Annotated in this window: 49 protein-coding genes and 1 pseudogene (2 of these 50 only partly in view); 31 read left to right on the top strand and 19 right to left on the bottom strand. The window is 66.5% G+C overall.

The genetic code is table 11. The features are described from left to right. Positions 1-3: the 5' end (the start) of a YaeQ family protein gene (locus D5301_RS05050; protein ID WP_153855025.1), read on the bottom strand. It extends 546 nt beyond the left edge of the window; only the first 3 of its 549 coding nucleotides appear in the window; it begins with the start codon at positions 1-3; its stop codon lies beyond the left edge, outside the window. A gap of 123 nt (positions 4-126) precedes the next feature. Between D5301_RS05050 and D5301_RS05045 the strand changes: the two genes are divergently transcribed. Continuing rightward, positions 127-1,005, top strand: coding sequence for a pseudouridine synthase (locus D5301_RS05045; protein WP_153855024.1), 879 nt, complete (start codon positions 127-129; stop codon positions 1,003-1,005). Between the two features lie 6 nt (positions 1,006-1,011). On the opposite strand, the gene D5301_RS05040 is transcribed toward D5301_RS05045, so the two are convergent. After that, complete coding sequence (locus D5301_RS05040) at positions 1,012-1,500, bottom strand: YaiI/YqxD family protein (protein ID WP_110712009.1); 489 nt, start codon at positions 1,498-1,500, stop codon at positions 1,012-1,014. Positions 1,501-1,801: 301 nt separating this feature from the next. Here D5301_RS05040 and D5301_RS05035 point away from each other — a divergent pair, with 301 nt between their 5' ends. The 4 genes from D5301_RS05035 to D5301_RS05020 all read left to right on the top strand — a co-directional run bounded on the left by D5301_RS05035 (position 1,802) and on the right by D5301_RS05020 (position 5,662). Beyond that, the gene (locus D5301_RS05035; RefSeq protein ID WP_004153307.1) at positions 1,802-2,011 is read left to right on the top strand and encodes a cold-shock protein; all 210 of its coding nucleotides are present in this window, start codon (positions 1,802-1,804) and stop codon (positions 2,009-2,011) included. 183 nt (positions 2,012-2,194) lie between these two features. Then, the gene (locus tag D5301_RS05030; protein WP_153855023.1) at positions 2,195-2,884 is read left to right on the top strand and encodes a glutathione S-transferase; all 690 of its coding nucleotides are present in this window, start codon (positions 2,195-2,197) and stop codon (positions 2,882-2,884) included. A gap of 32 nt (positions 2,885-2,916) precedes the next feature. After that, the gene (locus tag D5301_RS05025; RefSeq protein ID WP_153855022.1) at positions 2,917-4,482 is read left to right on the top strand and encodes a YdiU family protein; all 1,566 of its coding nucleotides are present in this window, start codon (positions 2,917-2,919) and stop codon (positions 4,480-4,482) included. Between the two features lie 643 nt (positions 4,483-5,125). Beyond that, positions 5,126-5,662 (top strand): adenine phosphoribosyltransferase, encoded by a 537-nt coding sequence (locus tag D5301_RS05020; protein WP_032969786.1) that lies wholly within the window; start codon positions 5,126-5,128, stop codon positions 5,660-5,662. Positions 5,663-5,836: 174 nt separating this feature from the next. Here D5301_RS05020 and dbpA read toward each other — a convergent pair whose 3' ends face one another. Continuing rightward, the gene (dbpA, locus tag D5301_RS05015) at positions 5,837-7,213 is read right to left on the bottom strand and encodes an ATP-dependent RNA helicase DbpA (RefSeq protein WP_110712012.1); all 1,377 of its coding nucleotides are present in this window, start codon (positions 7,211-7,213) and stop codon (positions 5,837-5,839) included. A gap of 154 nt (positions 7,214-7,367) precedes the next feature. Further along, a complete protein-coding gene (locus tag D5301_RS05010; RefSeq protein WP_153855021.1) occupies positions 7,368-8,447 on the bottom strand; it encodes a YeiH family protein in 1,080 nt (359 codons plus the stop codon). Between the two features lie 102 nt (positions 8,448-8,549). On the opposite strand from D5301_RS05010, the gene D5301_RS05005 reads away from it, so the two are divergent. Both D5301_RS05005 and D5301_RS05000 read left to right on the top strand, forming a co-directional pair. Further along, positions 8,550-9,425, top strand: coding sequence for a LysR substrate-binding domain-containing protein (locus D5301_RS05005; protein WP_110712014.1), 876 nt, complete (start codon positions 8,550-8,552; stop codon positions 9,423-9,425). 488 nt (positions 9,426-9,913) lie between these two features. Beyond that, complete coding sequence (locus tag D5301_RS05000) at positions 9,914-11,797, top strand: ATP-binding cassette domain-containing protein (protein WP_153855020.1); 1,884 nt, start codon at positions 9,914-9,916, stop codon at positions 11,795-11,797. Between the two features lie 287 nt (positions 11,798-12,084). On the opposite strand, the gene D5301_RS04995 is transcribed toward D5301_RS05000, so the two are convergent. Further along, positions 12,085-12,546 (bottom strand): cytochrome c, encoded by a 462-nt coding sequence (locus tag D5301_RS04995; protein ID WP_153855019.1) that lies wholly within the window; start codon positions 12,544-12,546, stop codon positions 12,085-12,087. Positions 12,547-12,555: 9 nt separating this feature from the next. Continuing rightward, positions 12,556-12,945: a c-type cytochrome gene (locus D5301_RS04990; RefSeq protein ID WP_005413034.1), complete on the bottom strand. Its 390-nt coding sequence runs from the start codon at positions 12,943-12,945 to the stop codon at positions 12,556-12,558. Positions 12,946-13,150: 205 nt separating this feature from the next. On the opposite strand from D5301_RS04990, the gene D5301_RS04985 reads away from it, so the two are divergent. The 3 genes and pseudogenes from D5301_RS04985 (at position 13,151) to D5301_RS04975 (ending at position 20,897) form a co-directional block, all read left to right on the top strand. Continuing rightward, positions 13,151-14,302 carry an efflux RND transporter periplasmic adaptor subunit gene (locus D5301_RS04985; protein ID WP_153855018.1) on the top strand — a complete coding sequence of 384 codons (1,152 nt, stop codon included), beginning with the start codon at positions 13,151-13,153 and terminating at the stop codon, positions 14,300-14,302. Positions 14,303-14,364: 62 nt separating this feature from the next. Further along, positions 14,365-17,820, top strand: a pseudogene (locus D5301_RS04980) (efflux RND transporter permease subunit); the annotation flags it as partial. Beyond that, on the top strand, positions 17,817-20,897 hold the full coding sequence (locus tag D5301_RS04975; protein ID WP_153855016.1) for an efflux RND transporter permease subunit: 3,081 nt from the start codon (positions 17,817-17,819) through the stop codon (positions 20,895-20,897). The pseudogene D5301_RS04980 and the gene D5301_RS04975, both read left to right, overlap by 4 nt. Before the next feature lie 229 nt (positions 20,898-21,126). Here the strand turns inward: D5301_RS04975 and D5301_RS04970 are convergent, their stop codons facing one another. From D5301_RS04970 to ykgO, 6 genes are all read right to left on the bottom strand, one after another. Beyond that, positions 21,127-22,359, bottom strand: coding sequence for a TraB/GumN family protein (locus D5301_RS04970; RefSeq protein ID WP_194936607.1), 1,233 nt, complete (start codon positions 22,357-22,359; stop codon positions 21,127-21,129). Then, a complete protein-coding gene (locus tag D5301_RS04965; protein ID WP_110712021.1) occupies positions 22,352-22,882 on the bottom strand; it encodes a GNAT family N-acetyltransferase in 531 nt (176 codons plus the stop codon). Before D5301_RS04965 ends, D5301_RS04970 begins: the two co-directional genes overlap by 8 nt. A 14-nt stretch (positions 22,883-22,896) precedes the next feature. After that, the gene (locus D5301_RS04960) at positions 22,897-23,784 is read right to left on the bottom strand and encodes a carbon-nitrogen hydrolase (protein ID WP_049397762.1); all 888 of its coding nucleotides are present in this window, start codon (positions 23,782-23,784) and stop codon (positions 22,897-22,899) included. A 162-nt stretch (positions 23,785-23,946) separates the two neighbouring features. After that, the gene (locus D5301_RS04955; RefSeq protein ID WP_005413039.1) at positions 23,947-24,984 is read right to left on the bottom strand and encodes an agmatine deiminase family protein; all 1,038 of its coding nucleotides are present in this window, start codon (positions 24,982-24,984) and stop codon (positions 23,947-23,949) included. A gap of 39 nt (positions 24,985-25,023) precedes the next feature. Beyond that, positions 25,024-25,353 carry a hypothetical protein gene (locus D5301_RS04950; protein WP_006430960.1) on the bottom strand — a complete coding sequence of 110 codons (330 nt, stop codon included), beginning with the start codon at positions 25,351-25,353 and terminating at the stop codon, positions 25,024-25,026. Between the two features lie 146 nt (positions 25,354-25,499). Next, positions 25,500-25,625, bottom strand: a complete 126-nt coding sequence (gene ykgO, locus D5301_RS04945; protein ID WP_005409283.1) for a type B 50S ribosomal protein L36 — start codon at positions 25,623-25,625, stop codon at positions 25,500-25,502. Between the two features lie 197 nt (positions 25,626-25,822). On the opposite strand from ykgO, the gene cmk reads away from it, so the two are divergent. From cmk to galU, 8 genes are all read left to right on the top strand, one after another. After that, on the top strand, positions 25,823-26,500 hold the full coding sequence (gene cmk, locus D5301_RS04940; RefSeq protein ID WP_065199123.1) for a (d)CMP kinase: 678 nt from the start codon (positions 25,823-25,825) through the stop codon (positions 26,498-26,500). A 198-nt stretch (positions 26,501-26,698) separates the two neighbouring features. Further along, entirely contained in the window at positions 26,699-28,384 is a 1,686-nt protein-coding gene (gene rpsA / locus D5301_RS04935; protein WP_049447857.1) for a 30S ribosomal protein S1, read from the top strand. 87 nt (positions 28,385-28,471) lie between these two features. Then, entirely contained in the window at positions 28,472-28,777 is a 306-nt protein-coding gene (locus D5301_RS04930; protein ID WP_005409286.1) for an integration host factor subunit beta, read from the top strand. Between the two features lie 75 nt (positions 28,778-28,852). Beyond that, positions 28,853-29,137, top strand: coding sequence for a lipopolysaccharide assembly protein LapA domain-containing protein (locus D5301_RS04925; protein WP_049447858.1), 285 nt, complete (start codon positions 28,853-28,855; stop codon positions 29,135-29,137). A gap of 6 nt (positions 29,138-29,143) precedes the next feature. Continuing rightward, a complete protein-coding gene (lapB, locus tag D5301_RS04920; RefSeq protein ID WP_110712023.1) occupies positions 29,144-30,322 on the top strand; it encodes a lipopolysaccharide assembly protein LapB in 1,179 nt (392 codons plus the stop codon). Positions 30,323-30,325: 3 nt separating this feature from the next. Continuing rightward, positions 30,326-31,315 (top strand): glycosyltransferase family 4 protein, encoded by a 990-nt coding sequence (locus D5301_RS04915; RefSeq protein WP_153855014.1) that lies wholly within the window; start codon positions 30,326-30,328, stop codon positions 31,313-31,315. A 3-nt stretch (positions 31,316-31,318) separates the two neighbouring features. Further along, positions 31,319-33,232 carry a nucleoside-diphosphate sugar epimerase/dehydratase gene (locus D5301_RS04910; RefSeq protein WP_110712025.1) on the top strand — a complete coding sequence of 638 codons (1,914 nt, stop codon included), beginning with the start codon at positions 31,319-31,321 and terminating at the stop codon, positions 33,230-33,232. Beyond that, entirely contained in the window at positions 33,229-34,107 is an 879-nt protein-coding gene (gene galU / locus D5301_RS04905; RefSeq protein WP_110712026.1) for a UTP--glucose-1-phosphate uridylyltransferase GalU, read from the top strand. Before D5301_RS04910 ends, galU begins: the two co-directional genes overlap by 4 nt. Positions 34,108-34,663: 556 nt before the next feature. On the opposite strand, the gene D5301_RS04900 is transcribed toward galU, so the two are convergent. The 3 genes from D5301_RS04900 to D5301_RS04890 all read right to left on the bottom strand — a co-directional run bounded on the left by D5301_RS04900 (position 34,664) and on the right by D5301_RS04890 (position 39,037). Further along, positions 34,664-35,872, bottom strand: a complete 1,209-nt coding sequence (locus D5301_RS04900) for an acetyl-CoA C-acyltransferase (RefSeq protein WP_005409292.1) — start codon at positions 35,870-35,872, stop codon at positions 34,664-34,666. 99 nt (positions 35,873-35,971) lie between these two features. Beyond that, a complete protein-coding gene (locus D5301_RS04895; RefSeq protein WP_153855013.1) occupies positions 35,972-38,344 on the bottom strand; it encodes a 3-hydroxyacyl-CoA dehydrogenase/enoyl-CoA hydratase family protein in 2,373 nt (790 codons plus the stop codon). 39 nt (positions 38,345-38,383) lie between these two features. Next, a complete protein-coding gene (locus D5301_RS04890) occupies positions 38,384-39,037 on the bottom strand; it encodes a TetR family transcriptional regulator (protein WP_006431024.1) in 654 nt (217 codons plus the stop codon). 325 nt (positions 39,038-39,362) lie between these two features. On the opposite strand from D5301_RS04890, the gene ndk reads away from it, so the two are divergent. The 7 genes from ndk to der all read left to right on the top strand — a co-directional run bounded on the left by ndk (position 39,363) and on the right by der (position 45,994). Then, positions 39,363-39,788 carry a nucleoside-diphosphate kinase gene (gene ndk / locus D5301_RS04885; RefSeq protein WP_008265389.1) on the top strand — a complete coding sequence of 142 codons (426 nt, stop codon included), beginning with the start codon at positions 39,363-39,365 and terminating at the stop codon, positions 39,786-39,788. Positions 39,789-39,798: 10 nt separating this feature from the next. Next, positions 39,799-41,004, top strand: coding sequence for a 23S rRNA (adenine(2503)-C(2))-methyltransferase RlmN (gene rlmN, locus D5301_RS04880; protein WP_248860368.1), 1,206 nt, complete (start codon positions 39,799-39,801; stop codon positions 41,002-41,004). Beyond that, positions 40,991-41,776, top strand: a complete 786-nt coding sequence (pilW, locus tag D5301_RS04875; RefSeq protein ID WP_153855012.1) for a type IV pilus biogenesis/stability protein PilW — start codon at positions 40,991-40,993, stop codon at positions 41,774-41,776. Before rlmN ends, pilW begins: the two co-directional genes overlap by 14 nt. An 18-nt stretch (positions 41,777-41,794) precedes the next feature. Beyond that, the gene (locus tag D5301_RS04870; protein ID WP_164161818.1) at positions 41,795-42,667 is read left to right on the top strand and encodes a RodZ domain-containing protein; all 873 of its coding nucleotides are present in this window, start codon (positions 41,795-41,797) and stop codon (positions 42,665-42,667) included. A 65-nt stretch (positions 42,668-42,732) separates the two neighbouring features. Beyond that, positions 42,733-43,371: a tetratricopeptide repeat protein gene (locus D5301_RS04865; RefSeq protein ID WP_043884373.1), complete on the top strand. Its 639-nt coding sequence runs from the start codon at positions 42,733-42,735 to the stop codon at positions 43,369-43,371. Next, on the top strand, positions 43,371-44,579 hold the full coding sequence (bamB, locus tag D5301_RS04860; RefSeq protein WP_110712031.1) for an outer membrane protein assembly factor BamB: 1,209 nt from the start codon (positions 43,371-43,373) through the stop codon (positions 44,577-44,579). The genes D5301_RS04865 and bamB overlap by 1 nt, the downstream gene beginning before the upstream one ends. A gap of 17 nt (positions 44,580-44,596) precedes the next feature. Beyond that, the gene (der, locus tag D5301_RS04855) at positions 44,597-45,994 is read left to right on the top strand and encodes a ribosome biogenesis GTPase Der (protein WP_014036905.1); all 1,398 of its coding nucleotides are present in this window, start codon (positions 44,597-44,599) and stop codon (positions 45,992-45,994) included. Between the two features lie 263 nt (positions 45,995-46,257). On the opposite strand, the gene D5301_RS04850 is transcribed toward der, so the two are convergent. From D5301_RS04850 to D5301_RS04835, 4 genes are all read right to left on the bottom strand, one after another. Continuing rightward, positions 46,258-47,475: an amidase family protein gene (locus tag D5301_RS04850; RefSeq protein ID WP_153855011.1), complete on the bottom strand. Its 1,218-nt coding sequence runs from the start codon at positions 47,473-47,475 to the stop codon at positions 46,258-46,260. A gap of 139 nt (positions 47,476-47,614) precedes the next feature. Continuing rightward, complete coding sequence (locus D5301_RS04845) at positions 47,615-48,397, bottom strand: lysine transporter LysE (RefSeq protein ID WP_324187270.1); 783 nt, start codon at positions 48,395-48,397, stop codon at positions 47,615-47,617. Between the two features lie 94 nt (positions 48,398-48,491). Beyond that, complete coding sequence (locus tag D5301_RS04840) at positions 48,492-49,127, bottom strand: LysE family transporter (RefSeq protein ID WP_153855010.1); 636 nt, start codon at positions 49,125-49,127, stop codon at positions 48,492-48,494. A gap of 74 nt (positions 49,128-49,201) precedes the next feature. After that, on the bottom strand, positions 49,202-50,017 hold the full coding sequence (locus D5301_RS04835; protein ID WP_153855009.1) for an AraC family transcriptional regulator: 816 nt from the start codon (positions 50,015-50,017) through the stop codon (positions 49,202-49,204). A gap of 88 nt (positions 50,018-50,105) precedes the next feature. Between D5301_RS04835 and moeB the strand changes: the two genes are divergently transcribed. From moeB to guaA, 6 genes are all read left to right on the top strand, one after another. Further along, positions 50,106-51,242 (top strand): molybdopterin-synthase adenylyltransferase MoeB, encoded by a 1,137-nt coding sequence (moeB, locus tag D5301_RS04830; protein WP_153855008.1) that lies wholly within the window; start codon positions 50,106-50,108, stop codon positions 51,240-51,242. 249 nt (positions 51,243-51,491) lie between these two features. Beyond that, positions 51,492-53,324: a monovalent cation:proton antiporter-2 (CPA2) family protein gene (locus D5301_RS04825; protein ID WP_153855007.1), complete on the top strand. Its 1,833-nt coding sequence runs from the start codon at positions 51,492-51,494 to the stop codon at positions 53,322-53,324. A gap of 353 nt (positions 53,325-53,677) precedes the next feature. Next, on the top strand, positions 53,678-54,556 hold the full coding sequence (gene folD, locus D5301_RS04820; RefSeq protein WP_153855006.1) for a bifunctional methylenetetrahydrofolate dehydrogenase/methenyltetrahydrofolate cyclohydrolase FolD: 879 nt from the start codon (positions 53,678-53,680) through the stop codon (positions 54,554-54,556). Between the two features lie 488 nt (positions 54,557-55,044). Then, entirely contained in the window at positions 55,045-56,502 is a 1,458-nt protein-coding gene (guaB, locus tag D5301_RS04815) for an IMP dehydrogenase (protein WP_005409308.1), read from the top strand. A 107-nt stretch (positions 56,503-56,609) separates the two neighbouring features. After that, positions 56,610-57,086, top strand: coding sequence for a hypothetical protein (locus D5301_RS04810; protein WP_194936613.1), 477 nt, complete (start codon positions 56,610-56,612; stop codon positions 57,084-57,086). Then, on the top strand, positions 57,083-57,671 hold the start of the coding sequence (gene guaA, locus D5301_RS04805; RefSeq protein ID WP_005413109.1) for a glutamine-hydrolyzing GMP synthase. 977 nt of this gene lie beyond the right edge of the window; 589 of the gene's 1,566 nt are visible here — the first part of the coding sequence; its start codon is at positions 57,083-57,085; its stop codon lies beyond the right edge, outside the window. Before D5301_RS04810 ends, guaA begins: the two co-directional genes overlap by 4 nt.

Below are 57,671 nucleotides of genomic sequence, written 5' to 3'. Positions count from 1 at the left end.
CATGGGGGATCCGTGGACTAAAGACGACAATGATAGAGGTTTGCTCCAGGGGTGTCCGTTGCCGGGCTGTCTGTGGCGCGTCAACGTGGCACGCTTGCACTCCTTTCCGCCGCAGGAGTGGCTCCGATGACCCTGCCCAGCCGCCTGCAGCTGCCGCCCGGCCACTGGCCCAGCCTGCTCGATGGCCTGTGCGCGCGTTTCCCGCGCATCGACCGCGTGCAATGGCAGGACCGTTTCGCCCGTGGCCGCGTGCAGGATGCGCAGGGCAGGGCACTGGCGCCGGACATGCCCTGGCAGGTGGGGCTGGAAATCCAGTACTTCCGCGAAGTTGCCGACGAGCGGGTGATTCCCTTCTCCGAGAGCATCCTGCATCTGGATGCGCACCTGCTGGTCGCCGACAAGCCGCACTTCCTGCCGGTGACGCCGGCCGGTGGCTATGTGAGCGAAACCCTGCTGGCTCGCCTGGTCGCACGCACCGGCAACACCGAGCTGGCGCCGTTGCACCGCTTGGATCGGCTGACCGCCGGCCTGGTGCTGTTTTCGACCCAGGCAGCCACACGTGACGCCTATCAGCGGCTGTTCCGCGAGCGGCGCATCGAGAAGAGCTATGAGGCGCTGGCACCGGCGCTGCCCGGGCTGGCGTTTCCGCTGCAGCGGGACAGCCGGCTGGTGCCGGGTGAACCGTTCTTCCGCATGGCCGAAGTGCCGGGAGAGCCCAATGCGCGCAGCCGGATCGAGTTGATCGAGACCGAGGGGCCGGTCTGGCGCTACCGGCTGCGGCCGGAAACCGGCCGCAAGCACCAGCTGCGCGTGCACATGGCGATGCTGGGGGCTCCGATCGTGGGTGATGACCTGTATCCGCAGCTGATGCCGCGCCTGGCCGGGGCCATCGAGCCCCCCCTGCAGCTGCTTGCACAGGGGCTGGCCTTCGACGATCCATTGAGCGGGGAGCCGAGGCGGTTCAGCAGCCAGCGCCGCCTGTGCCTGCCCGGCCTGGGCGGGTAGGGCCGTTCAGCGAACCGGGCGTCGCGCCAGCCAGCGGTCCAGTTCGGCGGCGAACAGCTGCCGGTCGCGGGGTCCCAGCGGCGGTGGGCCCCCGGTCTGCACCCCGGCGCCGCGCAGCTCTTCCATGAAATTGCGCATCGACAGCCGCTCGGCCATGTTGTTCGGGGTGTACAGCTGGCCGCGTGGGTTCAATGCCACGGCCTTCTTTTCCAGCACCAGTGCGGCCAGCGGGATGTCCTGGGTGACCACCAGGTCACCGGCGGCGACCCGCTCGACGATGGCGCTGTCGGCCACGTCCAGGCCCTGGGGCACCTGGATCGAGCGCAGCCAACGCGACGGCGGGGTGCGGATCCACTGGTTGGCAACCAGGGTCAGTTCGATCCCGACCCGTTCAGCGGCCCGGAACAGGATGTCGCGAATGACGCCAGGGCAGGCGTCCGCGTCCACCCAGATGCGGGGGAGGGCGGGTTCAGCTTGGGTTTCAGCTTCAGTCATTTACCCAGTGTAGGGTAGGAAAATCCTGAATGGGGACTCGGGCTTAGCCTCGATCAGCTGCCAGCCCTTGTCACGCCTAGCGGCCGGGGCCTGCCCATGAACGTCCGGGCTATCGCTTTTTGCAGAAAACACGCGTATCGTTCGTCCCACTGTGTTTGCTAGGGTCACCGTGAATCGTGGCCTGGTGCAGTTGATCTCACGATCCGCTCATCGATCCGCTTTACCAACGCCTGCAACTCAGTCTCGGCCCCGATACCCGGTGGCTGCGATTTTTTCAACATGTGTTTCAGGAGTTAGTCAAATGTCTGATCGTCAGACCGGCACCGTCAAGTGGTTCAACGACGCCAAGGGCTTCGGCTTCATCACCCCGGAAAGCGGCCCGGACCTGTTTGTGCACTTCCGTGCCATCCAGGGCACCGGCTTCAAGACCCTGCAGGAAGGCCAGAAGGTTACCTTCATCGCCGTCCAGGGTCAGAAGGGTATGCAGGCTGACCAGGTGCAGGCGGTCTAATCCGTCTGCTACCGTTTGGTAGCCAGAACGCCGGAAGCGAAAGCTTCCGGCGTTTTTTATTGCCTGCTGCTTTGTAGAGTCGAGCTTGCTCGACTGTCTCTGGAAAGCAGTCGAGCAAGCTCGACTCTACAAAGGGCATGCAGCTGGCGCGGTACGATGCAGGTCTTCCCAAGGATCGTCCCCATGCGCATCGTCCATCATCTGGAAAACTCCCGTTCCCTGCGCGTGCTGTGGATGCTGGAGGAGCTGGGGCTGGACTACGAACTGCGCCGTTATCCGCGCGATCCGAAGACGCTGCTGGCGCCGCCGGAACTGCGCAACGTGCATCCACTGGGCAAGTCGCCGGTACTGCAGGATGGCGAACTGGTACTGGCCGAGTCCGGCGCGATCCTCGACTACCTCGCTGACCGCTACGACACCCAGCGCCAGCTGTCGCCGTCGCCGATGCCGGCCGATGGTGCCGAGCGCATTGCCTACCGCTACTGGCTGCACTACGCCGAAGGTTCGGCGATGCCGCCGCTGCTGCTGACTCTGGTGATGGGCCGCATCCGCAACGCGCCGATGCCGTTCTTCGTACGCCCGATCGCTCGGAGCATCGCCGACAAGGCCGAGCAGGGCTTCATCGGCCCGCAGCGACGCCTGCACCTGGACTGGATGGAGCGCCGCCTGGCCGAAAGTCCGTGGTTTGCCGGCGAGCGCTTCAGTGCGGCCGACATCCAGATGAGCTTCCCGATCCAGGCCGCTGCCGCTCGCGGTGGTGGCCTCGACGACAAGCCGGCACTGCGTGGCTTCCTCAAGCGTATCGGTGAGCGCCCGGCCTACCAGCGTGCCGAGGCCCACGGCGGCCACCTGCAGGCGCTCAGCGGCAATTGAGGCGGGCGGCCGTCGCCCCCATCTTCAGCACCATGGATACCGACAGCCCCCGTTTCGACAACCGCCTGCTGCATGCCCTGCCGGGCGACCCCGAATCCGGCCCGCGCCGCCGCGAAGTGCTGGGCGCGGCCTGGTCGCCGGTGATGCCGACCCCGGTGACGGCGCCCACGCTGCTGGCCTGGGCGCCGGACGTCGCCGCGATGCTCGGCTTCGATACCGCTGAGGTCGAGAGCGAAGGTTTCGCGCGTGTATTCGGTGGCAACGCACTGTATGCAGGCATGCAGCCATGGGCCGCCAACTACGGTGGCCATCAGTTCGGCCACTGGGCCGGGCAGCTCGGCGACGGCCGCGCGATCTCGCTGGGCGAGTTGGTCGCACCGGATGGCCGCCACTGGGAGCTGCAGCTGAAGGGGGCCGGACCGACGCCGTATTCACGCGGCGCCGATGGGCGCGCAGTGCTGCGCTCGTCGATCCGCGAATTCCTGTGCAGCGAGGCGATGCACTACCTCGGCGTGCCGACCACGCGCGCGTTGTCGCTGGTCGGTACCGGCGAGGACGTGGTGCGTGACATGTTCTATGACGGCCATCCGCGTGCCGAGCCCGGCGCCATCGTATGTCGGGTGTCGCCGTCGTTCCTGCGCTTTGGTTCCTTCGAACTGCCGGCGTCGCGCGGGGAAACCGCCTTGCTGCAGCAGCTGGTCGATGCCTGCATCGCACGTGATTTCCCCGAACTGGAAGGGCAGGGCGAGGCGCTGTATGGCGACTGGTTCGGGCAGATCGCGGTGCGCGCTGCCGAGATGATCGCGCACTGGATGCGCGTCGGTTTCGTGCATGGCGTGATGAACACCGACAACCTGTCCGTGCTCGGCCTCACGCTCGACTACGGTCCCTACGGCTGGGTCGAGGACTTCGATCCGGAGTGGACGCCGAACACCACCGACGCGCAGGGCCGCCGCTACCGCTTCGGTACCCAGCCGCAGGTGGCGTACTGGAACCTGAGCCGATTGGCGCAGGCGTTGTCGCCGTTGTTTGCCGATGTGGCACCGCTGCAGGCCGGTCTGGCGGCCTACCAGTCCACCTTCGTGGCCTGCACGCGCCGCGACGCCGCAGCCAAGCTCGGTCTGGCTGCGGCCGACGATGACGACCTGCAGCTCTACCTGCGCTGGCAGCAGCTGATGCAGGACGGTGCCATGGACATGACCCTGGCCTGGCGCGCGCTGATGCGTATCGATCCGGCGGCACCGGATGCGGCGCTGCTGGATGCGGTGTACTACGACCAGACGCGCCAGCAGGCGGTGCAGGCGCCGTTGCAGCAGTGGCTGCAGGACTACGCGGTGCGGTTGCAGGCCGATCCGTTGTCGGCCAGCGAACGTACGGCGAAGATGGCCGCGGCCAATCCGCTGTATGTGCTGCGCAACTGGCTGGCGCAGGAAGCCATCGATCGTGCAGAGCAGGGCGACCTCGGTGGCGTTCACGCACTGCAGGACGTGCTGCGCGACCCGTACACCGAGCGCGCCGGGCTGGAACACTTCGCAGGCAAGCGCCCGGCGTGGGCGGACAATCGCGCCGGCTGCTCGATGCTGTCCTGCAGTTCCTGAGGGTGGGTTTCGGCAGGGCTGCGCCCTGCACCTGCAGAGGCCACCGCGCAAGCAAAGCCAAAGCCAAAGCCAAAGCGGCTCTGGATTATTGATGGTCTGGCGGGGCGGTGTGGGGCTGCAGGACACGCCGTAAACCCGTCCCTGGGGGCTCGATGGCGCCATCCATGGCGCCAACGGTCCTGCAGCCCCACACCGCCCCACCTCCGACAGATTCCCGCTGCTGTGGGTGGGTGTCGACCTTGGTCGACACGGTAGATCCACGCCATGCGTGGATGCTTTTCGTTCAATTCTCGAAATATTCGATTTCGATTGAGATTCATCCACGCATGGCGTGGATCTACAGAAAGCAATGCCCGACAGATCGCAGAAATCTGTCGAAGGCGGGGTGGGTCCGGTTGCGGGGGCGTGAGCCGCATGGATGCGGCGACCGAGCTTACATGGACGTACTTGCAGCGTCCCCCGCAACCGGACCCACCCCGCCATCCCACAGGAAACCCGCTGTTGCCCTTGCTGTTGCCGTTGCCGTTGCCTTGGCTTGGCTTGAAGCCTCTGCAGGCGCCGGGCGCAGCCCGGCCGATACCCCCAACAGGCAGGCGGCGCCCGGAACAGGTACCCTATGCCGCCATCAGATAGCCAATGTGACATGACCGACGCCATCGTCGCTCCGCAGTGGGCCTCCCGCCTGCGCGACATCGCCGACTTCCCCAAGCCCGGCATCCTGTTCAAGGACATCATGCCGCTGCTCGCCCACGGCGAGGACTTCCGCGGCGCCATCACCGCGATGGCCGACCGCTGGCGCGACCAGAAGCTGGACGCGGTGGTCGGCATCGAATCGCGCGGCTTCATCCTCGGCGCCGCGATGGCGCTGGAACTGGGCGTCGGCTTCGTGCCGGTGCGCAAGCCGGGCAAGCTGCCGGGCCAGGTGCTGCGCGAGGAATACACGCTGGAATACCGCAGCGACTGCATCGAAGTGCACGCCGATGCGCTGCCGGCCGGTGCCCGCGTCGCGATCATCGACGACGTGCTGGCCACTGGCGGCACGCTGGTCGCCGCGTTGTCGCTGGTGCGCCGCCTGGGCGTTGACGTGGTCGGTGCCGGCGTGCTGGTCGAACTGGACGGTCTCGGCGGCCGCGCCCGCTGGGAAGCGGACCTGCCGCTGCACACCGAACTGGTGTTCTGATCGAAGGGTGGGTGCCAACCAAGGTTGGCATCTACCAGAGCGAATGGCCTGGAGCCGGTAGTTGCCAACCTTGGTTGGCAGCGCTTTTCTCGATTGATGCCATGGACGGGCCAACCAAGGTTGGCCACTACCAGGTCAGGTCGTTGCCAACCGAGGTTGGCAACGCTGCTTCAGTCACATCATCCGCACGCGGAAACGACGGCCCTTGATCTTGCCGGCTTCCAGCTTGGCCACGGCCTTGTTGGCCTGCTCACGCGCGATCGCCACATAGGAGCGGGTCGGGAAGATCGCGATCTTGCCGATGAACTTGCTCGACAGGCCGGCATCACCGGTCAGTGCACCGAGGATGTCGCCCGGGCGCAGCTTGTCGGTCTTGCCGCCGTCGATGCGCAGCGTGCGCATTGCGGCCTGCGGCAGTTCAGACGGGCGCGAGGTTGCCAGCGGCGTCTTCTGCCAGTCCAGCGGCTGCCCCATCTGCGCTTCGATGGCTTCGGCGCGGGTCTTCTCGCGGCCGGCCACCAGGCTGATCGCCAGGCCACTGGCACCGGCTCGGCCGGTACGGCCGACGCGGTGCTGGTAGCTCTCCACATCGGTCGGCAGCTCGTAGTTGATCACCGCCGCCAGCTCTTCCACATCGAGGCCGCGTGCGGCGACGTCGCTGGCCACCAGTACGTTGCAGCTGCGGTTGGCCAGCAGCAACAACACTTCCTCGCGATCGCGCTGTTCCATGTCGCCATGCAGGGCCAGTGCGGAGAAGCCGAACTGCTGCAGTGAGTTGGCCACTTCGTCCACGTCCTTGCGGGTGTTGCAGAAGACCACCGCCGATTCCGGCGTGTACTTCAGCAGCAGGCCGGCCAGTGCCTTCTGGCGGTGCGCCGGTTCCACCTCGCAGAACAGGTGGCGGATCGCCGGAGCCTGGTCGGCACCCTCCACGGTCACTTCCACCGCGTCGCGCAGCAGGTCACGCGCCATGGCGCGGATGCTGTCGGGGAAGGTGGCCGAGAACAGCAGGCTCTGGCGATCCTTGTGGGTGCGGCCGGCGATCTCGCGGATCGGCTCTTCGAAGCCCATGTCGAGCATGCGGTCGGCCTCATCCAGCACCAGCGTGCGCACCGCGCCCAGGTTCAGCGCACGCTTGCGTGCCAGTTCCTGCACGCGGCCGGGCGTGCCGACCACCACATGCGGATCGTGGCCTTCCAGCGATGCCAACTGCGGTCCCAGCGGTACGCCGCCAACCAGCAGCAGCAACTTCAGGTTGGGAATGCCGGTGGCCAGCTTGCGGATCTGCTTGCCGACCTGATCGGCCAGTTCGCGGGTCGGGCACAACACCAGCGCCTGCACGCGGATCAGGCTGGGGTCGATGGACTGCAGCAGGCCCAGGCCGAAGGCGGCGGTCTTGCCGCTGCCGGTCGGCGCCTGTGCGATCACATCGCGGCCATCGAGGATGGCCGGCAGGCTCTGCGCCTGCACGGGGGTGAGGGTGGTGTAGCCGAGGGCATCCAGGCCGGGCTGCAGGGCCGGGCTCAGCGGCAGGGTCGAGAAGTCAGTCATGGCGCATTGTACCCGTCCGCGCGGCCGCTCCCGCCTAATGGGATGGGGTCGGATCCCTTTCCGCAGGAAAGGGCTCTGCCCCCCAATTGGAGTCGCCATCCACGCATGGCGTGGATCTACGGGTGGGTGCCGACCCTGGTCGGCACGCTCCTGCTCAGCCCAGCACGGCCAGCACGCCCTGGTGGATCGCCAGGCCCCCGAACAGCAGCCAGGCAAACAGGATCAGCGCCAGCAGCAGCGGCTTCAGCCCGGCCTGGCGCAGCGCCGAGACGTGGGTGGTCAGGCCCAGTGCCGCCATCGCCATCGCCAGCAGCACGGTATCCAGCTGCACCAGCCCCGCCTGCAGGCCAGCCGGCAGCAGGTGCAGCGAGTTGAAACCGGCCACCGCCACGAAACCGAAGGCGAACCACGGCACCACAATGCGCGCCTTGCTGCCATCGGCGCTGGCCTTGCCGCCACGCGCCAGCCACAGCGACAGCACCACCAGGAACGGTGCCAGCAGCATCACCCGCACCATCTTGGTGATCACCGCCGTGTCAGCCGCCGCTTCGTTGACCGCGCGGCCAGCGGCGACCACCTGTGCCACTTCATGCACCGTCGCGCCGGTGAACAGACCGTACTGGCGCGCGTCCATTGCCAGCCAGCCGTGTGACTGCACCAGCGCATACAGCGCCGGGTACAGGAACATCGCCAGCGTGCCGAACACCACCACCGTCGACACCGCCACCGTGACCTGCGCAGCACGGCCGCGCACCACCGGCTCGGCGGCCATCACCGCTGCCGCACCACAGATCGCGCTGCCGGCACCGATCAGCATTGCCGCCTCACGCTCCATCTTGAACACGCGCACACCCAGCCAGCAGGCCAGGCCGAAAGTGCTGGCGACCACCAGCACGTCCATCAGCACGCCGGTGACGCCGACATGGCCGATGTCCTGGAAGGTCAGGCGCAGGCCGTACAGCACGATGCCGGCGCGCAGCAGCCAGTGCTTGGAGAAGCCAACACCGGCTGCGCTGCTCGGCGCCAGCCGCGGATAGAGGGTGTTGCCGACCACGATGCCGGCGACGATGGCCACGGTCAGCGCGCTCAGGCCGTGCGCTTGCAGCCAGGGTAGCTCGGCCAGGTACAGCGACGCCGCCGCGATCAGGCCCACCAGCAGCAGGCCGGGCAGGCGCGGCTGCCAGCGTTGGCGCAGGGCGGGCAGGGACCAGGGGGAGAGAGCGGGGGCGTTCATGGCAGGGGCAGGGCTGGAGTGATGGGGCAAGCGTGCGCCTCTGTCGCTGACCTGTAAAACGAATAATATGGGTGAAACCTACCTATCAAGCGGGTAAATGCCATGCGCTTGACCTTGCGCCAGCTGCAGGTCTTCGTCGCCATCGCCGACCATGGCAGCACCACCGCTGCCGGCCAGGCCATTGCGCTTTCGCAGTCGGCCAGCAGCGCCGCCCTGCAGGAACTGGAGGCGCACTTCGGCACCCCGCTGTTCGACCGCATCGGCCGCCGCCTGGCCCTGAACGGCCACGGCCGCGCGCTGCTGGAGCCGGCGCGTACCCTGCTGGTCAATGCCGCCGATCTGGAGCGGCAGCTGGCTGCCGGCGGCGACCCGTCGCAGGGTGCACCGCTGCGGCTGGTGCTGGCCGCCAGTACCACCATCGGCAACTACCTGCTGCCGCCGCGCATCGCCGAACTGCTGCGGCAGGCGCCGCAGGCCGAAGTCGACCTGCGCATCGACAACAGTGCCGGCGTGGTCGCCGCCGTGCAGCGACTGGACGTGGACGCCGGCCTGATCGAAGGCCCATGCCACGAGCGCGGGCTGCAGGTGACCGCCTGGCAGCAGGATCCGCTGGTGATCGTCGGCGCCGCCGACGCCCCCGCGCGCTGGTCGCTGGATGAACTCCGCCGCGCCCGCTGGCTGCTGCGCGAACCGGGCTCGGGTACCCGCGAAGCGGTGGAACAGGCGCTGCTGCCGCACCTGCGCGGCTTCGCCCAGACCCTGCAGCTGGGCAATACCGAAGCGATCAAGCAGGCCGCCATCGCCGGCCTCGGCCTGGCCTGCCTGTCCCGGCACGCCCTGGAAGAACCCTTGGCCCTCGGCCGCCTGCGCGTGCTCCAGACCCCGCTGCCCGCCTTGCAGCGCACCCTGTGGCTGGTACGCCACCCCGGCAAGCAATGGCTGCCGGGGTTGCAGGCGTTGTTGGGGGAGGTGCAGTAGCAGGGATCCGTCTTGCACTGCGCGAATTCCACGAAGGGGTCAGAGCCCGTTGCGCAGCAACGGGATCCGACCCCGACCGATCGACAGTTCTTGCAGCGCTCATCCACGCATGGCGTGGATCTACCGTGTCGACCAAGGTCGCCACCCACCAGAGCAGAATGCCGTTCCGACAGATCGCAGAAATCTGTCGAAGGCGGGATGGGTCCGGTTGAGGGGGCGTGAGCCGCATGGATGCGGCGACCGAGCTTACATGGGTGAGGGCGCTTTGCTTGCGAAGCACTGCTTCGCAAGCGCCCGAACGCACAGCCGCCAGCGGCTGGGCCGGGCCCCGGAGGGGGGCTTGCAGCGTCCCCCGCAACCGGACACACCCCGCCATCCCACAGGAAACCAGCTTTTGACGTTGCTGTTGAGGTTGCCGGCCAGCGGCCGGCACTACCGCGGGTGCCGGGTGCAACCCGGCCGACGCCCCCAACCCGTACAATATCCGGATGCCTCTGATTACTCTGCAGAACGTCGACTTCAGCGTCGGCGGCCCGTTGTTGCTGGAAAAGGCCGAACTGTCGATCGAGCCGGGCGAACGCATCGCCCTGATCGGCCGCAACGGCGCCGGCAAATCCACCCTGCTCAAGCTGCTGTCCGGCGACCACAAGCCCGATGACGGCGAAGTCCGCGTGCAGCAGGGGGTGCGCGTCACCCGCCTGGAGCAGGAAGTGCCGCATGGCGCCGCCGGCTCGGTGTTCGATGTTGTGGCCGACGGCCTCGGCGAACTGGGCCAGTGGCTGGCCGAATTCCACCACCTCAGCCATGCCGAAGTATTCGATGGCGAAGCCCTCGGCAACGTACAGGCCAAGATCGATGCCTCCAACGGCTGGGGCCTGGACCAGCGCGTCAGCGAAACCCTGACCAAGCTCGACCTGGACGGCGAGGCCGAGTTCGGTCGCCTGTCCGGCGGCATGAAGCGCCGCGTGCTGCTCGCCCGCGCGCTGGTGTCCAGCCCCGACGTACTGCTGCTGGACGAACCGACCAACCACCTGGACATCGAAGCCATCGACTGGCTCGAAGCGTTCCTGAAGGGCTGGAGCGGCAGCGTGGTGTTCGTCACCCACGACCGTCGCTTCCTGCGTGCACTGGCCACCCGCATCGTCGAGATCGACCGCGGCCAGGTCACCAGCTGGCCGGGCGACTGGGCCAACTACGAGCGCCGCCGCGAGGAACGCCTCAACGCGCAGGCGCAGGAGAACGCCCGCTTCGACAAGCTGCTGGCGCAGGAGGAAGTCTGGATCCGGCAGGGCATCAAGGCCCGGCGTACCCGTGACGAAGGCCGCGTGCGCCGCCTGAAGGCGATGCGCACCGAACGCTCGCAGCGCCGCGACCTCAGCGGCAACGTCAAGATGGAAGCCGCGCAGGGCGTCAGCTCCGGCAAGAAGGTCATCGACGTCAAGGACATTTCGTTCGCCTTCGGCGAGCGCACCATGGTCCGCGATTTCACCACCACCATCCTGCGTGGCGACCGCATCGGCCTGATCGGCCCCAACGGCAGCGGCAAGACCACGCTGCTGAAGCTGCTGCTGGGCGAACTGCAGCCGGCCAAGGGCGAGGTCAACGCGGGCACCAACCTGCAGATCGCGTATTTCGACCAGTACCGCGCGGTGCTGCGCGAAGACTGGAGCGCGATCGAGAACGTCGCCGAAGGCCGCGATTTCCTCGAGTTCAACGGCAAGCGCAAGCACGTGCATGCCTACCTGCAGGACTTCATGTTCACCCCGGAACGAGCGCGTGCGCCGATCACCCGCCTGTCCGGTGGCGAGCGCAACCGCCTGCTGCTGGCCAAGCTGTTCGCGCAGCCATCCAACCTGCTGGTGATGGACGAACCGACCAACGACCTGGACGTGGAAACCCTGGAGCTGCTGGAAGAGCTGCTGGGCGAGTACACCGGCACGCTGCTGCTGGTCAGCCATGACCGTGACTTCATCGACAACGTGGTGACCTCCACGCTGGTGATGGAGGGCGACGGCGTGATCGGCGAGTACGTCGGTGGCTACAGCGACTGGCAGCGCTATGCGGCCAGCGTGGCTGCACCTGCTGCGGCCCCGGCTGCCAAGCCAGCGACCGCTGCACCGGCCGCTCCGGCGGCTGCGACCCCCGCTGCGCCCAAGCGCAAGTTGGCCTACAAGGAAGCGCGCGAGCTGGAGCAGCTGCCGAAGACCATCGAGAAGCTGGAAGGCGATGTCGAAGGGCTGACCTCGGCGATGAACGACCCGTCGTTCTACACCCGCAGCAGCGCCGAAGTAACCGCGCACACCCAGCAGCTGGCCAAGGTGCAGGCCGAGCTGGATGCGGCCTACGCGCGCTGGGAAGAGCTGGAAGGCTGAGCGTCTGTCACGGCCGTCTCGCCCGGCGGGCGGCTGTGGCTTTTGATCTGATTCCGCCTTGAAGCGAGCCGAGCACCGCAGGTCCGGCGAGGGCGAAGAGGCGCGGGTGTCTGAGCGCAGCGAGTTCCCGCGCCGTCCCCCGGTGGGCCGAGGAGCGCAGGGTACCGGTGCGCAGCATCGGCTCGCGGACGGCGGAGCGTTTCTTTTGGTTACTTTTCTTTGCGCGCAAAGAAAAGTAACGCCCATGAACGCCTCAGATTGCAGCAGTCATGATCCGCGCAGCGCGGTCATTTAACCCCGTGCAGATCCCGCAGCTGGCTCGGCCGGCTGCCGAAATACGCCGCCAGATCGGCGATGTCCTGATCGCTCAGGTCCTTCGCCTGCGGCGTCATCAGCGCATGCTGGCGGTCACCGGCGCGGTAGGCCTGCAGCGCATGCGCCAGGTAATCACCGTACTGCCCACCCAGCTTCGGATAGGTCGCATCGATCGGCGCGTTGCCGTCGGCCCCGTGGCAGTCGATGCAGCTCTGGTTGGTGGCTTTGCCCTTCACCTTGGCGCGGACTTCACCGGCGGCCTCGCGACCTGCCGGCAGGCCGGCGGAGGACGATGAACCGTGTTCGCCGCTGGCATGGCCCGGGTCGGCGGCGGATTTCTCGCTGTTCTCCACCTGCGACTGTGAACAGGCCGCCAGCAGCAGGGCAACGGACAGGGCGATGGCGTGACGCATCGGATGCGCGGCTTTCGACATGGGCGGGCCTTACTTGACGGTGGACAGGTAAACAGAGAGATCGGCGATCTCCTGTTCGCTGAAACTCATCGACTGCGCCTGCATCGTCGGATGCCGGCGCTTGCCCTGGCGGTATTCGGTCAGGGCCTGGGCCAGGTACTGCTGGGTCTGGCCGCCGATCTTCGGCACCCGGTAGCTGGGGTAGGCGTTCTTGTAGCCGGTGATGCCATGGCACCCTTGGCAGGTATAGGCCAGGACACGGCCATTGTCGAAGTTGCCGGTGGGTGCGGCAGGCGCCGGGGCAGCGGCGGGAGCCGGGGCCGGGGCGGGTGTGGCAGGAGCAGGAGCGGGCTGTGCGGCGGCCCCAAGGGGCAGGAGGACGGCCAGAGCGAGACAAGCGGCGAGCGGCTGCGGGCGCATGGTGTCGTTTCCGGGGATTCGGGTCTGGTCGTTCCGGCGTGGGGTACGGAACGCCCCGAGTATAGCCTCAGGTTTCATCTAGCTGAAATGGGGGGAGGCCGACCAGCGGCGTGAAGGCACCATGACCTTTGGGATATGGTGTTGCCGTGAAGTGGTGCATTACTTTGCTACCACACCTGTCCACGCATCCTCCAGGGATCTGACGATGTCGCACCCAACCTTCCTGTCCGGCCGTCGCAGCGGAATCTGCGCTGCCGCACTGCTGATCTCCACCTCCCTGCTGCTGGGCGGTTGCGCCGCAGGGCCCAATTCCGAAGCCAAGGCCGCCGAGACCAAGGAGGAGAAGAAGGTCGACGCGGTCCCGGTCGAAGTGGCCGTGGCCAGCCATCGCGCGGTCGCCGCCAGCTACACCGGCACCGCCGCGCTGGAGCCGCGTGCCGAGTCGCAGGTGGTCGCCAAGACCTCCGGCGTGGCGCTGGCGGTGCTGGTCGAAGAAGGCCAGCGGGTCACTGCCGGCCAGCCGCTGGTTCGTCTGGACCCGGACCGTGCGCGGCTGGCCGTGGCACAGAGCGAAGCGCAGATGCGCAAGCTGGAAAACAACTACCAGCGCGCGCAGAAGCTGGTCGGCCAGCAGATGGTCAGCGCTGCAGACGTCGACCAGCTGCGCTTCGACCTGGAGAACGTCCGCGCGCAGTACCGCCTGGCCACGCTGGAGCTGTCCTACACCACCGTCGTGGCGCCGATCTCCGGCGTGATCGCTTCGCGTTCGATCAAGACCGGCAACTTCGTGCAGATCAACACGCCGATCTTCCGCATCGTCGACAACTCGCGGCTGGAAGCCACCCTCAATGTGCCCGAGCGCGAGCTGGCCACGCTGCGCGCCGGCCAGCCGGTGACGCTGGCCGCCGATGCGCTGCCGGGGCAGAGCTTCACCGGCACCGTCGATCGCATCGCGCCGGTGGTGGATTCGGGCAGCGGCACGTTTCGCGTGGTCAGTGCCTTCGACGGCGCCGCGCACGCGCTGCAGCCCGGCATGTTCGGGCGCATCCGCATCGACTACGACCAGCGCGCCGATGCGCTCGTGGTGCCGCGCCTGGCGCTGCTCGACGATGGTGAGCCGGCGGTGTTCCGGGTGCGCGAAGGCAAGGTCGCACGCGTTCCGGTCAAGCTGGGTTACGCCGAGGGCCCGTGGGTGGAGATCCGTGATGGCCTGGCGGCCGGTGATCAGGTGGTCACCGCCGGCAAGGTCGCGCTGCGCGACGGCACCGCAGTGCAGGTGATCGCCGATCCGAAGGCAAAGCCGAAGACGGTCGCAGCGGCCGCCAAGCCGGCAGACAAGGCCGGGAGTAAGCAATGACCGCCCCGGGCCACGACCACGGTGCCTCGCCGGCGAGCGACGGCGCCGCCGCCGGCATGCGCGGCGGCCTGGTGGAGTTCGCCACCCGCCGCCGCGTGACCATCGCCATGTGCACGGTCACCCTGCTGCTGTTCGGCCTGATCGCGCTGGGCAACCTCAAGGTCAACCTGCTGCCTGACCTGAGCTACCCGACGCTGACCGTGCGCACCGAGTACACCGGTTCGGCGCCGACCGAAATCGAAACCCTGATCACCCAGCCGGTTGAAGAGGCGGTCGGCGTGGTCAAGAACCTGCGCAAGCTGAAGTCGGTCTCGCGCACCGGCCAGAGCGATGTGGTGCTGGAGTTCGCCTGGGGCACCAACATGGACCAGGCCAGCCTGGAGGTGCGCGACAAGATGGAAGCGCTGAACCTGCCACTGGAGGCCAAGGCCCCGGTGCTGCTGCGCTTCAATCCGTCCACCGAGCCGATCATGCGCCTGGTGCTGTCGAACAAGGTGGCGCCGACCAGCGATGCCGATGCGGTCCGCGAGCTGACCGGCCTGCGCCGCTATGCCGATGAAGACCTGAAGAAGAAGCTGGAGCCGGTCACCGGCGTGGCCGCGGTCAAGGTCGGCGGTGGCCTCGAGGACGAGATCCAGGTCGACATCGACCAGCAGAAGCTGGCCCAGCTGAACCTGCCGATCGACACCGTCATCAAGCGCCTGAAGGACGAGAACATCAACATCTCCGGCGGCCGCCTGGAGGAGGGTTCGCAGCGCTTCCTGGTGCGTACCGTCAACCAGTTCGCTGATCTGGAGGAGATCCGCAACCTGCTGGTCACCACCCAGGCCTCCAACGGCAGTGCCGCTGATTCGGCGTTGCAGCAGATGTTCAACATTGCCGCGTCGACCGGTTCGGCGGCAGCCATCGCAGCGGCCTCGGCGGCGCAGAGCGCATCGTCCGGCGGCGGTTCCAGCGTGGTTGCCAACGGTGTGCCGGTGCGCCTGAAGGACGTGGCCACCGTGCGCCAGGGCTACAAGGAGCGCGAAGCGGTGATCCGCCTGGGCGGCAAGGAATCGGTGGAGCTGGCGATCTACAAGGAAGGCGACGCCAACACCGTGTCCACCGCCGAAGCGCTGCGCAAGCGCCTGGAGCAGATCAAGGGCACGTTCCCGTCCGATGTCGAGATGACCACCATCGAGGACCAGTCGCGCTTCATCGAGCACGCCATTGCCGACGTCAAGAAGGATGCGGTGATCGGTGGCCTGCTGGCGATCCTGATCATCTTCCTGTTCCTGCGCGATGGCTGGAGCACGTTCGTGATCAGCCTGTCGCTGCCGGTCTCGATCATCGCCACGTTCTTCTTCATGGGCCAGCTCGGCCTGAGCTTGAACGTGATGTCGCTGGGCGGCCTGGCACTGGCCACCGGCCTGGTGGTGGACGACTCGATCGTGGTGCTGGAGAGCATCGCCAAGGCCCGCGAGCGTGGCCTGGGCATCCTGCAGGCGGCCATCGCCGGTACCCGCGAAGTGAGCATGGCCGTGGTTGCCTCGACCCTGACCACCATCGCAGTGTTCCTGCCGCTGGTGTTCGTCGATGGCATCGCCGGCCAGCTGTTCCGCGACCAGGCGTTGACCGTGGCGATCGCCATCGCGATCTCGCTGCTGGTGTCGATGACCCTGATCCCGATGCTGAGCTCGCTGAAGGGACGGCCGCCGCTGGCGTTCCCGGAAGAAGCGCCGAACGCGCCGTGGCAGCCGCAGAACCGCTGGCAGAAGCCGGTGGCGCTGGGCCGTCGTGGCGCCGTGGCGACCGCGCGCTGGAGCTTCTACGCGCTGGCCTGGCTGATCGTGCGGCTGTGGCGCGGCGTGGTGGCCGTGGTAGGCCCGGTGATGCGCAAGGCCAGCGACCTGGCGATGAAGCCCTACGCCGGTGCCGAGCGTGGCTACCTGCGCCTGCTGCCGAGCGCACTGGCGCACCCGGGCAAGGTGCTGGGCGTGGCCACGATCATCTTCGTGGCGACCATGGCGCTGGTGCCGATGCTCGGTGCCGACCTGATCCCGCAGCTGGCGCAGGACCGTTTCGAGATGACGGTGAAGCTGCCGGCCGGCACGCCGCTGAAGCAGACCGATGCACTGGTGCGCGAGCTGCAGCTGGCACACGGCAAGGGCGAAGGCGTGGCCTCGCTGTATGGTGTCAGCGGCAGCGGCACCCGCCTCGATGCCAGCCCCACCGAGAGCGGCGAGAACATCGGCAAGCTGACCGTGGTGATGGAAGGCGGTGGCAATGCACGCACCGAGGCCGAGATCACCGAGCGCCTGCGTGACACCATGGGCCAGCACCCGGGTGCGCAGGTCGATTTCGCGCGGCCGGCGTTGTTCAGCTTCTCCACGCCGCTGGAAATCGAGCTGCGCGGGCAGGACATGGCGACGCTCGAAGTAGCCGGCCAGCGCCTGGCGGCGCTGCTGCGCGGCAATGCGCACTACGCCGATGTGAAGTCGACGGTGGAAGAGGGCTTCCCGGAAATCCAGATCCGCTTCGATCAGGAACGCGCCGGTGCGCTCGGCCTGACCACGCGCCAGATCGCCGACGTGGTGGTGAAGAAGGTGCGCGGCGATGTCGCCACCCGCTACAGCTTCCGTGACCGCAAGATCGACGTGCTGGTGCGTGCGCAGGAAGGCGACCGCGCCAGCGTGGAGAGCATCCGCCGGCTGATCGTCAATCCGGGCAGCACCCGTCCGGTCACGCTGGACGCGGTAGCCGAAGTGGTCGCCACCACTGGACCCAGTGAGATCCACCGTGCCGACCAGACGCGGGTGGCGGTGGTGTCGGCCAACCTGCGCGACATCGATCTTGGCGCGGCCATGCGCGAGGTGCAGCAGATGGTCGCCGAGCAGCCGCTGGGTGCGGGCGTCGGCCTGCACATCGGTGGCCAGGGCGAGGAGCTGGCGCAGGCGGCGAAGTCGTTGATCTTCGCCTTCGGCCTGGCGATCTTCCTGGTCTACCTGGTGATGGCCTCGCAGTTCGAATCGCTGCTGCACCCGTTCGTGATCCTGTTCACCATCCCGCTGGCGCTGGTCGGTGCGATCCTGGCGCTGATGCTGACCGGCAAGCCCATCTCGGTGGTGGTGTTCATCGGCCTGATCCTGCTGGTCGGCCTGGTCACCAAGAACGCGATCATCCTGATCGACAAGGTCAACCAGCTGCGCGAGGCTGGCGTGGCCAAGCACGAGGCGCTGGTGGAAGGTGCGCGCTCGCGCCTGCGGCCGATCATCATGACCACGCTGTGCACGCTGTTCGGCTTCCTGCCGTTGGCGGTGGCGATGGGTGAGGGCGCTGAAGTGCGCGCGCCAATGGCGATCACCGTGATCGGCGGCCTGCTGGTGTCGACCCTTCTGACCCTGCTGGTGATCCCGGTGGTGTACGACCTGATGGACCGTCGTGGCGATGCGTATTACCGCGAACGTGGCCGCAAGCATGCCTGCGGGATCGAGCCGGGTGCAGCGGGCAGCGCGGCGGGTGTGGAGGAACCGGCATGAGTGTGGCCGAGTTCTCCATCCGCCGCCCGGTCACCACCATCATGTGTTTCGTGTCGCTGGTGGTGATCGGCCTGATCGCTTCGTTCCGGCTGCCGTTGGAAGCGCTGCCGGACATCTCCGCGCCGTTCCTGTTCGTGCAGATTCCGTACACCGGCTCGACCCCGGAGGAAGTGGAACGGACCATCATCCGCCCGGTCGAGGAATCACTGGCGACGATGACCGGCATCAAGCGCATGCGCTCGTCGGCCACCTCCGAGGCGGCGCTGGTCTACATCGAGTTCAGTGACTGGGACCGTGACATTGCGATTGCCGCTTCGGATGCCCGCGAGCGCATTGATGCGATCCGCAGTGACCTGCCTGACGACCTGCAGCGCTACAACGTGTTCAAGTGGTCCAGCAGTGACCAGCCGGTGCTGAAGGTGCGCCTGGCCAGCACCACCGACCTGACCACCGCGTACGACATGCTCGACCGCGAGTTCAAGCGGCGCATCGAGCGCATTCCCGGCGTGGCCCGTGTCGACATCACCGGTGCGCCGCCGAACGAGGTGGAGATCGCCATTGATCCGAACCGCCTCAACGCGCACGGCCTGAGCATCAATGAACTGAGCGAGCGCCTGCGCACGCTGAATTTCTCGATCTCGGCCGGGCAGATCGACGACAACGGCCAGCGCGTGCGCGTGCAGCCGGTGGGCGAGATCACCGACCTGCAGGAGATGCGTGACCTGGTGATCAACGCCAAGGGCCTGCGCCTGGGGGACATCGCCGACGTGCGCCTGAAGCCGGCGCGGATGAACTACGGGCGCCGCCTCGATGGCAACCCGGCGGTTGGCCTGGACATCTTCAAGGAGCGCAGTGCCAACCTGGTGGAGGTGTCGCGCGCGGCACTGGCCGAGGTTGAATCGATCCGTGCCGAAGCGTCGATGCGCGACGTGCAGATCAAGGTGATCGACAACCAGGGCAAGGCGGTCACCTCCTCGCTGCTGGAACTGGCCGAGGCCGGTGCGGTCGGCCTGATCCTGTCGATCACGGTGCTGTTCTTCTTCCTGCGCCATTGGCCGTCGACGCTGATGGTGACCCTGGCCATTCCGATCTGCTTCACCATCACCCTGGGCTTCATGTACTTCGTCGGGGTGACGCTGAACATCCTGACCATGATGGGCCTGCTGCTGGCGGTGGGCATGCTGGTCGACAACGCCGTGGTGGTGGTGGAAAGCATCTACCAGGAACGCGAGCGCATGCCGGGGCAGCCGCGCCTGGCCTCGATCATCGGCACCCGCAACGTGGCCATCGCGCTCAGCGCCGGCACGCTGTGCCACTGCATCGTGTTCGTGCCGAACCTGTTCGGCGAGACCAACAACATCAGCATCTTCATGGCGCAGATCGCGATCACCATCTCGGTCTCGTTGCTGGCCTCGTGGCTGGTTGCGGTCAGTCTGATCCCGATGCTGTCCGCGCGCATGGCCACGCCGAAGCTGGTGCACTCGCAGACCGGCATGATCGCGCGCCTGCAGCGCCGCTACGCGACGCTGCTGGACTGGTCGCTGCGCCATCGAGGCTGGAGCCTGCTCGGCATCCTGCTGGTGGTGCTGGTCAGCCTGGTGCCGATGAAGCTGACCAAGATCGACATGTTTGGTGGTGACGGTGGCAAGGACATCTTCATCGGCTACATGTGGAAGGGTGCCTACACCTACCGCCAGATGTCCGATGAAGTAGCACGGGTGGAGAACTGGATCGACCAGAACCGTGAGCGCCTGCACGTGAAGCAGGTCTATTCCTGGTACAGCGAGCAGGAAGGCAGCTCCACCGTGGTCACCCTGGACGAAAAGTACGCCAAGGACATCAAGGCGCTGCAGGAAGAGCTGCGCAAGGGCCTGCCGAAGTCCGCCCGCACCGACTATTTCGTTGGCAACCAGGGCGGCGATGGCGGTGGCGGTGGCAACCAGGGGGTGCAGGTGCAGCTGGTCGGCGACTCCAGTTCGATGCTGCAGGAGATCGGGCAGGAAGTGGTACCGCTGTTGGCCCAGCGCGCCGAGCTGCGCGACGTGCGCATCGACAATGGCGAGAAGGGCGGCGAGCTGAAGGTGCGTGTCGATCGTGAGCGCGCCGCAGCGTTCGGCTTCAATGCCGAGCAGGTGGCCAGCTTCGTCGGCCTGGCGCTGCGCGGTGCACCGATGCGCGAGTTCCGCCGCGGTGACAACGAAGTACCGGTATGGGTGCGCTTCGCCGGCGCCGAGCAGAGCAGCCCGGAAGACCTGGCCGGTTTCAGCGTGCGCACCGGCGACGGCCGCAGCGTGCCACTGCTGAGCCTGGTCACCGTCGACGTCGGTTCGTCGGCCACCCAGATCGGACGCACCAACCGCCAGACCACGCTGACCATCAAGGCCAACCTGGCCGAGAAGGTCACCGCGCCGGATGGCCGCAAGGCGATGGAGTCGGTGCTCAAGCCGATGAACTTCCCGGCCGGCTATGGCTTCACCTTCGATGGCGGCGACTACGGCAACGACGATGAAGCGATGCAGCAGATGGTGTTCAACCTGCTGATCGCGCTGGTGATGATCTACGTGGTGATGGCGGCGGTGTTCGAGTCGCTGCTGTTCCCGGCGGCGATCATGAGTGGCGTGCTGTTCTCGATCTTCGGCGTGTTCTGGCTGTTCTGGATCACCGGCACCTCGTTCGGGATCATGTCCTTCATCGGCATCCTGGTGCTGATGGGCGTGGTGGTGAACAACGGCATCGTGATGATCGAGCACATCAACAACCTGCGGCGCGGCGGCATGGGCCGAACGCAGGCTTTGGTTGAGGGCTCACGCGAGCGCCTGCGCCCGATCATGATGACGATGGGCACGGCGATCCTGGCGATGGTGCCGATCTCGCTGACCAGTACGCAGATGTTCGGCAATGGCCCGGAGTACGCGCCGATGGCGCGCGCGATTGCCGGCGGCCTGGCGTTCTCGACCGTGGTCAGCCTGCTGTTCCTGCCGACGATCTATGCAGTGCTGGATGACCTGCGCAGTGCGGTGACACGCTTGATCCGCCGCGCCCGCGGTCTGGAGATCGTGCCGGGTACCCCGGTGTAGTGGTCGAGCTTGCTCGACCGTCCGTAATGCACGGCAACGTGTTGTGGTGTGGGGGAGGCCGGTCGTAGTGGGGCGGCCTCCCCCCTTTTTTTGATGTTCTGCGCAGAGCATGCTCGGCCGATCTTTGCGGTCGGCGTAAAGCGTGCCAACCAAGGTTGGCACCTACCGGTCGCGCGCGCAGACGCCGTGCGGCCGGTAGCGCCGGGCCATGCCCGGCGGGGCGTTGCAATCAACCGGCGACCTTGCCCCACACCTTGAACGTGGTCAGCCACAGGCCGAGCATGCTGCCGATGTTGGTCAGCATGAAGGTCAGCACCACGCGGGTGACGCGGTTGCGATACCAGCCCTTCAGGCTCTGCGCATCGTCGCGCAGCTTCAGGAAGTCCTCATACGCAGGCTTGCGCAGGCGCGCTTCCACCAGGGCCGAGAATGCGCCGGTCGGGATGCTCAGGCGGAACGGCTTGAACGGCGCCACCGCGATCGCGGTGAGGATGCTCAGCGGATGGCCGCCGGCCAGCAGGCAGCCCAGGCCGGCGAGGCCACCGGTATACATCGCCCAGGTCGCCAGCAGTTCGGTGCCCACGCCCAGACCACCGCGGTAGAAACCTACGCCGATACCGGTCGCCACGATCGCCAGGATGCCCAGCGTGAACCACGGAATGTTGCGCTTCTTCGGCACCGCTTCCAGCTCGGCGCGCAGCGGCGCCGGTGCTTCGGTATCGGTTTCCAGGTAGCGCGCCAGCCCGGCCAGGTGGCCGGCACCCACCACCGCCAGCACTTCACGCTGCTGCGCGTCGTGTTCCTCGCGCAGGCGCGTGGCCATGTAACGGTCACGTTCGCCGATGATGGTCTCGTACAGCGCCGGGCTCTCGCTGGCGAACTCGCCGAAGCTCGACTCCAGCATGTCGCCCTGCTTGAGCTTCTCGATCTCGTTCTCGCCGACTTCCTCGGACGAGAACAGGCCAGCCCCGAGACCGGCGACCAGCTTCAGCTTGCCGAAGAAGCCCAGCCGCTGCGAGGCACGGCGGAAGGTCAGGCCAACCTCGCGGTCGATCAGGTGCACGGGCAGGTGGCGCTCGCGTGCCAGTTCCACCGCGCGTTTCAGTTCCGCGCCCGGCTCGATGTCGAGCTGTTCGGCCAGGCGGCGCTGGTACGCGGACAGGGCCAGGTTGGCGGCGAACAGGGCAACGCGGCCCTTGCGGATCACCTCGACCAGGTCGAGCTTGGCCAGCGTGTCCGGGTCGCTCAGCGCCTGCAGGCGCTGCGGGTCCAGTTCAACGGCAACGGCATCGAAGCGGCCGCTGTCGATGGCTTTTTCCACCGCCTCGACGCTGGAGCGGGAGACGTGGGCGGTGCCCAGCAGGGTATAACGCACGCCGTCGCGTTCAACGACGCGTACCGGCTGGCCGGCGAACAGATCGTCGCCGGTCTCGGGAAGGGTTTCAGTCATGGATTCATTCATTGGAAGGTGCGGTGTCGGCGCCATCGCCGAGCGCGCGCTGCATCTGCACGGTATCCAGCCAGCGGCCGTGCTTGCGGCCAAGGCCACGGAACACGCCCACCAGCTCGAAGCCGAAGCGTTCGTGCAGCTTGATCGACGCGGTGTTGGTCGGTTCACCGATCACCGCCACCATCTGCCGGTAGCCGCGCGCCACGCAGGCATCGATCAACGCCTGCAGCAGGCCAGTGCCGACGCCCTGGCCCTGGAAGCGGGCATCGACGTAGACCGAGTTCTCCACGGTCCACTGGTAGGCGACGCGGGTGCGGTAGGTGTTGGCATAGGCATAGCCGGCGACCTGGCCGTCGATCTCGGCGACCAGGTAGGGGAAGCCGCGGTCGATGATGTCGCGCATGCGGCGCAGCATCTCGGTCGCGTCCGGGATGTCGTACTCGTAGGTGTTGACGAAGTCGGTCACTTCCACCGCGTAGATCGCGGTGATCGCGTCGATGTCGGCAGGGCCGGCATCACGGATGAGGACGGCCATGCGCGGGCTCCGGATCAGTCGATGTAGCGCTTGAGCAGGTCGCCGTAGGCATCGATGCGGCGATCACGCAGGAACGGCCAGATACGGCGCACGTGCTCGCTGCGCTGCAGGTCGACATCGCACAGCAGCACGGTGGCGTCGGTGCCGGCTTCGGCCAGGAATTCGCCCTGCGGGCCCAGTACGTGGCTGTTGCCCCAGAACTGGATGCCCGAAGCACCCAGCGGCGAGGCTTCATGGCCGACGCGGTTGCAGCTCAGCACCGGCAGGCCGTTGGCCACGGCGTGGCCGCGGTGACTCAGCACCCAGGCGTCGCGCTGGCGGGTCTTCTCGTCCTGCACATCGTCCGGGTCCCAGCCGATCGCGGTCGGGTACAGCAGCAGCTCGGCACCGGCCAGCGCCATCAGGCGCGCCGCTTCCGGGTACCACTGGTCCCAGCACACCAGCACGCCAAGGCGACCCACCGAGGTGTCGATCGGCTTGAAGCCGATGTCGCCCGGGGTGAAGTAGAACTTCTCGTAGAAGCCCGGGTCGTCCGGGATATGCATTTTGCGGTACTTTCCCAGCAGCGTGCCGTCCTTCTCGAACACCACGGCGGTGTTGTGGTACAGGCCCGCGGCGCGGCGCTCGAACAGCGAGCCGACCAGCACCACGCCATGCTGCTTCGCCAGCGCGCCCAGGCGCTCGGTGCTCGGGCCCGGAATCGGCTCGGCCAGGTCGAACTCGTCCACCGACTCGTGCTGACAGAAGTACGGGCCGTTGTGCAGTTCCTGCAGCAGCACCAGCTTGGCACCCTGCGCAGCCGCCTCGGCCACGCGTGCTTCGATCACCGCCAGGTTGGCGGCGGCATCACCGTGGTTGCGCTCCTGGATCAGGGCGACGGTAAGGGGGCTGCGCGAGTTCATGCGGGGCGTTCCTGCGGGGGAAAACCAGCATGTTAGCGCGGATGGACGGCGACGGCGTGTCGCGCGCTGAATGGGTGCTGGTAGTGCCGGCCGCTGGCCGGCAACCCCGTCAATCCATCAGGCATTGCATGGTTGCCGGCCAGCGGCCGGCACTACCCATCCTCAGGCCTTCAACAACCCTTCCGGCAGCTGCATGGTGATGCAGTGCAGGCTGCCGTTCTGCCAGATCAGCGAGCGGCAGGGCACCTGCACGATCTCGCGGCCCGGGTGCGCCTGGGCCAGCACATCGCGGGCCAGGTCGTCGGCCGGGTCGCCATAGGCCGGCATCAACACCGCACCATTGACGATCAGGTAGTTGGCGTACGACGCAGCCAGGCGGCGGCCTTCGTCGATCACCGGCTGTGCCCACGGCAGCGGGAACAGGCGGTACGGCTGCCCATCCTTGGTGCGCAGTGCGGCCAGCTCGTTGCCCATCGCCTGCAGTTCGGCGTAGTGCGAGTCGCTCTCGTCGTCACAGGCCTGGTAGACGATGCTGTCGGCCGAGGCGAAGCGGGCGAGGGTGTCGATGTGGGCGTCGGTGTCGTCGCCCTCCAGGTAGCCGTGGTCCAGCCACAGCACGCGGTCCTGCTGCAGCCAGTCGGCCAGGTCGGCGCTCAGGCTGGCGCGGTCGCGGTCCGGGTGGCGCTCGTGCAGGCACTTCCAGGTGGTCAGCAGGGTGCCTTCGCCGTCGGTCTCGATGCCGCCGCCTTCCAGCGCGAACGGGATGCTGCGCACCGGCGCGTCGTTGAACACGCCGGCCTGGTCCAGTACGCCCACCAGCTGGTCATCCAGGGTGGCATCGAACTTGCCGCCCCAGCCGGTGAAGCGGAAATCCAGCAGCTGGAAACCGCCGTCGGCGCGGCGCAGGGTGATCGGGCCGGAGTCGCGCAGCCAGGTATCGTCGTAGGCCGCCGTGGTGAAGTGGACCTTGTCCATGTCGATGCGGTTGGAGCGCAGCCGCATCTCGGCATAGGTCTCCACATCGTCGTCGGCCACGCAGATCAGCACCGGCTGGAAGCGGGTGATGGCCGCGACCAGGGCGATGTAGGTCTCTTCCACCTGGCCCAGGCGGTCGGCCCAGTCGGTGTCGGCGGTGGGCCAGGCAATCAGGACGCCGCTCTGGGCTTCCCACTCGGCAGGAAAACGAAGGGTCTGGTTCATGGTCTCGCTACACAGGCCCGCCCACGGCGGGTAAAGGGATCAACGGATCGGCGGTTTCGGGCCGACTTCGTTCGGGTCCGCCTGGTTGGCCACCACGTCGATCACCTTCTGCTTCTCGAAGTAGACGGTGAACTGCGGGTACACCCAGCGGTTGATGGTCGGCCATTGCCGCTTCTGCCCGCCACGCGGCTGCAGCTGTTCGCTCGGCGCGCCGAACTGCGCCTGAACCTGCTGCATGCTCTGGCCGCGCACGGGCAGGGCACCGGCCGGCTTCTCGCGGGCACGGTCGACAAGCAGGGTATCGGCCAACGCCGGCGTGGCGGCGGCCAGGGTGGCCATCACGGCCAGGGCGGACAGGTAACGCTTCATCTCGATCTACTCCCCAGTGGTCAAGAAAGGCGATTACAGCAAAAACGGCAGGAAAAAGCCGCATAAACAAAAAACCGCCCGAAGGCGGTTTCTTGCATCGGGTCGGCCCCGCGTAGGGCCAGCCGCAGCCGCGAGGGCTGTTGGGCTTAGCGCTGACGCGCCTTGAAACGCGGGTTCGACTTGCAGATGACGAAGATCTTGCCGCGACGACGGACGACCTTGCAGTCGCGGTGACGGGCCTTCGCCGACTTCAGGGAGGACAGGACTTTCATGGCATACCTCGGCGTAAACAGTAGTTGTTCGGGTGGAGCGTGGCCGCGATATGCGAAAGACAATCGGCAGTTGACGCTCGTTCAAGCCCGCCATTCTACCGGGCTTTTCCTCGTGGTTTCAAGTGGTTGCACAAAAGATCCCGCTGGGGGCGTCTGGCAGGGGCTAGAATGACCCCTTCACACGCTCTGGGACCCCCATGAATCCACTCGCTCCCGTCCTGACCATCGACGGCCCATCCGGGGCCGGCAAGGGTACCATCAGCCGCATCGTCGCGCGCCGGATGGGCTGGCATTACCTGGATTCGGGCGCGCTGTACCGGGCGGTGGGCGTGGCCGCCAGCTGGGCCGACATCGATACCTCGGATGCCTCGGCGCTGGTCCGCTGCACCTTCGATACCCACGTTCAGTTTGTCGAGCAGGGCGAGGCCATGCGGGTCATGGTCAACGGCACCGACGCCACCGACGAGCTGCGCCTGGAGACCACCGGCGCGCTGGCCTCGGCCATTGCCGCCATCCCGGAGGTCCGGGCTGCCCTGAAGGAACGCCAGCGCGCATTCAGGGAGCTGCCCGGCCTGGTCGCCGACGGCCGCGACATGGGCACGGTGATCTTCCCGGACGCCCCCTACAAGGTCTTCCTGACCGCCAGTGCCGAGGAGCGCGCCGAGCGCCGGCATAAGCAGTTGAAAGACAAGGGGGTTTCTGTTAACTTTGATGACCTCCTGCGCGAGATCATGGCCCGCGACGCCCGTGATGCTCAGCGTACCGTGGCGCCCCTGAAGCCGGCAGACGATGCTGTCCTCATCGACACCACAGGCATCGGCATCGCAGATGTCGTTGCCAGAGTGATGGATCTGCTTCCGGTTCCGGCTGCCTGATCCGTTCGCGCGGGAGCACTGCCAGCAGCATCGGCGGTGGTCGCGCATAGCAGTGCTGTACCAGCTCCGTCGCGCAATGATGCGTGGCGGTTTTCCTACTACACACGACCTGCATTTCCGGGGTCGACCAACAGGCGGGCGGTCGCCATTCCCCTGAAGGGGACGCCACCGACCCATGTGTCCAACAGAGTAAATCTAATGACCGAATCATTTGCCGAACTGTTTGAAGCCAGCCAGGCCAACCTGGCCAAGCTGAAGCCGGGCGCCATCGTCAGCGGTACCGTTGTTGAAGTCCGCGGCGACGTCGTGGTGATCAACGCTGGCCTGAAGTCCGAAGGCATCGTGCCGATCGAACAGTTCCGTAACGACGCTGGCGAAATCGACGTCGCCGAAGGCGACATCGTCAAGGTCGCCCTCGACTCGATCGAGAACGGCTTCGGCGAAACCGTCCTGTCGCGCGAGAAGGCCAAGCGCGCGATGGTGTGGGACGAGCTGGAAGAAGCGTTGGAAAAGAACGAAACCATCACCGGCCGCATCAGCGGCAAGGTCAAGGGTGGTTTCACCGTGGACATCAAGGATGTCCGCGCCTTCCTGCCGGGTTCCCTGGTCGATGTGCGCCCGGTGCGCGATCCGGCCTACCTGGAAGGCAAGGAACTCGAGTTCAAGCTCATCAAGCTGGACCGCAAGCGTAACAACGTCGTGGTCTCGCGCCGCGCTGTCGTCGAAAGCGAGCACTCGGAAGAGCGCGAGCAGCTGATGGACAAGCTGCAGGAAGGCGCGATCCTGAAGGGTGTCGTCAAGAACCTGACCGATTACGGCGCGTTCGTGGACCTGGGCGGTATCGACGGCCTGCTGCACATCACCGACATGGCGTGGAAGCGCGTGCGTCACCCGTCGGAAGTCGTGAACGTCGGCGACGAGCTGGACGTCCGCGTGCTGAAGTTCGACCGCGAGCGCAACCGCGTTTCGCTGGGCCTGAAGCAGCTGGGCGAGGATCCGTGGGACAACATCGGCCGTCGTTACCCGGCCAACAGCCGCGTCTTCGGCAAGGTCTCCAACGTCACCGATTACGGTGCGTTCGTTGAGATCGAGCCGGGCGTCGAAGGCCTGGTGCACGTCTCCGAGATGGATTGGACCAACAAGAACGTCAACCCGTCCAAGGTTGTGCAGGTTGGTGATGAAGTCGAAGTGATGGTGCTGGACGTCGATGAAGAGCGTCGCCGCATCTCGCTGGGCATGAAGCAGGTTGCCGCCAATCCGTGGGAAACCTTCGCTGCCACCCACAAGAAGGGTGACAAGGTGTCGGGCCAGATCAAGTCGATCACCGACTTCGGCATCTTCATCGGCCTGGACGGCGGCATCGACGGCCTGGTTCACCTGTCCGACATCAGCTGGGCCACCACCGGCGAAGACGTCGTTCGCAACTTCAAGAAGGGCGATACCCTGGACGCCGTCGTCCTGGCCGTCGACCCGGAGCGCGAGCGCATCTCCCTGGGCGTGAAGCAGCTGGAGCAGGATCCGTTCGGCCAGTATATGGCTGCCAATCCGAAGGGCTCCAAGGTCGAAGGCGTGGTGAAGGAAGTCGACGCCAAGGGCGCCGTGATCGAACTGGCCGACGGCATCGAAGGCTACGTGTCGGCTCGCGACATCGCCAACGAGCGCGTTGACGACGCTACCCAGCACCTGAAGGTCGGCGACAAGGTCGAAGCCAAGTTCGTGGGCATGGACCGCAAGGGCCGCACCCTGCAGCTGTCGATCAAGGCCAAGGACGACGCGGAAATGCGCGAAGTGCTGGAGGAATACCAGTCCTCTTCGGCTTCCAGCGGCACCACCCAGCTGGGCGCGCTGCTGCGTGCACAGCTGAACGGCAACAAGTCCGAGTAATCGGCCTTACGCTGTTCGTTGTTTCCTGGACGGCCCGGGCATTGCCCGGGCCGTTTCAGGCTGAGATGCCCCTGATGTGAGCCGGTAATGACCAAATCCGAACTGATCGAAATCCTTGCGCGCCGCCAGGCGCACCTGAAGGCCGATGATGTCGATCTGGCGGTGAAGTCGTTGCTGGAAATGATGGGCGGCTCGCTGTCCGCCGGGGATCGCATCGAAATCCGTGGTTTTGGCAGCTTCTCGCTGCACTATCGTCCGCCGCGCCTGGGTCGCAACCCCAAGACCGGCGAATCGGTTGCCCTGCCGGGCAAGCACGTCCCCCATTTCAAGCCGGGCAAGGAACTGCGCGAGCGGGTCAGCAGTGTGCTGCCGCTGGACGCCGATCCGGCCTGAGCCCCGTCGCGCCACCGCGTGCGAATCCAGCCGCGAGTCGGATAAGCTACGGACTCCTGCCACTGGAGCTGTCGCATGAAGGTTTTTCGTCTGCTGGTCCTGCTGGCGGTCCTGATCCTTGGGCTGATCATTGGTGCGGTCAATATGACCGCGATGTCGATCAACCTGCTGTTTACCCAATTGAACACGTCCGTCGGTGTGGCGCTGATTGCTGCCCTGCTGATCGGTGTCGTGGTCGGTGCTGGCCTGGTGCTGGTGAGCGTGGTCATTCCGCTTTACAGCCAGTTGCGCCGCGCCAACAAGTCCGTGGCGGCCACGCCGGCCGCGGGTGTTTCCCCCCAATCTTTTGATGGACGTTGATCGAAGATGGATTTCGTCACCGAGTGGTTCTGGTTCTTCCTGTTCGTTCCGTTGGCCGCACTGGCCGGGTGGGTGATCGGGCGACGCGGCGGTCAACGTCACGGTGACAACCAGGTCAGCCGCCTGTCCAGCACCTACTTCCGCGGTCTGAACTACCTGCTCAACGAGCAGCCGGACAAGGCCATCGAGCTGTTCCTGCACATCGCCGAGCTGGACAAGGAAACCTTCGAAACCCAGGTCGCGCTGGGCCACCTGTTCCGCCGTCGTGGTGAAGTGGATCGCGCCATCCGCCTGCATCAGGGCCTGGTCAACCGCCATGACCTGAGCGATGCGCAGCGCGTGCAGGCTCTGCTGGCGCTGGGCGAGGACTACATGAAATCCGGCCTGCTGGACCGTGCCGAGACCGTGTTCACCGAGCTGGCGCAGCTGGACCAGCGTGCTCCGCAGGCGCTGAAGCATCTGATCGGCATCTACCAGGCCGAGCGTGACTGGGAAAAGGCGATTGACAACGCCACCCGTTTCGAAGAGGTGACCGGCGAGCCGATGGGCAAGCTGATCGGGCAGTTCGAATGCGAGCTGGCCGAGCGTTTCCGCGGTGCCGGCAAGCTGGAAGAGGCGAGGGCGGCGATCGCCCGTGCCTACCAGGCCGACGCCATGTCGGTACGCGCGGGCATCATCGAAGGGCGCCTGGAGACGGATGCGGGCAACGCCGAAGCCGCGGTGCGTGCGTTCGAGCGCGCCGCGCGCAACGACCCCGAGTACCTGCCGGAGCTGCTGCCGGCGTTGATGCAGAACTATCGCAAGGTGGGTGATCTGGGGGGCGCGCGGGCATTCCTGTCGGAGATGACCGAGCACTACCGTGGCATTGCGCCGGTGCTGGCCTTGACCCGCCTGATGGAAGAGCAGGAGGGCGTGGCCCCGGCCCGTGCCTACCTCGGTCGCCAGCTCAAGGATCGTCCGTCGGTGCGTGGCGAGTCCGCGCTGATCGACCTGACGCTGGCCGAGGGCGCCGATTCCACTGCCACCCTGCACGACCTCAAGCACATCACCGACCAGCTGCTGGTGCGCAATCCCGCTTACCGCTGCACCCGCTGTGGTTTCGGTGCGCGCACCCATCACTGGCAGTGCCCGAGCTGCAAGGAGTGGGGCACGGTCAAGCCGCTGCTGAACTACGCGGTGCTCTGATCCATGCCGTGGCTCGTGATGGGCGCGCTGCTGGGGCTGGCCCTGCTGAGTGCGGCGCTGACGTGGGCCGCGCGCGGCTATGCGCTGCGCCAGCAGCTGATGGACCAGCCGGGCGAACGTCGCAGCCATAGCGTGGCGACCCCGCGCGGCGGCGGCATCGCCATTGTCATCAGTCTCCTGGTCACTGCAGGCGTGGCAATGTGGATCTGGCCCGAATCGGCGCCGAGCCTGCTGGTTGCCAGTCTGGGGCTGGTGCTGGTGGCGGGCATCGGCTGGTGGGACGACCACAGGCCGCTGCCGGCCATGCGTCGCCTGCTGGTGCACTTCATCGCTGCCGCCCTGCTGGCCGCGTTGGTCAAGGTGCATGGCGGCAGCTGGCTGCTGGCTGCACTGGTCCTGCTGTTCACCGCTTCGCTGATCAACATCTGGAACTTCATGGATGGGATCAACGGCATCGCCGCCAGCCAGGCCATCGTGGTGGCGCTGGGCCTGGCGCCGGTGCTGCCCTGGCCGTATTCGCTCGCGGCTGTGGCCCTGGGGCTGGCCTGCCTGGGCTTCCTGCCGTTCAACTTCCCGCGGGCGCGGATCTTCATGGGTGATGTCGGAAGTGGCGCGTTGGGCTACGCGGTGGCGGCAGTACTCGCACTGGCCAGCGTGCAGACCGACATCCACTGGATCCTGCTGCTGGTACCGGCCTCGGCATTCCTCGTGGACGCGGGCTTCACGTTGCTGGCGCGCATCATTTCCGGACAACGCTGGATGGAACCCCATACCCAGCATGTCTACCAGCGGGCGGTGCAGGCAGGAGCCAGTCATGCCCAGGTCACAGGGATGTACTTTGCTTTGGGCCTGTTCAGTATTACAGTGCTTAATGTCTGCTCCAATTTGCAGCCGAGGTGGGAGGCTGTCGTGGCGATCGCGTGGTTCAGTGCGCTGAGCGCCCTCTGGCTCTTCCTGCGCAATGGATTGCGTCACCGACAAGGAACTACCTGACTTATGGCTTCACCCTGGCGGGACAGAATTCTCGGCGTGATGCCGCGTTCGGCGATCGTCTGCCACGACCTGTTCATGGTCTGGGCATGCTGGCAGCTGCTCCACGCGGGGCGGTACTCGATCCTCCCCAATGCGCCCGAGCTTCCCCTCTGGAATGTCGATACCACCCTGGTGCTGCTGCTGCAGGGGCTGGTGTTCTGGCGTGTCGGCCTCTATCGCGGCCTGTGGCGGTTTGCCAGCGTCAGCGACCTGCTGAACATCTTCAAGGCCAGCTTCATCGGCATGGTCGCCATCGTGCTGGTGCTGATGTGGAAGCGCTTCGATGGCGTGCCGATGTCGGTGCTGGTGATCTACCCGTTTGCGCTGTCGGCGCTGCTGGGCGCGCCGCGGCTGCTCTACCGGGCCTGGAAGGATTACCAGTCGCTGCAATCGGATTCGTCCGCACGGCGGGTGCTGATCCTGGGGGCTGGCCAGGCGGCCGAAACCCTGGTCCGTGACCTGCGCCGCTCCGGCAACTTCGAACCGGTCGGCCTGCTGGATGACGCACCGCACCTGCGCGGAGCCAAGCTGCAGGGCCTGCCGATCCTCGGCACCCTGGACGATGCGCCGACGGTGGTGCGCGAGACCGCAGCCAAGCTGCTGGTGATCGCCATTCCTTCGCTGGACGCCGCCGGCATGCAGCGGATCGTTGCCATCTGCGAGAGTACGGGCGTGCCGTTCCGTACCGTGCCCAAGCTCAGCGACATCCTGCAGGGCCAGTCGCTGCCGGGGCAGCTGAAGGAAGTGGCGATCGAGGATCTGCTTGGCCGCAAGCCGATCATGCCGGACTGGAATCTGATCCGTGGCTGGCTGGGCGGGCGTACCGTGATGGTCACCGGTGCCGGCGGTTCGATCGGCTCCGAGCTCTGCCGCCAGTGCGCGCGGCATGGTGCCGGCCGCATCATCCTGCTGGAGATCAGCGAACTGCTGCTGCTGACCATCGAAGGCGAGCTGCGGCGCAGCTTCCCCGATGTCGAGATCGAAGCGGTGCTGGGTGACTGCGGTGACCCGGCGGTGATCCGCCACGCCCTGTCGCTGCATCCGGTCGACACCGCCTTCCATGCGGCTGCCTACAAGCACGTCCCGGTGCTGGAGCGCCAGCTGCGCGAAGCGGTGCGCAACAACATCCTGGCCACCGAGAACGTGGCCCGTGCCTGCCTTGAGGCCCGCGTTGAGCACTTCGTGTTCATCTCCACCGACAAGGCGGTCGATCCGGTCAATGCACTGGGTGCGAGCAAACGCTACGCGGAGATGATCTGCCAGAGCCTGGACCAGAAATCCACGCACACCCGTTTCGTCACCGTGCGCTTCGGCAACGTGCTGGCCTCGGCCGGCAGCGTGGTGCCGCTGTTCCGCGAACAGATCCTGCGCGGCGGGCCGGTGACCGTGACCGATCCGGAAGTCAGCCGTTACTTCATGACCATTCCGGAGGCCTGCCAGTTGATCCTGCAGGCTGCCGCGTCCGCGTCGCACGGCGCCATCTATACCCTCGACATGGGCGAGCCGGTACCGATCCGGGTGCTGGCCGAGCAGATGATCCGCCTGGCCGGCAAGCAGCCGTACAAGGACATCCCGATCATCTATACCGGCCTGCGTCCGGGCGAGAAGCTGCACGAGACGCTGTTCTATTCGGACGAGGACTATCGTTCGACGGCACACCCGAAGATTCTCGAGGCCGGGGTGCGCACGTTCGCGCGCGACCTGGTGCTGGGCAATGTCCCGCGCCTGCGCGATGCCGTCGCCGGTTACGACGTGACCACCATCCAGGAAATCCTGTTCGCGACGATGCCGGAGTTCTCTCCGATCGAACAGGATGCTTACATTTCATCCGCTAAAGTCGTGCCTTTTCCGGCACGTGAGGCCAGCAGGCACCAATGAGCAAGCGAATTCGCAAGGCGGTTTTCCCCGTCGCAGGACTGGGGACGCGGTTTTTGCCAGCAACCAAGACGGTTCCGAAGGAGATGCTGCCGATCATTGATCGACCGCTGATCCAGTACGCCGTGGATGAAGCGATCGAAGCGGGCTGCGACACGCTGGTGTTCATCACCAACCGCTACAAGCATGCGGTCGCTGACTATTTCGACAAAGCCTACGAGCTGGAGCAGAAGCTCGAGCGTGCCGGCAAGCAGGAGCAGCTGGAGCTGATCCGCCACGTGCTGCCCAACGGCGTGCGCGCGGTTTTCGTAACCCAGGCCGAAGCGCTGGGCCTGGGTCATGCAGTGCTGTGTGCCAAGGCCGTGATCGGTGACGAGCCGTTCGCGGTGCTGTTGCCGGATGACCTGATCTGGAACCGTGGTGCCGGTGCGCTGAAGCAGATGGCTGACCTCAACGAGGCCAGTGGTGCCAGCGTGATCGCCGTTGAAGACGTGCCGCACGACAAGACTGCCAGCTACGGCATCGTTGCCACTGATGCGTTCGACGGCCGCAAGGGCCGCATTTCGCAGATCGTGGAGAAGCCCAAGCCGGAGGACGCGCCGAGCGATCTGGCGGTGGTTGGCCGTTATGTGCTGAGCCCGAAGATTTTCGAGCTGCTGGAGCAGACCGGCAGTGGTGCCGGTGGCGAGATCCAGCTGACCGATGCGATCGCGCAGCTGCTGAAGACCGAAGAGGTCGATGCCTACCGCTTCGAGGGCACTCGCTTCGACTGCGGTACGCATCTGGGGCTGGTGGAGGCGACGATCCGTTTCGCGCTGGACAACCCGAAGCTGGCTGGCCCGGCGCGGGAGAAGCTGACCGCGATGTTGGCGGAATAAGGTTTATCAAGCGCTCCGTGCTGCGCCTTGATTGATACGTGGGGGAGGGGGCGGATGGCCCTCTCCAAAACACGCCAAAGCCCTTCCATGGTGCTCGATGGCGCCATCCATGGCGCCAGCGGTTTTGGAGAGGGCCATCCGCCCCCTCTCGACAGTTTCCGTGCGGAGCGGACGGGAAGGGCGGAATCAAGGGCAAGAGCACAAGCAAAAAAGGCAGCCGATGGCTGCCTTTTTGCTTGTTGGGGTCAGATCCCTTTGCGCCGCAAAGGGCTCTGACCCCAGCCTTTGCCCCTGCCTTTGCTCATCCCTCCGCCGCGCGGAATGATGGATGGCGCGGGTGGGTGAGGCTGGCCGGGACTGTCAGCGGCCTGGATGCCGCTGCCAAGCCCCCAGGGGTGAGGGCGCTTTGCTTGCGAAGCACTGCTTCGCAAGCGCCCGAACGCACAGCCGCCAGCGGCTGGGCCGGACCCCGGAGGGGGGGGGCGGCGTGTCCCGGGCAGTCTCACCCACCCGGGCCCCGCAGCAGACCGACATCCCGCCGGCAACGCCTTGAACCTTACAGCGCCTCGAAAATACCCGCTGCGCCCATGCCGGTGCCGATGCACATCGTCACCATGCCGTACTTCTGCTGGCGACGACGCAGGCCGTGCAGCAGGGTCGCGGTACGGATCGCGCCGGTCGCACCCAGCGGGTGGCCCAGGGCAATCGCGCCACCCAGCGGGTTGACCTTGCTCGGGTCCAGGCCGCAATCGCGGATCACCGCCAGCGACTGCGCGGCAAACGCTTCGTTCAGTTCAATCCAGTCCAGCTGGTCCTGGGTCAGGCCCGCCTGCTTCAGCGCCTTCGGAATCGCAGCGATCGGGCCGATGCCCATCACTTCCGGGCGCACGCCGGCCACCGAGAAGCTGACGAAACGGGCCAGCGGGGTCAGGCCGTAGTCCTTGATCGCCTGTTCCGAGGCCAGCAGCACGGCACCGGCGCCGTCGCTCATCTGCGACGAGTTGCCAGCGGTGACGGTGCCGCCGAACTGGCCGTTGCGGAACACCGGGCGCAGCTTGGCCAGGCCTTCAGCCGAGGAATCCGGGCGCGGGCCTTCGTCGGTGTCGGCGATCTTGTTGCGGGTGATGATGCGCTGGCCATCGGCCAGGTCCGGCAGGTGCGAGACGATCTCGTACGGGCTGATCTCGTCCTTGAACTCGCCGTTCTGGATCGCGGCCATGGCCTTCTGGTGCGAGGCCAGGGCGAAGGCATCCTGGTCTTCGCGCGAGACCTTCCACTCTTCGGCCACCTTCTCGGCGGTGATGCCCATGCCGTAGGCGATGGCGACGTGGTCGTTGTCGAACACGCTCGGCGCCATCGCGATCTTGTTGCCCATCATCGGCACCATCGACATCGACTCGGTGCCGCCAGCCAGCATCAGGTCGGCGTTGCCCAGGCGGATCGCGTCGGCGGCCTGCGCCACGGCCTGCAGGCCGGAGGAGCAGAAGCGGTTCACGGTCTGTGCGGCGATGGTGTTGGGCAGGCCGGCCAGCAGCACGCCGATGCGCGCCACGTTCATGCCCTGCTCGGCTTCCGGCATGGCGCAGCCGATGATCGCGTCATCGATGCGGTTGACGTCCACGCCCGGGGCCTGGGCGACGACGCTGCGCAGCACGTGCGCAAGCATGTCGTCGGGGCGGGTGTTGCGGAACATGCCCTTGGGCGCCTTGCCGACCGGGGTACGGGTGGCGGCGACGATGTAGGCGTCCTGGATTTGCTTGGTCATTGCAGTGATCTCTCGAATTGGTTTTGCCGGTGTGCCCACCAAGGTGGGCACCTACCAGAGGCAGAGGGATGCCGGCCAAGGGCCGGCACCCGCCATCAATCAGTTACGCAGCGGCTTGCCGGTCTTCAGCATGTGCGCGATGCGGGCCTGGGTCTTTTCCTGCTGGGCCAGTTCGACGAAGTGCTTGCGCTCCAGGGTCAGCAGCCACTCTTCGTCCACCAGGGTGCCGCGGTCGACCTTGCCGCCGCACAGCACGGTGGCGATGCGCTCGGCGATCTCGTAGTCGTACGGGCTGATGAAACGGCCTTCCAGCATGTTGACCAGCATCATCTTGAAGGTGGCAATACCCACGTCGCCGGCCACCTGGATGCGGCGTGCCGGCAGCGGCGGACGGTAGCCCGATTCGGCCAGGGCGCGCGCTTCGGCCTTGGCGATGTGCAGGGCCTCGTAGCTGTTGAACACCACCTTGTCGGTGCTGCGCAGCAGGCCCAGTTCCTTGGCGTTGACCGCCGAGTTGGAGACCTTGGCCATCGCCACGGTCTCGAAGGTCTTCTTCAGTTCGGCGAACACGTCACCGCCCGGACCGGCGGCCTGCGAGGCGCGCACGGCCAGTTCCTTCAGGCCGCCGCCTGCCGGCAGCAGGCCAACGCCGGCCTCGACCAGGCCGATGTAGCTTTCCAGGAAGGCCACGGTCTTGGCGCTGTGCATCTGGAACTCGCAGCCGCCACCCAGGGCCAGGCCACGCACCGCAGCCACCACCGGCACCAGCGAGTACTTGATGCGCTGGCTGGTGCGCTGGAAGTTGGCGACCATTTCCTCGAACTGGTCGACCTTGCCGGCCTGCAGCAGGCCCAGCGCGCCGGCCAGATCGGCGCCGGCGGAGAAGGGTTCCTTCTGCTGCCAGATCACCAGGCCCCGGAAGTCCTTCTCGGCGCGGCTGACGCATTCCTGCAGACCGTCCAGCACCTGGTCGGACACGGTGTTCATCTTGGTCTTGAAGCTGACCACGGCGATGCCATCACCGTCGTGCCACATGCGCAGGCCGTCGTTCTCGAACACGGTCTCGCCCGGCGCGAACGTCTCGCCCAGCAGCGGATCCGGGAAACGCTGGCGCTGGTACACCGGCAGCGACGAGCGCGGCAGCTTGGCGTTGCGCGACGGGCTGTAGCTGCCTTCGGCGGCATGCACGCCATCGCGGCCATCGAACACCCAGTCCGGCAGCGGGGCGTTGCTCATGCTCTTGCCGGCGACGATGTCATCGGCGATCCACTGCGCGACCTGCTTCCAGCCGGCGGCCTGCCAGGTTTCGAACGGGCCCAGCGACCAGCCGTAGCCCCAGCGGATGGCCAGGTCGACGTCGCGCGCGGTCTCGGCGATGTCGGCCAGGTGGTAGGCGCTGTAGTGGAACAGGTCGCGGAAGGTCGCCCACAGGAACTGCGCCTGCGGGTGCTGGCTCTCGCGCAGCTTGGCGAACTTCTCGGCAGGGTTCCTGATCTTCAGGATCTCGACCACTTCCGGCGCGGCAGCGCGATCAGCCGGACGGTAGTCCTGCTTCTCCAGGTCCAGCACCACGATGTCCTTGCCGACCTTGCGGAAGATGCCGGCGCCGGTCTTCTGGCCCAGCGCGCCCTTGGAAATCAGCGCGTCCAGCCACTTCGGCGACTTGAAGAATTCATGCCACGGGTCGTTCGGCAGGGTATCGCCCATGGTCTTGATGACGTGCGCCATGGTGTCCAGGCCGACCACGTCGGAGGTGCGGTAGGTGGCCGACTTCGGGCGGCCGACCAGCGGGCCGGTCAGGCCGTCCACTTCATCGAAGCCCAGGCCGAACTGCTGGGTGTGGTAAATGGTGGACAGGATCGAGAACACGCCGATGCGGTTGCCGATGAAGTTCGGGGTGTCCTTGGCGTACACCACGCCCTTGCCCAGGGTGGTGACCAGGAATTCTTCCAGGCCTTCCAGCACGGCGGCGTCGGTGGTGGTGGCCGGGATCAGCTCGGCCAGGTGCATGTAGCGCGGCGGGTTGAAGAAGTGCACGCCGCAGAAGCGGTGGCGCAGCTGCTCGGGCAGCACGTCGGCCAGCTTGTTGATGCCCAGGCCCGAGGTGTTGGAGGCCAGCACCGCGTGGTCGGCCACGAACGGCGCGATCTTCTTGTACAGGTCCTGCTTCCAGTCCATGCGCTCGGCGATGGCCTCGATGATCAGGTCGCAGTCCTTCAGCTGCTCCAGGCCGGACTCGTAGTTGGCCGGGGTGATGGCTTCGGCCAGCGACTTGCTGGCCAGCGGCGCCGGGCTCAGCTTGCCCAGGTTGGCGATCGCCTTCAGCACGATGCCGTCAGCCGGACCTTCCTTGGCGGGCAGGTCGAACAGCACGGTGTCGACGCCAGCGTTGGTGAGGTGGGCGGCGATCTGGGCACCCATGACGCCGGCACCCAGCACGGCGGCGCGGCGGACTAGCAGGGAATTGGACATGGTGTAGGGCCTTTGTTGGTCAGCAGTTACTGGGTGGAATCAAGGGGAAGCGGGCAGGGCGCTGGCGCGTGCGGCGGCGCGGAACCCGGCTTCGGCGAAATGGATCAGTTCGTGGGCGGCATGGGCACGATGCGCCGCTTCGGTGACACCGGCGGGACGCTTGATCAACCCGAAGTCGGCCATGGCATAGGTGAGCGAGCCGGCCAGGAAATCCAGGCGCCAGTACAGCTCTTCCTTGCTCAGGTCGGGTGCGCATTCGGCAATCGCCTTGCCGAACGCACGCAGCACGTGACCGTAGTGGTCGGACAGGAACTTGCGCAGGTTGTCGTTCTTCTCGGCGTAGGCGCGGGCGATCACGCGCACGAAGGCGCCGCCGTTCTGGCGGTCCTGGGCCAGCGCCAGTGCCGGCTCGACGAAGGCGGCCAGCACCGGGCGCAGCTGCCCGGGGTGTTCGCTGCGGGCGCGCTCGAGCTGCGCCAGGCGCGCGCCGGTCATCTCGTCCATGCGGCGGCGGAACACCTCGTTGACCAGGTTTTCCTTGGAGCCGAAGTGGTAGTTGACCGCAGCGATGTTGACGTCGGCCTGGCTGGTCACCTGGCGCAGCGAAGTGCCGGCGAAGCCGTGCTGTGCGAACAGCTCCTCGGCCGCGCCGAGGATCCGGTCCTTGGTCGAGAAGTGGGCGGGTTTGGCCATCGGCGGGCGGACCTTAATCAAACGATTGTTTGATACTAGGACCAGACGGTAGCGTATGGCATTTTGCAGTGCAGCAAAATTGCCCGCAGCGGTCAGAATCCACTCAGGTGGGTGAATGGGCGCAAAGGGTAGTGCCGGCCGCTGGCCGGCAACCGCGGGCAGCCCATGGGGCGCCAGCCTGCCGGCCAGCGGCCGGCACTACCACGCTGCCGCTTTATCTTTTACAATTCGCCTACGTTTATCAGGCTAAGCCCGCGTCCCGACGCGGGTTTTTTTCATGTTACCCTTCGGGCCATCAGCGGCCCGATTCCATTGGAGACATCCCATGGCGCTGGAGCGCACCCTTTCGATCATCAAGCCGGACGCCGTTGCCAAGAACGTCATCGGCGAAATCTACGCCCGCTTCGAGAAGGCCGGCCTGAAGGTCGTGGCCGCCAAGTACAAGCAGCTGTCGCGCCGTGAAGCCGAAGGCTTCTACGCCGTGCACCGCGAGCGTCCGTTCTTCAACGCGCTGGTCGAGTTCATGATCTCCGGCCCGGTGATGATCCAGGCCCTGGAAGGCGAGAACGCCGTCCTGGCCCACCGCGACCTGCTGGGCGCCACCAACCCGAAGGAAGCCGCTGCGGGCACCATCCGCGCCGACTTCGCCGAATCCATCGATGCCAACGCCGCCCACGGCTCGGACTCGGTCGAGAATGCCGCGATTGAAATCGCGTACTTCTTCGCCGCCACCGAAGTCGTCTCGCGCTGAGAGTAATGCCGTGAACGAGGTCGTACAGTCCCCCGCCATCCAGCCGCTGCCGAAGTCGGCACCCACGGCTGGCAAGCAGAACCTGCTCGACCTCGATCGCGCGGGCCTGGAGAAGTTTTTCGTCGAGGTTCTTGGCGAAAAGAAGTTCCGTGCCCATCAGGTGATGAAGTGGATCCACCATCGCTACGTCACCGACTTCGATGAAATGACCGACCTCGGCAAGGTCCTGCGCGCCAAGCTGCAGGCCCATGCCGAGGTGCTGGTTCCCAACATCGTGTTCGACAAGCCCTCCGCCGACGGCACCCACAAGTGGCTGCTGGCGATGGGCGTGGATGGCAAGAACGCCATCGAGACCGTGTACATCCCGGACAAGACCCGCGGCACGCTGTGCGTGTCCTCGCAGGTCGGTTGCGGCCTGAACTGCACGTTCTGCTCCACCGCCACCCAGGGCTTCAACCGCAACCTGACCACCGCCGAGATCATCGGCCAGGTGTGGGTTGCCGCACGCCACCTGGGCAACGTGCCGCACCAGATGCGCCGCCTCACCAACGTGGTGATGATGGGCATGGGCGAGCCGCTGATGAATTTCGACAACGTCGTGCGCGCCATGAGCGTGATGCGCGACGATCTGGGCTACGGCCTGGCCAACAAGCGCGTGACCCTGTCGACCTCCGGCCTGGTGCCGCAGATCGACCGCCTGTCCGCTGAAAGCGACGTGTCGCTGGCGGTGTCGCTGCATGCGCCCAACGATGCGCTGCGCGAGACCCTGGTGCCGCTCAACAAGAAGTACCCGATCGCCGAGCTGATGGCCTCGTGCGCACGCTACCTGCGCGCCAACAAGCGCCGCGAATCGGTCACCTTCGAATACACCCTGATGAAGGGCATCAACGACAAGCCCGAGCATGCCCGCGAGTTGGCCCGCCTGATGCGCCAGTTCGACAACGCGGTGCAGGCCAAGGATTCGGGCAAGGTCAACCTGATCCCGTTCAATCCTTTCCCGGGTACTCGCTACGAGCGTTCGGAAGAAGCGCACATCCGTGCCTTCCAGAAGATCCTGCTGGACAGCAATGTGCTGACCATGGTCCGCCGCACCCGTGGCGACGACATCGACGCCGCCTGTGGCCAGCTCAAGGGCCAGGTGATGGACCGCACCCGCCGCCAGGCGGAGTTCAACAAGTCGCTGCAGGCGGGGAAGGGGAGCGATGCCGCGGCCTGACCGCCTCTGGCTGGTCCTGTTCGCAGGCGTGCTGGCCATTTCGGTCGGCGGCTGCAAATCCCACTCCAAGGCCAAGGTGGGCCCCAGCATGGCGCCGGTGTACTCGGTCCGTGATCCGGACAGCGTACGCCGCCAGGTGCGCTGGCAGGATCTGCTGGCCCTGGCAGCCCGTGACATGCAGGTTGGCAACCTCGACGCCGCCGAGCGCAAGGTCCGCGAGGCGCAGAAGCTGGCCCCGGATGCGCCGGACGGCCTGGTGCTGCTGGCCGGCATCGACGAACGCCGCGGGCGTATCCAGCAGGCCGGCGAGAACTTCCGCAGGGCTGCCGAGCTGGCGCCGCAGCGCGGCGACATCCTCAACAACTACGGTGCCTGGCTGTGCCAGCAAGGCCGACCGGCCGAATCGCTGATCTGGTTCGACCGTGCGCTGCAGGCGCCGGGCTATGCCACGCCGGCCGAAGCACAGGCCAATGCCGGCGGCTGTGCGCTGGACGCGGGCCAGTTCGAGCGTGCCGAGCGCGACCTGCGCGCGGCACTGGCGACACTGCCCGGCAACCCCGTTGCGCTGGAGGCGATGGCCCAGCTGAGCTACCGCCAGGGCCGCTACATGGAGGCCCGGGCCTTCGCCGAACGTAGGATTGCGGCTGCACCCGCAACGCGTTCCGTGTTACAACTTGCGTCTCAAATCGAAGCGCGGCTGGGCGATCGGGCGGCATCTGATCGTTATCTTCAGCGGATTCGACAGGAATTTCCGCAGGAAGCGGGCTCCTAACTCCAGGGTTGATGCATTGTGATTGATGACCAGACTGTGAGCGCTCTCGAGACTGCGGCCGGCTGCGGCACCCGCCTGCGCCAGGCCCGCGAGGCGGCCGGACTGACCCTCGAAGATGTCGGCTCGCGCCTGCGCATGCCGGTCCAGGTGGTCAGGTCGCTGGAAGAAGAACAATGGCAGAAGCTCGGCGCGCCGGTGTTCGTGCGCGGCCAGCTGCGCAGCTATGCGCGCCTGCTCAACGTGGACGTGGGGCAGCTGCTGGAGCAGGCCCAGGTCGGGCCGGTGGTTCCGCCCACCCTGGTCAGCCATACCCATACCCCGCGCGCGCGCCGTATTGCCGAGAACCTCGGTCGGCGCATGCTCTATGTCGGCATCACCGCGGTGCTGGCCGTGCCGGTGTGGTTCGCCACCCGTGGTCACTTCGATGGCAGCGCCACCCCGTCGCCAAGCACCGCCTCGCTGGACGCGATCCCGGCTGCGGTGCCGGTGACCCCGTCCGCCGCAGGCGTGGAGCCGGCAGCGCCGGCTGACGTGGCCAGCGCTCCGGCCAGCAAGCCGGCCGCGACCCCGTACGTGGCCTCGCTGGCCCCGGTGCCGCGTTCGGCGCCCGCGCCGGCCGCGGTCGGCAACACGCTGGAGATGCAGTTCAGCGGCGACAGCTGGGTCGACATCGGCGGCCCGGATGGTGCCACCGTCGAGAAGGCGCTGATCAAGTCCGGCGAAAGCCGCAGCTTCACCCCGGGCCAGGTAACCCGGGTGACCCTGGGCAACGCCTCGGCGGTCCAGGTTCAGCAGAACGGCGCTATCGTCGATCTGACCCCCTACCAGCGAGCCAACGTGGCACGCTTTCAGGTATCCTCTGAAGGCTCCGTAGTCCCGGTTTCGCACTGAGGCGCGGTTTCACCACCTTCGATTAAACCCAATGGTCCCTCCCGACGGGCGGGGCGAGAGTACGCATGGCGATCGACGATCTGCTCGACGAGCACGAACAAAGTGAACGCGTCCGCAGCTGGCTGCGGAAGAATGGCGCCAGCATCCTCGGTGGCGTAGCCATCGCGATCGGTGCCATTGCCGGCTGGCAGTGGTACCAGAAGGATCAGGGCGGCAAGCTGGCCTCGGCCAATGTCGAGTACCAGAAGGCGCTGGTCGGCCTGCAGCAGAACAAGCTCGACGATGCCGCCAAGGCAGTGAAGGCGCTCGAAGCCGGCCCGTCCAGCATCTACGGCGACCTCGCGGCGCTGCAGCTGGCCAAGGCCCAGGTCGACGCCGGCAAGAATGAAGAAGCGCTGGCCACCCTGCGCGCCGTGAAGGTCGAAGGTGACCTGCAGCGCGTGGTCGACCAGCGTGTGGCCCGCCTGCTGGTGGCCACCGGCAAGAGCGACGAAGCCATCAAGCTGCTGGGCAGCGCCACCGACAGCAGCAGCCTGGAAATCCATGGCGATGCGCTGCTGGCGCAGGGCAAGCGTGATGATGCCCGTGCACAGTACGAGAAGGCGCTGAAGTCGCTGGACGTGGCAGCGCCGCAGCGGCGCCTGCTGGAAACCAAGGTTATGGATGCCGGCGGCACGGTCGCCGCCCCTGCGGAGTCGGTTTGATGAGTCAGAAGGTCATGATCACCCGCGTCGCCACCGTGCTCCTGATGGGCATGGCCCTGACCGGCTGCAGCACCATGAAGGGCTGGTTCGCCGGCAAGGACGCGGCGGCGAAGAAGGCCCAGGAGCCGGCTGAGCTGGTCAAGTTCGAGCCGAGCGTGAAGGTCAACAAGATCTGGTCGGTCAACCTCGGCAAGGGTGAGCGCCGCATCGGCGTGCGCCAGGGCCCGGCCGTGGCCAACGGCCATGTGTTCGCTGCGGCGATCACCGGTGGCGTGCACGCCATCGACCTGCAGACCGGCAAGAAGGTCTGGACCTGGGAGCCGCAGAAGGAAAAGAAGAAGCCGAAGCTGCGCCTGTCCGGCGGCCCGGGTGTCGGTGAGAACCTGGTCGTGATCGGCACGCTGGATGGCCAGGTCATTGCCCTGGACATCAACGATGGCAGCGAGAAGTGGCGCGCCCGTGTCCCGGGTGAAGTGATTGCCGCACCGGCCGTGGCCCAGGGCCTGGTCTTCGTGCGCAGCAACGATGGCCGCGTCACCGGTTTCGATGCTGGCAACGGCACCCAGAAGTGGTTCAACCCGAGCGAACTGCCGGCGCTGACCGTGCGCGGCAACGCCCCGGTGGTCACCGGCCCGGGCGTGCTGTTCATCGGCAAGGACGAAGGCGCGGTTGCCGCGCTCGCCATGCAGGATGGGCGTACCCTGTGGGAGCAGAACCTCGGCAACGGCGAAGGCCGTACCGAGCTGGAGCGCATGGCCGACGTCGATGGTGCCCCGGTGCTGGAGGGCAACACCCTCTTCGTGAGCAGCTTCAAGAACCAGACCATGGCCATTGAAGGCCCGACCGGTCGCCCGCTGTGGGCGCGCGACCATGGCGGTGCAGGTGGCGTGGCGGTGTCGTCGGGCAATGTGTTCGTTACCGACAACAAGGGTGGCGTGTTCGGCCTGGACAAGGCGACCGGCGCTGCCATGTGGTCGCAGACCGAGCTGGCGCGTCGTTCGCTGACCGGCCCGGCTCTGCAGGGTGATTACGTGGTCGTCGGTGACTACAAGGGATACGTGCACTGGCTGAAGACCTCCGATGGTGCGATGGCGGCACGGGCGAAGAGCGGCGGCGACGCCCTGTTGGCCCAGCCAGTCGTCGTAGACGGGGTGCTGCTGGTGCAGAACGTTGATGGCAAGCTGACCGCCTTCCGGTTGGCAAATTAAAAATTGGAGTAATCGCGATGCTGCCTTTGGTCGCCCTGGTTGGACGGCCGAATGTCGGCAAGTCGACTATTTTCAATGCGCTTACGCGCACCCGTGACGCGCTGGTCCATGACCAGCCCGGCGTCACCCGCGACCGCAACTACGGTGTCTGCCGTCTGGACGAGGACAATCATTTCCTCGTCGTCGACACCGGCGGTATCGCGGAAGAGGAAGAGGGACTGGCAGGGGCTACCACCCGCCAGGCCCGCGCCGCTGCGGCGGAAGCCGACCTGATCCTGTTCGTGGTCGACGCCCGTGAGGGAACGTCGGCGATGGACGACGAGATCCTGGCCTGGCTGCGCAAGCTGTCGCGCCCGACGCTGCTGCTGATCAACAAGATCGACGGCACCGACGAGGACACCGTGCGTTCGGAATTCGCCCGTTACGGCTTCGGCGAGATGCTGACCGTGTCGGCCGCGCATCGCCAGGGTCTGGACGACCTGCTGGACGAAGTGATCCAGCGCCTGCCCGAAGAAGGCAGCGGCGAAGAGCTGGACAACGATCCGAACCGCATCCGCATCGCCTTCGTCGGCCGCCCGAACGTGGGCAAGTCGACGCTGGTCAACCGCATCCTCGGCGAGGAGCGCATGATCGCCTCCGACGTGCCGGGCACCACCCGCGACTCGATCGCAGTGGACCTGGAGCGTGACGGCCGCGAATACCGCCTGATCGATACTGCCGGCCTGCGCCGTCGTTCGCGCGTGGACGAGGTCGTCGAGAAGTTCTCGGTGGTCAAGACCATGCAGTCGATCGAGCAGTGCCAGGTGGCCGTGCTGATGCTCGACGCCACCGAAGGCGTGACCGACCAGGACGCCACCGTGCTCGGTGCCGTGCTCGACGCCGGCCGCGCGCTGGTCATTGCCATCAACAAGTGGGATGGCCTGACCGAGTACCAGCGCGAGCAGGCTGAAACCATGCTGTCGCTGAAGCTGGGCTTCGTGCCGTGGGCCGAGTCGGTGCGCATCTCGGCCAAGCATGGCTCGGGCCTGCGCGAGCTGTTCCGTGCAGTGCATCGCGCGCACGAATCGGCGAACAAGACCTTCACCACCAGCGAAGTGAACAAGGCGCTGGAAGTGGCGTACGAGACCAACCCGCCGCCGACCATCCGCGGCCACGTCTCCAAGCTGCGTTACGTGCATCCGGCTGGGGCAAATCCGCCGACCTTCATCGTGCACGGCACGCGCCTGAAGGAACTGCAGGAATCGTACAAGCGCTACCTGGAGAACTTCTTCCGCAAGCGCTTCAAGCTGATCGGCACGCCGGTGAGCTTCATCTTCCGCGAGGGCACCAACCCGTACGAGGGCAAGAAGAATGTCCTCACCGAGCGGCAGGTCAAGGCCAAGCGGCGCTTGATGAAGCACGTCAAGGGCAAGTGATGCAGAGAAAGGCGGCCGCAGGGCCGCCTTTTTCGTTTGTGGTAGTGCCGGCCGCTGGCCGGCAATCCCCCGTGTTCGCAGATACCGGTCGAGGCGGTCCGGCGCCACGTGCCCGACAATGCGGCCTCGAGCATCGAAGAGCTTTCCCCCGCGTGAGCGCCTGGCCTACGGCGCCGTGCTGATTGATGTGCGCTAGGCGGTCGCTGGGGGACCTACCTCGATGTGGAACTCGACGAGGGGACCTTTCAGCGACGGGATTCGACTTATGCAATTCCTTCTATCATCTGCCTGGCTGAGGCCAGCAGGAATTCATCCTGATAGTGACCGGCGGCAACAGAGAGTCCAACCGGGCAATTGTCGATAGTCAGCAACGGCATGGAAATCTCTGGCAGCCGCGCGACACCGGAAAAGGCGGTGATCGCCATTGTCCTATCGTAGAAGTCCAGCACGGCCTCCAGCGTCGTCAGCGATCCCTTGAGGGGGGCAATGACCGGCGTCGTGGGGAAGCAGATGACGGTTCCGGGCATGAGGAAAGCATTGATCCTCTCGAAGAACCATTCGCAGCGGGTGATGCTGTCGAGTGCGGTAAGCCGGTCGAACGATTGCACATTTCCATACGCCATGGAGAAGGCAAAGCCAAGCTCGGGCTTGTGTGTTTCGATCCAGTTGCCGACCGTGCTCTGGAATTCGGCCGTCTGCAGATTCCGCAGCGCCTTCACATTGCAATCGACTAGCGGAACGTCCGCGCCGACGATCTGCGAGAAGCGGACTGTCTCCGGCACGATGCCGGTGCGGGTGGCGATCGCCTGCAAGGCGGCATCCGCCTGGTTTCTCACTGCTTCGTCAGCAATGTCCAGCGCATCGGCGAGGACCAGGATACGTCGCAGCGGCGCCGGCTGGCTTGAGCTGCTGCGCAGCAAAACCCGTGTCGCTGCATCAAGCAGGTTCAATGATGCGGCAACGACGCCCACCGTGCTGACGCTCGGCATGAAGGGCAGCACGCCGGCTTCGGAAATCCGATGCAGGGATGGGCGCATGCCCCAGATGCCGCACAGGCTCGCAGGAACACGGATTGAGCCGCCCGAATCGGTGCCGATGGAGAAATCGGCCACGCCATTGGCGACCGACGCTGCCGATCCACTTGAAGAGCCGCCGGGAATGCGATCTGGAGCCCTGGCATTCACCGGCGTGCCGAAGAATTGGCTTTCGCCGTCGAGGCTATACGTGAATTCGTCCGCGACGACCTTACCCACGCAGCGCGCGCCCGCAGCCAATACCTGATCGACGCAAAGCGCATTGAGCTTCGGCGCAGGATGCCTGGCCCGCCAAGCGGGGCTGCCATAGGAGGTCTTATGACCCGCCAGATCGATATTGTCCTTCACCGTGAAGGTTGTTCCCTCCAAAGGCCCTGCTCCAAGCGGTGCTATGTCGGTCCTTTCGACGATCGAGCCGGACGGATCATCAGGGTAACTACTGTGCATGCTCATCTCGTGGTCGGTTCCGAAGCGTTGTGGCGATTGTCCGTGCGAACATCGGCCTAATAGTATGAAACCCGAACGCTGCTGTTGCGGGCGCGCTGGGCGTGCCAGCCAGGCATGGGTTTGGTTCTCGATGTCTCGATCATGGCGGACTGCTGCGACGAGCGCGGCAATGCGGCAACGCGCATGGCATGCCCCGGCCGCGCCGCGATGTTGAAGCCGGTTGCACCTGGCTTGTGGCGGGGATCGATTCCGGCATCTGCACCTGCCCCGTGATGCTTGCCCAGACCAGGGTCGTACCCAGTGCACCTGCCAGGTACGCCACCGACACCGCCCCGATCAGCAGGCCCGCGGCATGCTCCAGCCATGGAAGCAATCGGCAACACCCCTGTGCCCTGCGCGGATGGCTGCCGAGCCACGCCATCAGCAGGCCGAGCGACAGTGCGACGCCACTCGGGCCGGCCACGTAAGCGGCCTGGGTGCCCGTGTCGGCAACGAGGCCGGTAAGCAGGGCAGCCAACGCGAACTGCAGCATCCAGTTGCTGGTGCTGGCGAGCGCCAACAGGCATCCAGCCTCGGCGTGCGGCCAACGGGAGCGGGCCCTCAGGCCCCAGGGCATCTGCAGGGAAAGCGGAGAGAGGGTGGTCAGCCCGGCATCGCGCAGGCACATGCCCGCCAGGCGCAGCAGCAGGAGGCAGCCCGTGCACTGCATCGCCAGCGTCCACAGGCCGCGGTTTCCCAGCATGGCCGCTGCAACGAAGGCCGTGGCGCAGATGATGCCCGTACCGGTGGCGATACCGAACGACGCGGCCATGGCGGCGTGCCCGCCCGCGCCCATTGCGGTGCGCAGGATCTTCGCGTGATTGGAAGCAGGCAGGAGCATGGCGAAGCCGTACAGCACCGCGACGATGAAGAACTGCTGCACGTAAACCTGCCACCGACCTACAGAAAGTGCCGAGTGTGGGTTGGTGCGGACGCGCCGTATTGAACGCTATTGCGACAGGCGCGAATCGCCGGCATCAGCCCACCCACAGCGACACGACGATCCATAGCGCCAGCGCAATCATCAGGAGCCCTGCGGCCCGTTCCAGCCAGGGCAGGGCGCGTGCGAACCGACGCAGCACCCACGGGTGGCCGACCAGCGCGGCTACCAGCAGATCCCATAGCAGGACGATGCCGAACATCCACGCGCCATAGAAGAACTTCGTTGCGGCGCTGGCCTGCGGGCCGTTGAGCATTGCCGCCAACGTTGCGTAGAACAGCGCATTCTTCGGGTTCAGCAGCGCAGACAGGGCGCCCAGCCCTGCCGCCTTCCACCATCCGTGGGCACCGTCCGCTCGCGATCCGGCGGCAGCGTCAGATGCCTGCAGCGTCGTCGAACCCGCATGGCGCAGGAACAGCGTGCCGAGGTACAGCAGGAACCCGCAGCCCGCCAACTGCACCGCAATGAACCCTGCGCTATCTGCGCGCAGCATGGCCATTCCAGTGAAGGCGGCCACGATGAAGACGCCATTTCCGAGGGCGATGCCTGCGCAGGCGCCACTGGCGGTGCGCCAGCCAGAGGTGATCGCAGTGCGCGCAACAAGGAAGAAGTCGGGACCGGGTGAGAGCAGGGCGAGAAAATGTACGGTGGCGATGATCAGGAACTGTTCCATCGGGTCCGGCGGCGGCTGGCGGGGGCGCCAGTCTGGGGATGTGCCGCGCGGTGGTATTGAACGTTATTGCAGGCTCAGCGCCGGTACTGGCCTGGGGTCGCACCGGCGTGGGCCTTGAAGACCCGCTGGAAATGACTCTGGTCGGCGAAACCCAGCGCATGCGCGACCGCGGCCAGCGCTTGCCCTTCGCACAACCGTCGGCGCGCCTCCTGGATGCGCTGGTCGATCTGCCAGGCGTGTGGGGTCAGGCCCGTGGCACGCCGGAAGGCGCGGATCAGCTGGTAGCGGCTCATGCCTGCCAGTGGTGCGAGCTCCTGCAGGGCCGGGGTGTGTTCGAGCCGCTGGCGCAGAAGGTCCATCACCGGCTGCAGCCGCTGCTGTAGTGCGGCATCTTCAGGCGGGCCGGCGACGGCTACACCATCGTGTTCATCCAGATCGCCGACGAACGCGATCAGCGCCGCTTCCTTGACGCAGACCGGATCGTTGGAGAACAGCGTCTCGTTGAGCTGGCAGTACTGCTGGTAGCGCAGGCGATGGCTGGAAATCCGGATCGGTTCCTGCTGCCAGTCGGGTTCGGGCAGGTCGTCATACTCGGCGCGGACCTCGGCCATCCAGCGCGCGTCCAGATGCAGCATCTGGTAGCTCCAGACCTGGCCGGGCAGGGGGTTGCAGGCGTGCACGCGGCCTGCGGGTACGCCGACCAGGCTGCCAGGCTGCAGCAGGCGCGGTCCTTCCACAGCACCGGTGAACAGGCTGCTGCCGGCGTCCACGGCGCCGATCGAGAAGGTGTCATGGCTGTGCGGGCGATGGCAGGCGCGGCTGTCGCACGCCCGTCGGCTTTCGACGAAGGGCATGCGCGGGTCACGCCAGAATTCGGTGGCAGAGCGCATGCAGCGGTTCCGGGATGCAGGGGCAACGCCCGCATGGTGCCATGTTCGGGGCAGGGCGCGCCGAGGGTGTCTGCGCGATAATGCGGCCATGAGCATCCAAGAGCTTTCCCCCGCGCAGGTACGCGAGCGCCTGGCCCATGGCGCGGTGCTGATCGATGTGCGCGAAGCGCACGAACGGGCCGGCGGGATGGCCGAGGGCGCGCGCGGCGTGTCCAAGGGCGAACTGCAGGCCGACCCGGCCGCGCATCTGCCAAAGCACGACCAGGAGATCCTGCTGATCTGCCAGAGCGGCAAGCGCTCGGCCGATGCCGCGCAGTTCCTGCTGGAGGCTGGATACACCAATGTGGCTTCCGTGAGCGGCGGTACCGTGGCCTGGCGCGAGCAGTCGCTGCCGCTGGTGCAGCCGCTGGACAGCGCCGCCGACCGCGATTTCTACGACCGCTATTCGCGCCACCTGCTGCTGCCGCAGGTGGGCGAGGCCGGCCAGCGCCGGCTGCAGCAGTCGCGCGTGCTGGTGCTGGGTGCCGGCGGCCTGGGCGCGCCGGCCGGCTTCTATCTGGCCGCGGCCGGGGTAGGGCACCTGCGCTTCGCCGACCACGACCGGGTGGAGCGCAGTAACCTGCACCGGCAGATCGTGCATACCGAGGCCAGCGTCGGCCAGTTCAAGGTCGATTCCGCGCGCGAGCGGCTGCTGGCGCTGAACCCGTCGATCGAGGTCGAGGCGGTGCCGGAGCGGGTCACCTCCGAGAACGTGGATGCGCTGATCGAGGGCGTGGACGTGGTGCTGGATGGGTCGGACAACTTCCCGCTGCGCTACCTGCTCAACGACGCCTGCATCAAGCACGCCAAGCCGCTGGTGTATGCCGCCATCGAGCGCTTCGACGGTCAGGTAAGCGTGTTTGACGCCGGCCGCCAGCGTGGCGTGGCGCCGTGCTACCGCTGCCTGTTCCCCGAGCCGCCGCCGCCGGAATTCGCGCCGAACTGTTCCGAGGCCGGTGTGCTGGGTGTGCTGCCGGGATTGGCCGGCGTGCTGCAGGCTACCGAGGTGCTGAAGCTGCTGCTGGGCATCGGCGAGCCGCTGGTTGGCCGCCTGCTGCGCTTCGATGCGCTGGGCATGCGCTTCCGTGAGACCGGCATCCGGCCGGACCCGCACTGCCCGGTGTGCGCGCCGGACGTGCCGTTCCCGGGGTACATCGATTACGTCGCGTTTTGCCGGGGCGGGTGAGGCTGGCCGGGGAGTGGATTGGTAGATGCCGACCTTGGTCGGCGCTTTCGTGCCAACCAAGGTTGGCACCCACCGAAGCGGGTGTACGGTTGCTCCCACTTGGGCGGGCGCATGGTTTCGGGATGATGCTGGGGGTCACTCCCTGCATCGTTCCACCTCCAAGACAATCCGGCGCAACATGCGTGCTATTGCCGTCATCGGCATTGCTCTATTGTTGAACCCGATTCTGGATCTTGGGGAACACACCGCATGGCGGTAGAAGCAGCGACCAGTGAGCTGGTCAAGGTCGTGGCCCTGTTGGGCGCGGCGGTGGTGATGGTGCCTTTGTTCCGCCGGGCCGGCCTGGGCTCGGTGCTGGGCTACTTCGCTGCCGGCCTGGCGATCGGACCGTTCGGGCTGGGCTGGTTCTCCGACCCGCAGGCGATCCTGCATACCGCCGAGCTCGGCGTGGTGATGTTCCTGTTCGTGATCGGCCTGGAAATGCGGCCCTCGCACCTGTGGAGCCTGCGCAAGGAAATCTTCGGGCTGGGTACGCTGCAGATCGTCGCCTGTGCGGTGGTGCTGACCAGCATCGCCAAGCTGTTCGGCCTGCCGTGGCAGGTGGCCTTCATCGGCGCCACCGGCTTCGTGCTGACCTCCACCGCGGTGGTGATGCAGCTGCTGGCCGAGCGCGGTGACATCGCGCTGCCGTCGGGGCAGAAGATCGTTTCCATCCTGTTGTTTGAAGACCTGCTGATTGTGCCGCTGCTGGCCCTGGTGGCCTGGATGGGCCCGAGCGCGGGCAGTGCCGACGGCGAGGGTTCGCGTTGGTTGTCGGTGGCGATCGGTGTCGGTGCCATCGTCGGCCTGGTGCTGGTCGGCCGCTTCCTGCTCAACCCGCTGTTCCGCGTGCTCGCCGAGTCGAAGGCGCGCGAGGTGATGACCGCCGCCGCGCTGCTGGTGGTGCTGGGTGCGGCGCTGCTGATGCAGCTGTCCGGCCTGTCGATGGCGATGGGCGCGTTCCTGGCCGGCGTGCTGCTGAGCGAGTCGACCTTCCGCCACCAGATCGAGGCGGACATCGAGCCGTTCCGCGGCATCCTGCTCGGCCTGTTCTTCCTCAGTGTGGGCATGGCGCTGGACCTGAGCGTGGTGGCCGCGCACTGGCAGCTGATCCTCGGCCTGGTGCTGGCGTTGATGGCGGCCAAGGCGCTGTGCATCTACGTGGTGGCGCGCATCATGGGCAGCGACCACGCGCAGGCGCTGGACCGTGGCGTGCTGATGGCGCAGGGCGGCGAGTTCGCCTTCGTACTGTTCTCCGCGGCCGCATCGGCCGGCGTGATCGACCTGGAGATCAATGCCAACTTCACCGCCGTGGTGGTGCTGTCGATGGCGCTGACCCCGCTGGTGGTGCTGGTCTACAAGCGCATCGCGCCGAAGCCGACGGTGAACATGGACGGCGTGGACGAGGCCGACGGCCTGTCCGGCAGCGTGCTGCTGATCGGCTTCGGCCGCTTCGGCCAGGTCGCCAGCCAGTCGCTGCTGGCGCGCGACGTGGACGTGACCATCATCGACAACGACGTGGAGATGATCCAGAGCGCGGCGCGCTTCGGTTTCAAGATCTATTACGGCGATGGCACCCGCCTGGATGTGCTGCATGCTTCCGGCGCCGCCACTGCGCGCGCGATTGCGGTGTGCGTGGACAAGGCCGAAGCGGCTGACCGCATCGTCGAACTGGTGGCGCATGAATTCCCGCAGGCCAAGCTGATGGTGCGTTCGTTCGACCGCGAGCATTCGCTGCGGTTGATCCATGCCGGTGTCGATTTCCAGATCCGCGAGACGTTTGAATCGGCAGTGCTGTTCGGCCAGGCCGCACTGGTGGAGCTGGGGGCGGATGAGGACGACGCGGTGGAGATTGCCGAGCAGATCCGCCGTCGCGATGCCGAGCGTTTCGAGCTGGAGATTGCCGGCGGTGGTTTGAATGCCGGCGCGCGGATGATCTACGGCAACAGCCCGCAGGGCGTACCGACACCGACGCCGTTTACCGCACCGAAGCGGGAGAGCAAGACGCTGAACCCGCAGGATGTGCCGGAAGAGGAAGAATAAAGCCCGGTAGTGCCGGCCGCTGGCCGGCAACCTCAGCGCACCATCCGTCGGTAGTGCCGGCCGCTGGCCGGCAGATGCGGAAACCTTCCGACNGCCGGCCGCTGGCCGGCAACCTCAGCGCACCATCCGTCGGTAGTGCCGGCCGCTGGCCGGCAGATGCGGAAACCTTCCGACATCGTGAGGTTGCCGGCCAGCGGCCGGCACTACCGGAGGTTGGCAATCTGAGTAACCCCGGGGTCAGAGCCCTTTGCCTGTGGCAAAGGGATCCGACCCCATCAGGACCCCATTCCGCGGTGGGCGAGGGGGCCTGAATCGGGGACAATAGCGTCCCCGCCGCCCCACGCCTGCTCCCGATGACCGATTCCGCCCCCCAGCTTCCTGCCCGCATCCTTGATGGCCGCCGTATCGCCGAGGACCTGCTCGACAGCCTGAAGGTGCGCGTCGATGCGCGCGTGGCCGCCGGTGGCAGCCGTCCGGGCCTGGCCGTGGTGCTGGTCGGTGGCGACCCGGCCTCGACCGTGTACGTGCGCAACAAGCGCCGTGCCGCCGAGAAGGTCGGCATCGAAGCGCATGACTACGATCTGCCGGCCGGTACCACCGAAGCCGAGCTGCTCGACCTGATCGACCAGCTCAATGCCGACCCGAAGATCAACGGCATCCTGATCCAGCTGCCACTGCCGGGCATCCCCGACGCGCGCCGGCTGATCCAGCGCATCGACCCGCGCAAGGACGTGGACGGCTTCCACCCGGAAAACGTCGGCCACCTGGCCCTGCGCGAGTTCGGCCTGCGCCCGTGCACCCCGCGCGGCATCACCACGCTGCTGGGCCACACCGACCAGCCGGTGCGCGGCCGCAACGCCACCATCGTGGGCGTGAGCAACCACGTCGGCCGCCCGATGGGCCTGGAACTGCTGATTGCCGGCTGCACCGTGACCAGCTGCCACAAGTTCACCCCCAAGGACGTGCTGGAACAGGCCGTGCGCAACGCCGACATCCTGGTGGTGGCGGTGGGCCGCCCGGGCATCGTGCCGGGCGAATGGGTGAAGCCGGGCGCGGTGGTGATCGACGTGGGCATCAACCGCTTGGATGACGGCCGGTTGGTGGGCGATGTCGGGTTCGAGGCCGCGGCGGAGCGGGCCAGCTGGATCACCCCGGTGCCGGGTGGTGTGGGCCCGATGACCGTGGCCACGTTGATGCAGAACACCCTGGAAGCGGCGGAAGCGCTGAGCTGACGACCAGCTCCTGGTGGGTGCCAACCTTGGTTGGCACACATCCATCGGGGCCATCGGCCCATCTGGGGCACCGGTGCCGGACGAATCGTGCCAACCAAGGTTGGCACCTACCAAAGGCAGTTTCAGGACTGGCCCGAGTGATCCTCTTAAGGTGGGTGCCGACCGTTGGTCGGCACAATGCTGGGGCAGGCCGATGACCCGCTCCTGGTAGGTGCCAACCTTGGTTGGCACATCCATCAGGGCCATTGGCCCATCTGGGGTTCGGGTGCCGGACGGGCCGTGCCAACCAAGGTTGGCACCTACCAAAGGCGGTTCCGTGGCGGTTCCATGTCCATGGCGGTTCCGTGGGTGCCAACCAAGGTTGGCGCCCACCCGGGTCGCCCCCTGAACCAATCACCGCCCGCGCGACACTGCGTCGCATCTACCCCCTGCCACAGGGCGCGAAAAAGGGGTAAAATGTCGCGCTTCCCCACATCTCGGGTATGCCGATGCTGCGCATCCAGGCTGAAGCACTCACTTACGACGACGTCTCGCTCGTCCCCGCCCACTCGACCATCCTGCCCAAGGACGTCAACCTCGAAACGCGGTTGACTCGCGACCTGAAGCTGAAGCTTCCGATCCTGTCTGCAGCCATGGATACCGTCACCGAGGCCCGCCTGGCCATCGCCATGGCCCAGCTCGGCGGCATGGGCATCATCCACAAGAATCTCAGCCTGGAACAGCAGGCCGCGGAAGTGGCCAAGGTCAAGAAGTTCGAGGCCGGTGTCATCCGCGACCCGATCACCGTCGGCCCGGAAACCACCATCCGCGACGTGCTGGCCCTGACCCAGGCGCACAACATTTCCGGCGTGCCGGTGGTGGGCAGCGACGGCCTGCTGGCCGGTATCGTGACCCATCGCGACATGCGCTTCGAGACCGAGCTGGACGATCCGGTCCGCCACATCATGACCAAGAAGGATCGCCTGATCACGGTCAAGGAAGGCGCCGCCAGCGACGAAGTGCTGCAGCTGCTGCACCGCAACCGCATCGAAAAGGTGCTGGTGGTCAATGATTCGTTCGAACTGCGTGGCCTGATCACCGTCAAGGACATCCAGAAGAACACCGACTTCCCGAACGCTGCCAAGGATCTGTCGACCCGCCTGCTGGTCGGCGCTGCCGTCGGCGTGGGTGGCGATACCGATCGCCGCGTGGAAGCGCTGGTCGCCGCCGGCGTGGACGTGATCGTGGTCGATACCGCGCACGGCCACTCGCAGGGCGTGCTGGACCGCGTCAGCTGGGTCAAGAAGAACTTCCCGAACGTGCAGGTCATCGGTGGCAACATCTGCACCGGCGAAGCCGCGCTGGCGCTGCTGGATAGCGGCGCGGACGCAGTGAAGGTCGGCATCGGCCCGGGCTCGATCTGCACCACGCGCGTCGTCGCCGGCGTCGGCGTGCCGCAGGTCACCGCCATTGACCTGGTGGCCGAAGCGCTGCAGGACCGCATCCCGCTGATCGCCGACGGTGGCATCCGCTACTCGGGCGACATCGGCAAGGCGCTGGCCGCCGGTGCCTCGACCATCATGGTCGGTGGCCTGCTGGCCGGTACCGAGGAATCGCCGGGCGAGACCGAGCTGTACCAGGGCCGTTCGTACAAGAGCTACCGCGGCATGGGTTCGCTGGCCGCCATGGAGAAGGGGTCGAAGGACCGCTACTTCCAGGACGCCGCCACCGCCGACAAGCTGGTGCCGGAAGGCATCGAAGGCCGGGTGCCGTATCGCGGCCCGGTGGGCGGCATCATCCACCAGCTTATGGGCGGCCTGCGCGCCACCATGGGCTACGTGGGCTGCGCCACCATCGAAGACATGCGCAGCAAGCCCAAGTTCGTGAAGATCAGCGGCGCCGGCCAGCGTGAGAGCCACGTCCACGACGTGACCATCACCAAAGAGCCGCCGAACTACCGCGCCTGATGCGCTTGCGAACTGCTCTTGCGATTACGGGCAGCCTGCTGATGGCAGGCTGTTCGTTGTCCGAACCGCCGCCGCGCTCCGGGTCTCCGGGCGCGGCGGTTTCGCAATTGCAGGACGTACGGGCGTGCCAGAACGCGTTCTCGCTGCCGAAGGGCTGGCAGATGCAGGCCGCCGGCGAGCAGCGCTGGCTGCTGAAAGGCACCGGCGAGCGCCCGCTGCAGGTCACGCTGCAATGCATTACCGAGCTGCTGCACGGGCCGGATGATCCGGTGCTGACGCCGGTGTTGGGCGCGCTGGAGCCCGCACGGATGAGCGTGCGCTGGGCGTCCTGGGGCGCTGCGGATTCGGGCGTCTCGATGGCGGCGCTGCAACGGCGCATCGTGCCCGGCACCGAAGTGCAGGAAATCGCCGAGCTGCCGCGCGCTGACCGCTCCAACCCCAACGCACCCCACGGCCTGCTGATGCTGCGCTGGGACGAGGAAGACACCTCACATATTCAACAACGCGAGGCGTTCATCGCCACGCTGACGCAGAGCCTTGAAGCGCCGGGCGCTGCGAAAAACACCACTGGAACGGCACCATGACCAACATCCATAACGACAAGATCCTCATCCTCGATTTCGGCGCGCAGTACACGCAGCTGATCGCCCGCCGCATCCGCGAGCTGGGCGTCTACTGCGAAATCTGGGCGTGGGACCACAACCCGGCCGAGATCGCCGCGTTCGGCGCCAAGGGCATCATCCTGTCCGGTGGCCCGGAATCGACCACGCTGCCGGGTGCCCCGGCCGCGCCGCAGGAAGTGTTCGACAGCGGCCTGCCGATCTTCGGCATCTGCTACGGCATGCAGACCCTGGCCGCGCAGCTGGGCGGTGCCACCGAAGCGGCGGACCAGCGCGAATTCGGCCACGCCGAAGTGAACGTGATCAACCCGGATGCACTGTTCAAGGGCCTGAGCGACCACGGCGGCGAGCCGAAGTTGAATGTCTGGATGAGCCACGGCGACCACGTCTCCGTTGCACCGCCGGGCTTCACCATCACCGCCACCACCGACCGCATTCCGGTGGCCGCCATGGCCAACGAAGAAAAGCGCTGGTACGGCGTGCAGTTCCACCCGGAAGTGACCCACACCCTGCAGGGCCAGGCGCTGCTGCGCCGCTTCGTGGTGGACG

It is taken from the genome of Stenotrophomonas sp. MH181796 (assembly GCF_009659995.1).
Taxonomy (GTDB): Bacteria; Pseudomonadota; Gammaproteobacteria; order Xanthomonadales; family Xanthomonadaceae; genus Stenotrophomonas; species Stenotrophomonas riyadhensis.
This window is presented reverse-complemented; position numbering and strand designations above follow the sequence as displayed.

Coding starts and splice junctions, on each gene's coding strand:
- D5301_RS05045 (WP_153855024.1), top strand. CDS start 127: ATGACCCTGCCCAGCCGCCTGCAGCTGCCGCCCGGCCACTGGCCCAGC.
- D5301_RS05040 (WP_110712009.1), bottom strand. CDS start 1,500: ATGACTGAAGCTGAAACCCAAGCTGAACCCGCCCTCCCCCGCATCTGG.
- D5301_RS05035 (WP_004153307.1), top strand. CDS start 1,802: ATGTCTGATCGTCAGACCGGCACCGTCAAGTGGTTCAACGACGCCAAG.
- D5301_RS05030 (WP_153855023.1), top strand. CDS start 2,195: ATGCGCATCGTCCATCATCTGGAAAACTCCCGTTCCCTGCGCGTGCTG.
- D5301_RS05025 (WP_153855022.1), top strand. CDS start 2,917: ATGGATACCGACAGCCCCCGTTTCGACAACCGCCTGCTGCATGCCCTG.
- D5301_RS05020 (WP_032969786.1), top strand. CDS start 5,126: ATGACCGACGCCATCGTCGCTCCGCAGTGGGCCTCCCGCCTGCGCGAC.
- dbpA (WP_110712012.1), bottom strand. CDS start 7,213: ATGACTGACTTCTCGACCCTGCCGCTGAGCCCGGCCCTGCAGCCCGGC.
- D5301_RS05010 (WP_153855021.1), bottom strand. CDS start 8,447: ATGAACGCCCCCGCTCTCTCCCCCTGGTCCCTGCCCGCCCTGCGCCAA.
- D5301_RS05005 (WP_110712014.1), top strand. CDS start 8,550: ATGCGCTTGACCTTGCGCCAGCTGCAGGTCTTCGTCGCCATCGCCGAC.
- D5301_RS05000 (WP_153855020.1), top strand. CDS start 9,914: ATGCCTCTGATTACTCTGCAGAACGTCGACTTCAGCGTCGGCGGCCCG.
- D5301_RS04995 (WP_153855019.1), bottom strand. CDS start 12,546: ATGTCGAAAGCCGCGCATCCGATGCGTCACGCCATCGCCCTGTCCGTT.
- D5301_RS04990 (WP_005413034.1), bottom strand. CDS start 12,945: ATGCGCCCGCAGCCGCTCGCCGCTTGTCTCGCTCTGGCCGTCCTCCTG.
- D5301_RS04985 (WP_153855018.1), top strand. CDS start 13,151: ATGTCGCACCCAACCTTCCTGTCCGGCCGTCGCAGCGGAATCTGCGCT.
- D5301_RS04975 (WP_153855016.1), top strand. CDS start 17,817: ATGAGTGTGGCCGAGTTCTCCATCCGCCGCCCGGTCACCACCATCATG.
- D5301_RS04970 (WP_194936607.1), bottom strand. CDS start 22,359: ATGAATGAATCCATGACTGAAACCCTTCCCGAGACCGGCGACGATCTG.
- D5301_RS04965 (WP_110712021.1), bottom strand. CDS start 22,882: ATGGCCGTCCTCATCCGTGATGCCGGCCCTGCCGACATCGACGCGATC.
- D5301_RS04960 (WP_049397762.1), bottom strand. CDS start 23,784: ATGAACTCGCGCAGCCCCCTTACCGTCGCCCTGATCCAGGAGCGCAAC.
- D5301_RS04955 (WP_005413039.1), bottom strand. CDS start 24,984: ATGAACCAGACCCTTCGTTTTCCTGCCGAGTGGGAAGCCCAGAGCGGC.
- D5301_RS04950 (WP_006430960.1), bottom strand. CDS start 25,353: ATGAAGCGTTACCTGTCCGCCCTGGCCGTGATGGCCACCCTGGCCGCC.
- ykgO (WP_005409283.1), bottom strand. CDS start 25,625: ATGAAAGTCCTGTCCTCCCTGAAGTCGGCGAAGGCCCGTCACCGCGAC.
- cmk (WP_065199123.1), top strand. CDS start 25,823: ATGAATCCACTCGCTCCCGTCCTGACCATCGACGGCCCATCCGGGGCC.
- rpsA (WP_049447857.1), top strand. CDS start 26,699: ATGACCGAATCATTTGCCGAACTGTTTGAAGCCAGCCAGGCCAACCTG.
- D5301_RS04930 (WP_005409286.1), top strand. CDS start 28,472: ATGACCAAATCCGAACTGATCGAAATCCTTGCGCGCCGCCAGGCGCAC.
- D5301_RS04925 (WP_049447858.1), top strand. CDS start 28,853: ATGAAGGTTTTTCGTCTGCTGGTCCTGCTGGCGGTCCTGATCCTTGGG.
- lapB (WP_110712023.1), top strand. CDS start 29,144: ATGGATTTCGTCACCGAGTGGTTCTGGTTCTTCCTGTTCGTTCCGTTG.
- D5301_RS04915 (WP_153855014.1), top strand. CDS start 30,326: ATGCCGTGGCTCGTGATGGGCGCGCTGCTGGGGCTGGCCCTGCTGAGT.
- D5301_RS04910 (WP_110712025.1), top strand. CDS start 31,319: ATGGCTTCACCCTGGCGGGACAGAATTCTCGGCGTGATGCCGCGTTCG.
- galU (WP_110712026.1), top strand. CDS start 33,229: ATGAGCAAGCGAATTCGCAAGGCGGTTTTCCCCGTCGCAGGACTGGGG.
- D5301_RS04900 (WP_005409292.1), bottom strand. CDS start 35,872: ATGACCAAGCAAATCCAGGACGCCTACATCGTCGCCGCCACCCGTACC.
- D5301_RS04895 (WP_153855013.1), bottom strand. CDS start 38,344: ATGTCCAATTCCCTGCTAGTCCGCCGCGCCGCCGTGCTGGGTGCCGGC.
- D5301_RS04890 (WP_006431024.1), bottom strand. CDS start 39,037: ATGGCCAAACCCGCCCACTTCTCGACCAAGGACCGGATCCTCGGCGCG.
- ndk (WP_008265389.1), top strand. CDS start 39,363: ATGGCGCTGGAGCGCACCCTTTCGATCATCAAGCCGGACGCCGTTGCC.
- pilW (WP_153855012.1), top strand. CDS start 40,991: ATGCCGCGGCCTGACCGCCTCTGGCTGGTCCTGTTCGCAGGCGTGCTG.
- D5301_RS04865 (WP_043884373.1), top strand. CDS start 42,733: ATGGCGATCGACGATCTGCTCGACGAGCACGAACAAAGTGAACGCGTC.
- bamB (WP_110712031.1), top strand. CDS start 43,371: ATGAGTCAGAAGGTCATGATCACCCGCGTCGCCACCGTGCTCCTGATG.
- der (WP_014036905.1), top strand. CDS start 44,597: ATGCTGCCTTTGGTCGCCCTGGTTGGACGGCCGAATGTCGGCAAGTCG.
- D5301_RS04850 (WP_153855011.1), bottom strand. CDS start 47,475: ATGCACAGTAGTTACCCTGATGATCCGTCCGGCTCGATCGTCGAAAGG.
- D5301_RS04840 (WP_153855010.1), bottom strand. CDS start 49,127: ATGGAACAGTTCCTGATCATCGCCACCGTACATTTTCTCGCCCTGCTC.
- D5301_RS04835 (WP_153855009.1), bottom strand. CDS start 50,017: ATGCGCTCTGCCACCGAATTCTGGCGTGACCCGCGCATGCCCTTCGTC.
- moeB (WP_153855008.1), top strand. CDS start 50,106: ATGAGCATCCAAGAGCTTTCCCCCGCGCAGGTACGCGAGCGCCTGGCC.
- D5301_RS04825 (WP_153855007.1), top strand. CDS start 51,492: ATGGCGGTAGAAGCAGCGACCAGTGAGCTGGTCAAGGTCGTGGCCCTG.
- folD (WP_153855006.1), top strand. CDS start 53,678: ATGACCGATTCCGCCCCCCAGCTTCCTGCCCGCATCCTTGATGGCCGC.
- guaB (WP_005409308.1), top strand. CDS start 55,045: ATGCTGCGCATCCAGGCTGAAGCACTCACTTACGACGACGTCTCGCTC.